The sequence below is a fragment of the Oliverpabstia intestinalis genome, from assembly GCF_009696065.1.
In the GTDB taxonomy this organism is placed as follows: Bacteria; Bacillota; Clostridia; order Lachnospirales; family Lachnospiraceae; genus Oliverpabstia; species Oliverpabstia intestinalis.
The window spans coordinates 115343-173013 of record NZ_VUMS01000003.1 but is presented as its reverse complement, the minus strand read 5'-3'; the positions used below and the strand labels follow the sequence as shown (position 1 = coordinate 173013).

General features: G+C 45.7%; 50 protein-coding genes, 1 riboswitch and 1 other annotated feature (2 of these 52 running past the window's edge). Of the genes, 3 read left to right on the top strand and 47 right to left on the bottom strand.

What is annotated here, in order from left to right:
- The 37 genes from FYJ57_RS02515 to FYJ57_RS02335 form a co-directional block, all read right to left on the bottom strand.
- Nucleotides 1-803 carry the 5' portion of a type I restriction-modification system subunit M/S gene (locus tag FYJ57_RS02515; RefSeq protein ID WP_235904346.1) on the bottom strand. It extends 919 nt beyond the left edge of the window, so the window shows 803 of its 1722 coding nt (coding positions 1-803); its start codon is at nucleotides 801-803; the stop codon falls past the left edge of the window.
- Between the two features lie 389 nt (nucleotides 804-1192).
- On the bottom strand, nucleotides 1193-1507 hold the full coding sequence (locus FYJ57_RS02510; RefSeq protein ID WP_154431404.1) for a helix-turn-helix domain-containing protein: 315 nt from the start codon (nucleotides 1505-1507) through the stop codon (nucleotides 1193-1195).
- A gap of 147 nt (nucleotides 1508-1654) precedes the next feature.
- Nucleotides 1655-1969 (bottom strand): TnpV protein, encoded by a 315-nt coding sequence (locus FYJ57_RS02505; protein WP_262525806.1) that lies wholly within the window; start codon nucleotides 1967-1969, stop codon nucleotides 1655-1657.
- A 658-nt stretch (nucleotides 1970-2627) separates the two neighbouring features.
- Nucleotides 2628-3344 carry a sulfite exporter TauE/SafE family protein gene (locus FYJ57_RS02500; protein WP_154431403.1) on the bottom strand — a complete coding sequence of 239 codons (717 nt, stop codon included), beginning with the start codon at nucleotides 3342-3344 and terminating at the stop codon, nucleotides 2628-2630.
- A 53-nt stretch (nucleotides 3345-3397) separates the two neighbouring features.
- A complete protein-coding gene (locus FYJ57_RS02495; protein WP_022173098.1) occupies nucleotides 3398-4600 on the bottom strand; it encodes a class I SAM-dependent rRNA methyltransferase in 1203 nt (400 codons plus the stop codon).
- Between the two features lie 82 nt (nucleotides 4601-4682).
- Entirely contained in the window at nucleotides 4683-5696 is a 1014-nt protein-coding gene (locus FYJ57_RS02490; protein WP_277663845.1) for a DUF3878 family protein, read from the bottom strand.
- A gap of 538 nt (nucleotides 5697-6234) precedes the next feature.
- The gene (locus FYJ57_RS15765; protein WP_328597423.1) at nucleotides 6235-8592 is read right to left on the bottom strand and encodes a TRAP transporter large permease subunit; all 2358 of its coding nucleotides are present in this window, start codon (nucleotides 8590-8592) and stop codon (nucleotides 6235-6237) included.
- Nucleotides 8589-9095 (bottom strand): TRAP transporter small permease, encoded by a 507-nt coding sequence (locus FYJ57_RS02480; RefSeq protein WP_154431402.1) that lies wholly within the window; start codon nucleotides 9093-9095, stop codon nucleotides 8589-8591. The genes FYJ57_RS15765 and FYJ57_RS02480 overlap by 4 nt, the downstream gene beginning before the upstream one ends.
- A 179-nt stretch (nucleotides 9096-9274) precedes the next feature.
- Nucleotides 9275-9515, bottom strand: a binding site (T-box leader).
- A 342-nt stretch (nucleotides 9516-9857) separates the two neighbouring features.
- The gene (locus FYJ57_RS02475) at nucleotides 9858-10607 is read right to left on the bottom strand and encodes a YdcF family protein (RefSeq protein WP_154431401.1); all 750 of its coding nucleotides are present in this window, start codon (nucleotides 10605-10607) and stop codon (nucleotides 9858-9860) included.
- Between the two features lie 144 nt (nucleotides 10608-10751).
- Nucleotides 10752-11252: an SEC-C metal-binding domain-containing protein gene (locus tag FYJ57_RS02470; protein ID WP_022173103.1), complete on the bottom strand. Its 501-nt coding sequence runs from the start codon at nucleotides 11250-11252 to the stop codon at nucleotides 10752-10754.
- Between the two features lie 1026 nt (nucleotides 11253-12278).
- Nucleotides 12279-12758 (bottom strand): methylglyoxal synthase, encoded by a 480-nt coding sequence (locus FYJ57_RS02465; RefSeq protein WP_154431400.1) that lies wholly within the window; start codon nucleotides 12756-12758, stop codon nucleotides 12279-12281.
- A 29-nt stretch (nucleotides 12759-12787) separates the two neighbouring features.
- Nucleotides 12788-13585 carry a zinc dependent phospholipase C family protein gene (locus FYJ57_RS02460; RefSeq protein ID WP_154431399.1) on the bottom strand — a complete coding sequence of 266 codons (798 nt, stop codon included), beginning with the start codon at nucleotides 13583-13585 and terminating at the stop codon, nucleotides 12788-12790.
- Between the two features lie 469 nt (nucleotides 13586-14054).
- Nucleotides 14055-15026 carry a U32 family peptidase gene (locus tag FYJ57_RS02455; protein ID WP_154431398.1) on the bottom strand — a complete coding sequence of 324 codons (972 nt, stop codon included), beginning with the start codon at nucleotides 15024-15026 and terminating at the stop codon, nucleotides 14055-14057.
- A 12-nt stretch (nucleotides 15027-15038) separates the two neighbouring features.
- Entirely contained in the window at nucleotides 15039-16352 is a 1314-nt protein-coding gene (locus FYJ57_RS02450) for a hypothetical protein (protein ID WP_154431397.1), read from the bottom strand.
- Between the two features lie 176 nt (nucleotides 16353-16528).
- Complete coding sequence (locus FYJ57_RS02445) at nucleotides 16529-17902, bottom strand: sodium-dependent transporter (protein ID WP_154431396.1); 1374 nt, start codon at nucleotides 17900-17902, stop codon at nucleotides 16529-16531.
- Nucleotides 17903-17990: 88 nt separating this feature from the next.
- A complete protein-coding gene (locus FYJ57_RS02440; protein ID WP_022173109.1) occupies nucleotides 17991-18611 on the bottom strand; it encodes a J domain-containing protein in 621 nt (206 codons plus the stop codon).
- A gap of 3 nt (nucleotides 18612-18614) precedes the next feature.
- Nucleotides 18615-19451 (bottom strand): DUF5685 family protein, encoded by an 837-nt coding sequence (locus tag FYJ57_RS02435; RefSeq protein WP_022173110.1) that lies wholly within the window; start codon nucleotides 19449-19451, stop codon nucleotides 18615-18617.
- Between the two features lie 63 nt (nucleotides 19452-19514).
- The gene (locus FYJ57_RS02430) at nucleotides 19515-19919 is read right to left on the bottom strand and encodes a hypothetical protein (RefSeq protein ID WP_022173111.1); all 405 of its coding nucleotides are present in this window, start codon (nucleotides 19917-19919) and stop codon (nucleotides 19515-19517) included.
- Nucleotides 19920-19968: 49 nt separating this feature from the next.
- Nucleotides 19969-20505 carry a flavodoxin family protein BilS gene (gene bilS / locus FYJ57_RS02425; RefSeq protein WP_117525140.1) on the bottom strand — a complete coding sequence of 179 codons (537 nt, stop codon included), beginning with the start codon at nucleotides 20503-20505 and terminating at the stop codon, nucleotides 19969-19971.
- Between the two features lie 205 nt (nucleotides 20506-20710).
- A complete protein-coding gene (locus tag FYJ57_RS02420) occupies nucleotides 20711-21325 on the bottom strand; it encodes an HAD family hydrolase (protein WP_154431395.1) in 615 nt (204 codons plus the stop codon).
- 37 nt (nucleotides 21326-21362) lie between these two features.
- Complete coding sequence (locus FYJ57_RS02415; RefSeq protein WP_022173114.1) at nucleotides 21363-21566, bottom strand: hypothetical protein; 204 nt, start codon at nucleotides 21564-21566, stop codon at nucleotides 21363-21365.
- A 211-nt stretch (nucleotides 21567-21777) separates the two neighbouring features.
- Nucleotides 21778-22158: a nuclear transport factor 2 family protein gene (locus FYJ57_RS02410; RefSeq protein WP_154431394.1), complete on the bottom strand. Its 381-nt coding sequence runs from the start codon at nucleotides 22156-22158 to the stop codon at nucleotides 21778-21780.
- Nucleotides 22158-22889 carry a tRNA (N6-threonylcarbamoyladenosine(37)-N6)-methyltransferase TrmO gene (gene tsaA / locus FYJ57_RS02405; RefSeq protein ID WP_331466619.1) on the bottom strand — a complete coding sequence of 244 codons (732 nt, stop codon included), beginning with the start codon at nucleotides 22887-22889 and terminating at the stop codon, nucleotides 22158-22160. Before tsaA ends, FYJ57_RS02410 begins: the two co-directional genes overlap by 1 nt.
- A 7-nt stretch (nucleotides 22890-22896) precedes the next feature.
- The gene (locus FYJ57_RS02400; protein WP_154431393.1) at nucleotides 22897-24393 is read right to left on the bottom strand and encodes a Na+/H+ antiporter NhaC family protein; all 1497 of its coding nucleotides are present in this window, start codon (nucleotides 24391-24393) and stop codon (nucleotides 22897-22899) included.
- Nucleotides 24394-25055: 662 nt separating this feature from the next.
- A complete protein-coding gene (locus FYJ57_RS02395) occupies nucleotides 25056-26258 on the bottom strand; it encodes an LL-diaminopimelate aminotransferase (RefSeq protein WP_154431392.1) in 1203 nt (400 codons plus the stop codon).
- Between the two features lie 35 nt (nucleotides 26259-26293).
- Nucleotides 26294-27724, bottom strand: a complete 1431-nt coding sequence (gatB, locus tag FYJ57_RS02390) for an Asp-tRNA(Asn)/Glu-tRNA(Gln) amidotransferase subunit GatB (protein WP_154431391.1) — start codon at nucleotides 27722-27724, stop codon at nucleotides 26294-26296.
- On the bottom strand, nucleotides 27725-29197 hold the full coding sequence (gene gatA / locus FYJ57_RS02385; protein ID WP_154431390.1) for an Asp-tRNA(Asn)/Glu-tRNA(Gln) amidotransferase subunit GatA: 1473 nt from the start codon (nucleotides 29195-29197) through the stop codon (nucleotides 27725-27727). It lies immediately after the preceding gene.
- 15 nt (nucleotides 29198-29212) lie between these two features.
- Nucleotides 29213-29506: an Asp-tRNA(Asn)/Glu-tRNA(Gln) amidotransferase subunit GatC gene (gene gatC / locus FYJ57_RS02380; RefSeq protein WP_118567704.1), complete on the bottom strand. Its 294-nt coding sequence runs from the start codon at nucleotides 29504-29506 to the stop codon at nucleotides 29213-29215.
- A 22-nt stretch (nucleotides 29507-29528) separates the two neighbouring features.
- On the bottom strand, nucleotides 29529-30857 hold the full coding sequence (aspS, locus tag FYJ57_RS02375) for an aspartate--tRNA(Asn) ligase (protein WP_022173122.1): 1329 nt from the start codon (nucleotides 30855-30857) through the stop codon (nucleotides 29529-29531).
- 29 nt (nucleotides 30858-30886) lie between these two features.
- Complete coding sequence (locus tag FYJ57_RS02370) at nucleotides 30887-31435, bottom strand: ANTAR domain-containing response regulator (RefSeq protein WP_154431389.1); 549 nt, start codon at nucleotides 31433-31435, stop codon at nucleotides 30887-30889.
- A gap of 16 nt (nucleotides 31436-31451) precedes the next feature.
- The gene (locus FYJ57_RS02365) at nucleotides 31452-32777 is read right to left on the bottom strand and encodes a glutamine synthetase family protein (RefSeq protein WP_154431388.1); all 1326 of its coding nucleotides are present in this window, start codon (nucleotides 32775-32777) and stop codon (nucleotides 31452-31454) included.
- Between the two features lie 231 nt (nucleotides 32778-33008).
- Complete coding sequence (locus FYJ57_RS02360) at nucleotides 33009-34493, bottom strand: glutamate synthase subunit beta (protein ID WP_154431387.1); 1485 nt, start codon at nucleotides 34491-34493, stop codon at nucleotides 33009-33011.
- Nucleotides 34494-34498: 5 nt separating this feature from the next.
- Nucleotides 34499-39043 carry a glutamate synthase large subunit gene (gltB, locus tag FYJ57_RS02355; protein ID WP_154431386.1) on the bottom strand — a complete coding sequence of 1515 codons (4545 nt, stop codon included), beginning with the start codon at nucleotides 39041-39043 and terminating at the stop codon, nucleotides 34499-34501.
- 14 nt (nucleotides 39044-39057) lie between these two features.
- Nucleotides 39058-40662, bottom strand: coding sequence for a CTP synthase (locus tag FYJ57_RS02350; protein WP_154431385.1), 1605 nt, complete (start codon nucleotides 40660-40662; stop codon nucleotides 39058-39060).
- 194 nt (nucleotides 40663-40856) lie between these two features.
- A complete protein-coding gene (locus tag FYJ57_RS02345; RefSeq protein WP_154431384.1) occupies nucleotides 40857-41177 on the bottom strand; it encodes a hypothetical protein in 321 nt (106 codons plus the stop codon).
- Nucleotides 41152-41358 carry a hypothetical protein gene (locus tag FYJ57_RS02340; RefSeq protein ID WP_154431383.1) on the bottom strand — a complete coding sequence of 69 codons (207 nt, stop codon included), beginning with the start codon at nucleotides 41356-41358 and terminating at the stop codon, nucleotides 41152-41154. Before FYJ57_RS02340 ends, FYJ57_RS02345 begins: the two co-directional genes overlap by 26 nt.
- A 26-nt stretch (nucleotides 41359-41384) precedes the next feature.
- Nucleotides 41385-41540 (bottom strand): transglutaminase domain-containing protein, encoded by a 156-nt coding sequence (locus FYJ57_RS02335; protein ID WP_205839893.1) that lies wholly within the window; start codon nucleotides 41538-41540, stop codon nucleotides 41385-41387.
- A gap of 195 nt (nucleotides 41541-41735) precedes the next feature.
- On the opposite strand from FYJ57_RS02335, the gene FYJ57_RS02330 reads away from it, so the two are divergent.
- Together FYJ57_RS02330 and purF are read left to right on the top strand one after the other, a co-directional pair.
- On the top strand, nucleotides 41736-43838 hold the full coding sequence (locus FYJ57_RS02330; RefSeq protein ID WP_154431381.1) for a glutamine synthetase III family protein: 2103 nt from the start codon (nucleotides 41736-41738) through the stop codon (nucleotides 43836-43838).
- A 13-nt stretch (nucleotides 43839-43851) separates the two neighbouring features.
- Complete coding sequence (purF, locus tag FYJ57_RS02325) at nucleotides 43852-45243, top strand: amidophosphoribosyltransferase (RefSeq protein WP_154431380.1); 1392 nt, start codon at nucleotides 43852-43854, stop codon at nucleotides 45241-45243.
- A 192-nt stretch (nucleotides 45244-45435) separates the two neighbouring features.
- Here purF and cytX read toward each other — a convergent pair whose 3' ends face one another.
- The 4 genes from cytX to FYJ57_RS02305 all read right to left on the bottom strand — a co-directional run bounded on the left by cytX (nucleotide 45436) and on the right by FYJ57_RS02305 (nucleotide 50461).
- Nucleotides 45436-46611: a putative hydroxymethylpyrimidine transporter CytX gene (gene cytX / locus FYJ57_RS02320; RefSeq protein ID WP_154431379.1), complete on the bottom strand. Its 1176-nt coding sequence runs from the start codon at nucleotides 46609-46611 to the stop codon at nucleotides 45436-45438.
- On the bottom strand, nucleotides 46604-47419 hold the full coding sequence (gene thiD / locus FYJ57_RS02315) for a bifunctional hydroxymethylpyrimidine kinase/phosphomethylpyrimidine kinase (protein ID WP_022172848.1): 816 nt from the start codon (nucleotides 47417-47419) through the stop codon (nucleotides 46604-46606). Before thiD ends, cytX begins: the two co-directional genes overlap by 8 nt.
- Nucleotides 47420-47573: 154 nt before the next feature.
- Nucleotides 47574-47682, bottom strand: a riboswitch (TPP riboswitch).
- 55 nt (nucleotides 47683-47737) lie between these two features.
- Entirely contained in the window at nucleotides 47738-49012 is a 1275-nt protein-coding gene (locus FYJ57_RS02310) for an adenylosuccinate synthase (RefSeq protein ID WP_022172849.1), read from the bottom strand.
- Nucleotides 49013-49147: 135 nt separating this feature from the next.
- Nucleotides 49148-50461 (bottom strand): glycoside hydrolase family 32 protein, encoded by a 1314-nt coding sequence (locus FYJ57_RS02305; RefSeq protein WP_154431378.1) that lies wholly within the window; start codon nucleotides 50459-50461, stop codon nucleotides 49148-49150.
- A gap of 461 nt (nucleotides 50462-50922) precedes the next feature.
- Between FYJ57_RS02305 and FYJ57_RS02300 the strand changes: the two genes are divergently transcribed.
- Complete coding sequence (locus tag FYJ57_RS02300) at nucleotides 50923-51972, top strand: LacI family DNA-binding transcriptional regulator (RefSeq protein ID WP_154431377.1); 1050 nt, start codon at nucleotides 50923-50925, stop codon at nucleotides 51970-51972.
- A gap of 114 nt (nucleotides 51973-52086) precedes the next feature.
- Here the strand turns inward: FYJ57_RS02300 and purB are convergent, their stop codons facing one another.
- From purB to FYJ57_RS02270, 6 genes are all read right to left on the bottom strand, one after another.
- Nucleotides 52087-53520: an adenylosuccinate lyase gene (gene purB / locus FYJ57_RS02295; protein ID WP_022399718.1), complete on the bottom strand. Its 1434-nt coding sequence runs from the start codon at nucleotides 53518-53520 to the stop codon at nucleotides 52087-52089.
- Between the two features lie 112 nt (nucleotides 53521-53632).
- Nucleotides 53633-54391 (bottom strand): amino acid ABC transporter ATP-binding protein, encoded by a 759-nt coding sequence (locus FYJ57_RS02290; RefSeq protein ID WP_154431376.1) that lies wholly within the window; start codon nucleotides 54389-54391, stop codon nucleotides 53633-53635.
- A 10-nt stretch (nucleotides 54392-54401) separates the two neighbouring features.
- Complete coding sequence (locus FYJ57_RS02285) at nucleotides 54402-55049, bottom strand: amino acid ABC transporter permease (RefSeq protein ID WP_022172854.1); 648 nt, start codon at nucleotides 55047-55049, stop codon at nucleotides 54402-54404.
- Between the two features lie 274 nt (nucleotides 55050-55323).
- A complete protein-coding gene (locus tag FYJ57_RS02280; RefSeq protein ID WP_154431375.1) occupies nucleotides 55324-56211 on the bottom strand; it encodes an amino acid ABC transporter substrate-binding protein in 888 nt (295 codons plus the stop codon).
- A gap of 282 nt (nucleotides 56212-56493) precedes the next feature.
- The gene (locus FYJ57_RS02275; protein ID WP_154431374.1) at nucleotides 56494-57621 is read right to left on the bottom strand and encodes a tetratricopeptide repeat protein; all 1128 of its coding nucleotides are present in this window, start codon (nucleotides 57619-57621) and stop codon (nucleotides 56494-56496) included.
- Nucleotides 57618-57671, bottom strand: the 3' end of a protein-coding gene (locus FYJ57_RS02270) for a DUF5716 family protein (RefSeq protein WP_118617556.1). It continues 1209 nt past the right edge of the window; only the last 54 of its 1263 coding nucleotides appear in the window; its start codon lies beyond the right edge, outside the window; its stop codon occupies nucleotides 57618-57620. The genes FYJ57_RS02275 and FYJ57_RS02270 overlap by 4 nt, the downstream gene beginning before the upstream one ends.

Below are 57671 nucleotides of genomic sequence, written 5' to 3'. Positions count from 1 at the left end.
TTCCAAGTCACTCCATTACTCACCGAAACAACCGCTTTTCCATGTTTGTTGAGATGATTCATGACATTTATAATAAATACCCAGTCTCCCGCAGCTACTTTCTGTACTTCTGGTATAACATTATATATCACCTCTAATTCCTCGTTGTTTCCAATACTCTCTTTCGCCCTTATCCCCCAAGGATAATCACAGAATATTTTATCGAACATCAGATTGTCATCTATGTCCAGAACTGATTTTTGTTCAATTTTCACCCGATCAGAAATTAATTCCGTTCTGATTTCTGCCACTTCTTTGACCTCAGTTACAAGCTCCACACCATAAAACTGTGATTCTGGATTTCTTTCTATAGCATTCACTAGAAATGTTCCAATTCCACTACAGAAATCTGCTGCCTTATCATTTGAAATTTGAAGTATCTCATTTGCCAACTTTACAACACTCTGTGGGGTTTCGCATTCTCCCATAAATTTATTTCCTTGCAATGGCCACCACAATACTACTGCTAAAAGTGTTTCTTCTGAATATGCTTCTCCGATTTCTATTGCCACATTCCATAAATTTTCAATATTTCCTTTTATGAAACTGACTCTCTCCGGTGAAAAAGTCAGTTCCACATATTCTACTAACTGATATACATCGTTTATCTTATTTTTTAAAGATAAATACGCCACATACGATAAGCAAAAGCCTCCATATACGGATGTATTTCCAAGTTCTCTCATCCTATTTGAAATATTCCAACTAATCTCTTCAACTTTCGAGCCTTCTTTTTCTTTTAACTCTTTAACTGAAATATTCAACCCTGTTTCCTCCTTTGGTTATTCACAATCAATTCTCTTGTATTCACTATAGCATTTGTTTATTTGATTGTCAATAATCAAATTTGGTTTTTCATAACCATAAATATTTTTCTAATATAATTCCCTTTTATTATGACAGTAGATTTTTATTTCCATAGCAGCAATATTTATAAGTCCCAAGAGCAATATAAGATTTATCGAAATATATTTTCTTACTGGTTCTTTAATAATTCATATTTAATAACATGGATTATTAATAGCAGCGGTTTGTCCAGTATGGGATTTACCATATCTGGTTTTCCTATTTTCTGATGTCCGGAGATAGAAATTTCCTATGGCCTGATTGTCCAAAATTGGATTATTCACCCTTAGGCACTTCTCTTCTCCCCTTAATCATTTTCTTCTCCTAATGGAACTTCCCGGATAATATATTCGGTATCTCCATAAAAGCCATATTCATTACGCAATCTATGACGTTCCACATACCCATGATGCTTTAATTCCTTAATTGCAGAACGAACAGAATCAATCCCATCTCTGCTCAATGTTTCCAGTCCTTGCATATTGTAATACCAGTCATCTGGCAAACTTAACATCAGCGACAATAGACCTTTCGCTTTCAATGTCAGATTCTTATTCTTGAAATGGTGATTACTCATTACCGTAAAATTCTTAGTTCTCTCTACACGAAAAATCTGTGCCATGCTCCCATCCTCCTTTCCAGTTCAAAAGAGAAAGCGTAAGTAATATCTCTATCACTCACGCCTTCTCTAAACATTTTATTCTTTTTTCAATGATTTTTTAATCTGTCCAATTACCTGTTCAATCCTCAGTTACAAACTTCAACTTTGTTAAACATAGATCAGTTCCTTCAAAATAATCTCTTCCACAAACGCTCTGTGCTGATTAGCAGCTCTTACCCACGCAATCTGATCTTTCTCTTTATCCGGTAATGGTTCTTTTTCTTCCAACTGTTTCAGAATCACTTCTTCCCGTTCTCTGGCCGCCTTGTCCACTTCCAGAAGATGTTCTCCAATTGTATCCTGTAAAAGCATCACCTGGTAGGTTGAATTTCGATGGTTCTTCAGATAATCTCTGCGTAAGAATCCATACTTGCCAAACTGCTCCATCTGCTCACCGGATTTATAAGTAAGATTCGGAGTCAGATTTCAATTTACATTCGTGTACGTTAATTTCATTTTATTAGCACTCTCCATTTCTCATCATTTTTTGACCGCAAATTTACGACATTTACGACAAATCTGACACTGCTTTACAATACCAGCCAAAATGACTGATGTCCCGGAAAGCCTGTAAAACAGGCACTTCCGTGATACACAAGACAGGACAAAAGTCGACTTCTATTCTCAAAGACATCCCAATAAAATTTCTGAATGACAGGAAAATCCGTTTGCTCTGCTTTTTGCAATTTCATTTGTTCTTTTATGTCCTATTATAGCACGCAGCAAAAGAAAGCACCTCATGAATCTCTCTTATCCGCTAATTCTCTCCGATAGTATCTGTAAAATAAACTCCCCGTCGTACAAACAGCCACAAAATCCGCAATCGGCTCAGCCAAAAATACACCGATGGTTGGATTCGCAACAATATGAGACAAAAAGAAAATGAGTGGAATCAGCAAAATGATTTTTCTCCATATGGTCAGAAAAATAGCTGTTTTGTCCTGATCAAGTGCTACAAAACTATACTGACACGCAACCTGTATTCCATATATGCAAAGCAGGCAAAGATAGGTTCGGAGCGGTATCACATTGCTGTTTAATCCTATTTTTTTACTTCTTTTCCTGGATCGTTCCTGCATTTTTAAAGATTTTTCAAAATCAGCGAAATACCGGACAGTACCAGCAATACCGATGTAATCTTCTTAACATTTTTTCCATCCATATGATTGCTGCATTTGATTCCCAAAAACAGCCCCAAAAGTGCAAACGGAATCAGTTTCAAGACGGACAGAACCGTATCAAACGTAAGTAATCCAAGTGCACTGTACAAAATAATGCGAAATGTGTTGTCCACAATAAAGACCGCGCTGATATTTGCCTTAAATGAGCTGTCCTCGTCCGTCACGCGATTGACGTAAGCGGCCAGCAAAGCGCCCACACCAAAGAGACCGCACAAAACCCCGGCTGCCACACCGATGATCGCCAGCACCAGCCGGGAGGAAGGTACGCGTTTTTTGCTGTACTCTCTGGAAAGCATCTCCGCACCCAGTGCGACTACTACCACTCCAAATACCAGCTTGATCGCTCTGGCATCCACATTTTTCAACAGAAATGCTCCGGGAATACTGCCTGCCAGTACCAGGACTGCCAACGGGATATACACTTTCGGATCCAGATTTTTTCGGTTTTTCCAGGTAAGAATCACATTGGCCGGATAACCCAACAGCAGATCAATTGGAGAAATATTGGCATTTACCGATCCAAAACTGAGAATTGCTGTAAATACCAGCGTGTTGGCAAAGCCACACAAACCTTTGATAAAATAAGCGACGACTGCCGCAAGCATCCATAAATACATCCTATTATCTCTTTCAGGCTTTTTTGAAATATTTTTTTATTTTTCGGAAAAAATTACTTTTCGTCAACGACCTGGAAAATAAAAAATTTTAAATAATACGACTCATCTGCCGCCCACAGGATCGGATGATCCGGGGACTGAGTGCGGAATTCCACCTGGCGGAGACGTTTATGAGCGCTTCTTGCAGCTTCCCGAACCGTTTTCGCAAGGAGTTCCTGGGTCATAAAATGGGAACAGGAGCAGGTGGCAAGGTAGCCGCCGTCTTTGACCAGTTTCAGTCCTTTGATATTGATCTCGCGGTAACCTTTGATAGCGTTTTTGGTGGCCTGGCGGGATTTGGTAAATGCAGGAGGATCCAGGATCACGACATCGTATTTCTCTCCTGCTTCTGCCAGGCGTGGAAGTTCGTCAAATACATTCGCACAGCGGAAGGTGACCCTGTCTTCCAGTCCGTTTCTTTTTGCATTTTCCGTTGCCTGGGAAACGGCATACTCAGAGATATCCAGCCCGGTTACCTCTGTGGCTCCGGCAATTCCGGCGTTCAGGGCAAATGTTCCCATATGGGTAAAGCAGTCCAGCACCCGTTTTCCCTTGCAGATGCGCTGCATCGCCAGACGGTTGTACTTCTGATCCAGGAAGAATCCGGTTTTCTGTCCATTTTCCACATCTACCAGATAATGTACTCCATTTTCCACGATCTCCACTTCCGTTTTATACGGCTCCCCGATCCATCCTTTTACTTTAGGAAGTCCTTCTTTTTTCCGCTCGTTGGCATCGCTTCGCTCAAAGACACCGTGGATGATCACGCCGTCTTCCGCCAGCACTTCTTTTAACAGTTTCACGATGGTTTCTTTGAATGCTTCCATGCCCAGTGCCAGACACTCCACCACCAGCACATCCTCGTATTTGTCCACGGTCAGTCCGGGAAGAAAATCTGCTTCACCGAAGATCAGACGACAGGATGAGGTATCCACTGTAGTTTTTCGGTATTCCCATGCATTTTTTACACGCATCCTTAAAAATGATTCGTCAATCTCCTGATGAATGTTTCTGGTCATCATTCGAACTCTGATCTTGGAATTCTGATTGATGAATCCCCGTCCCATGGGGTAGCCATCAAAGTCGTGTACCAGCACAAGTGAACCGTTGTCAAATCCTCCGGTGATACTCTCGATCTCATTATCAAATATCCAGGCCCCGCCTGCTTTCAGTGTACGTCCCTCTCCTTTTTTCAGTGTAACTACTGCGTAACTCATATTTTTTCCCTTTCTTTGCTTCTGTATCCTCTGTCTGTTATTTTTGTCGTTGTTTTGTCATATCCATTCTTCCGTACCTGTTTTACAGAATCTCCTCTATTTTCACTTTCTGATTCCGGAAACCTTTTTTCCATATCATCACATAATATTTTCCTTCAACAGAATCTCTCGATACCGTAAACGGTTCTTCCCGGAAGATATCCACCCGGTATCCTTTTTCTTCCCATTCTCTTGCACAGTCCTGCGCCCGTTTTCTCTGCTCCCGAAACTTTTTTTCTTCTTTTCCTGAAAATTTTCGTTCCGGATAGTATTTTGCCGCCTGTCGTACCTGCTGTTGCAAAAGCTGCACCACCTTTCTGTGTTTTGTTCTGTGAAGCTGCATGGCTATATATCTTGCCAGTATTTTCACCGGGAACATTGCATACAGACGCACCAGTCTCAACAGCTGTTTATCACCGGTTTCCTTCAGCAGTTCTTCCATAACGGACAGAGCCTGTCCGGCTGGTTTCCAGGCATTTTCTCTCTCCACGAGATATTCTTTGCTGATTGCCGGATAACAGGTATAATTCAACGGTGGAAAATCCGCCAGAGCTGCCAGTTTCTGCTCCCGTCTGTTACAATATCTTTCTCCCAGATACTCCCGTTTGTCACGTATAATGGCAAACGTATACTCCAGCTGACGCAGATATTCATATCTCTTTACCCAGAAATGACCGATTGTTCCATAATTATACAGGTGAACTTCTTCTTCCAGACCGGTAAACATCAGAGTGCATACCGAATCACCCTGATGCACCACAAGGATATATTTATTTTTTTCAGAATGGTTTACGAACCCTGTTTCTGATTTCACATTTTCTTCTTTATATTCCCGCAGTTCCGTTTCAATCTTACCTTCATAATCTGCCAGATATTCTCCGGTCATCCGACAGTTTTTAAGAACAAGAAAACTTTCCACAGCATCATTCATCAGATAGATCAGTCGATAAGAGATTCTTCCCTCTGTCTTTTCTTCCAGAAGCTCAAATTCCCCCTGTTCAAGTAACAGTTTCAGTTTTTCCACGGGATCTGCAAGTATTTCTTCCTGTTTTTTCACATTTACTCTCCTCGTTTTCTGTATCGGTTATTGTTTCAATCCACGGTCGGTAATTTCACAGAGTCCGACATGTCGGGAATACCGACGTTGCTTGACCTCATATCAGTAGGGGATACCGATTTTTCTCCGCCCGCTACTGCCGTTTCATTTCTTTTTGATAATTTCTCCCCTACCTTCGTTTATACTTAGAGGTAGGAGATTCCTTATTTATTTGTTTGTTAAACATTCCTATTTCTTCTGTTATATCATGATCTTCATTCGCCGCTCCCAATGAACAAACTTTGTTTGTTCCCGCTCGCTAACGCTCATTATATCATGATTCGCACCTGCGGTGCTTGACGCTGCTCTCGCAGCTATCATGATCGCCATTCGCCGCTCCCGATGAACAAACTTCGTTTGTTCCCGCTCGCTAACGCTCATTATATCATATTTTTTAATATGAGAATAGCCGGACGCAAAAACAGATCCGGAAAACCATTTATCGTTTTCCGGATCTGTTTTACTTCCAGACAATGTTGCCTGGTCTGATGTCCTTTTTTTACTGGAAAGCAGCAATCAGTTCTTTGGCATCATCGTATCCCTGGTCTTCCAGTTCTTTCTGATACCACTCGTCGATTCCGTCTACTGCCTTTTTGAAAGAGTCGATGTCCATATCTTCATTCTGTGTGATCGTCACACCGTTTTCTTTCTGCCAGCGGCTCATGATCTCGTCGTCTCCGGCACGGTTGATCTCACGTTCGTAGTCAGTAGCCAGTTTTCCGCACTCGTCAATAACTTCCTGCTGTTCCGGAGTCAGACTATTATAGATATCACCATTGATACAGAAGAACAGACAGTCATAGTTTGCATTCCACAGGGAGCAGTATGGCTGTACTTCCTGTACACTGGCTGCATCGATAGCCGGCAGCGGATTCTCCTGTCCTTCTACGGTTTTCTGCTGCAGGGCCGTATAAGTTTCGGACCAGTTCATGTTGGTCGCATCTGCTCCCCATCTCTTATAACACTCCATCAGCAGGTTACTTCCTGCCACACGGATTTTCAGATTTTTCATATCTTCTACGGATCTGACTTCCTGTCTGCTGTTGGTCAGCTGGCGGAAGCCGTTTTCTGCAATTCCCATACAGTGAAGATTGTATTCATCCAGAATAGCTTTCAGTTTTTCTCCTGCTTCTCCGTCAAGTTTTGCATCTGCATCTTCTACTGAATCAAACAGGAACGGTAGAGATACCACATTAAATCTCGGGTCAAAAGCAGAATAGATCAGGTTGCTGTGCATGGAAATCTGTACCGGATCTCCGTTCATCAGAGCCTGAATACCTTCGGACTGGTTTCCGTTGGTCAGCTGGTCTGCTGCGTAAACATTGACTTTTACTTTACCTCCGGTCGCCTTTTTCATCAGTTCACCGAATTTTCTTCCACCCTCTGCCCAGGTACTGGTTTCTGTGGTGGAACAGGTGAAGTTCCAGGTCTGTTCTTCCCAGCCAAGATCACTGTAATCTGCGATGTCATTATAAGAATCTCCGGAACCACCGGTGCTATCTTGTGCATCATCTGCACTGTCAGAAGAAGCCGTTACCGTTCCGCTGTAAGCACCATTTTCTCCGGCCAGCGCTTTCGGCAGGAAGGTGGATATTCCGGGAATATAGGTGATCAGTAACAGTACAACCACAGACGCTCCGATCATCGGCATAACGGCCTTGGAAATCTGCTGAATGGTAACTTCCATTCCTTTTTTCAGTTTGACAGAAATCGCAACAAACAGGTTTACACCTACCGGAGGAGTTACCTGTCCGATGGCCAGGTTGACAGTTGCCACGATACCAAATGCTACCACATCATATCCCAGTGCCTTACATACCGGCAGCATGATCGGAATAAAGATGTACATTGCAGAGTTTGCATCAATAAAGCATCCTGCGATCAGGAAGATCACATTGACGATCAGAAGGAATACAAACTGGTTATGCGCTACGCTTCCGAGCAGACCGGAAGCTGCCTGTGCGATACCGAATTTGGTACATACGAAAGAGAACAGGGAAGCACTCGCCACGATCAGCATGATACCACCGGTTGTCTTCGCAGAGTCTACCATCAGCTCCCACAGGTCTTTGATCTTGATATCTTTATAAATAAATATTCCCACAAACAGACCGTACACAACAGACACGGCAGCTGCCTCAGTCGGTGTGAAAATACTTCCGTAGATACCGCCAAGGATGATAACCGGCATCAGGAAGCCCCAGAATGCATCCTTGAACGCATCCCATCGTTCTTTGCCACTTGCTTTTTTCTGTGTAGGCTGAATATTGTTTTTTCTCGCCTCCAGCATAACAACGATCACCAGAGCAACACCCATCAGAATACCGGGAACGATACCTGCGGTAAACATATCCGCAATAGATACACCTGTGATAGATGCATATACAACAAATGCGATACTTGGCGGGATAACGATCGCGATCGAACTCGAAGTTGCCATCAGTGCCGTAGAAAACGGTGCGGAAAATCCGCCACGCTCGATCATCGCCGGGATCAGTACCATACCCAATGCGGCAACTGTTGCCGGACCGGAACCGGAAATTGCTCCGAAGAAGCAGGCTACGATAACACATACGATCGCGATACCGCCTCTGGTATGTCCCACGCAGGTATCCACGAAACGAATCAGACGTTTGGAAATACCGGCTTTTGCCATGATATTACCGGACAACACGAAAAACGGGATCGCCAGCAACAGAAATTTGCTGATACCGGAATACATATTGGTAGCCACGATCGTCAGTGAAGTACCGGAGTACAGGATCGCGCAGATAGATGATAATCCAAGGCAGATTCCGATCGGAATACCAAGGATCAGAAATACAAAAAACGAAACAAACAATACTGCACTTATCATTTTTCCTGTTCCTCCTTATCTTTTTTACTCTTTGCACAATAATCAACAAAATACTCGATTATATGAAGTACCATGCAGGCTGCTCCGATCGGCACGAAAGACCAGAAGATCCATTCCGGCCAGTTCAGTACGAACGTTCTCTTTCCGTTCTCCAGCTGAGTGATAACTTTATCCAGACCATATTTGAACAGTACAGCGGTAAATGCAACACTCAGAACCGTGTTGATCGTCAGCAGCACTTTCTGTCCTTTCACAGACAGTCTGTCCGGAATCAGTGACAGGTTGACCAGTTCTCCGTCACGTGCGGTCAAAGCTGCAGCCATCAGTGTGATCAGTACAAATACCGCAACGACAAGTTCTTCGGTAAATGACCAGGACTGGTGAAGGAGCTTACGGGATAATACATTACCCACAGTAAGCACCACAATCAGGATCGTAGCAAGGACAAGAATCAGCTTTTCCACCATAGCTACGCCATTCATGATTTTTTTGTACGTTTTCATTACGCATCCTCCCTTGTTTTTTGACTAGCCGTATCGTGTCGGTTTCGTTTTCTTTCAGGTGTTTTTGACAATTATGAGAAACACGCTCTGCGAGTTTCTCAAGTGATCGCGGCAGTCGCCAAAGTCTCGTGCAAGCACGGACTTTAGCTCGTTGTTCACATAAAAAAAATCCGTCCCAAACTAGGGACGGATAAAACTATTCCGCAACCACCCTGTTTCCTCCTTGAAACAAGCACGAATACAACGCACCAGCATACGCGGTTTCTGTAACGGGAAACGCCCGTGAAAGCCTATTCGACACTTCTTTCGACTTTCCTTCTCAGAGATGATCTTCAAAGCAGGAAGGTTACTGTCTCTCAGCACCGACAGCTCTCTGGAAACGCTTACACTGTTTCTACTTCTTCTCTTCACTGAATTTCTTTCTTATATTACCACGTTAAAGTGATTCTATCTCATTTTTCCGAGTACGTCAATATATTTATATATATTTTGTTTATTTTTTATTTTGCACCTAATATATATTTATCTTTTATGGTAACTGTTCAGTACCTTCACAGTTACGAGCCAAAATGCATTTAAACGATAAAAATACGCTTTGCGAGTTTTTATCGTTATCGCGGCACTCCTCAAGGTTCCGTGCAAGCACGGACTTTGACTCGTTGCTCGCGTAAATCACCTTCGGTGATGGCATTTTGGCTTGTATGTCTCGGGATTTTGACATATTCATGTCAAAACACCTCGCGGGACAGTGCTACTGAATAGTTACCTTTTATGCAACATTTCCCTTGCCAGTGCAAAAGCTTCTCGCACAAGATAATGGTACAGCAGTACACTCTTACACGGTGCGGCAATACCACATACTCTCTGATAGCCACTTCGTCTTGCCAGAAGAACACTGCGGTATACATGAAAATTATTGGTAATGATTCCAATCTCGTCATGTCGATAATCCATATATCTTCTGCTGTATCCAAGATTCTGTCTGGTTGTGGTGGATCTTTGTTCCAGGATCAGACGTTCCCTGCTGATTCCGGCTTTCTCCAGATATCGTCTCATACATTCTGCTTCTGAAATCTCCTCCATTTTTCCCTGCCCTCCGGATAAAACCGCAATCGTCTCTGGATTTGCCTGCATATATTCTTTTGCCGTATCCAACCGGTCTTTTAATGCTTTGCTTGGTTTTGTTCCTTTCACCTGGCATCCAAGAACAATAATATAATCCAGATTCTCAATTCCTTTTGCCTTCATTCCGGTACCGATTTGATGTTCCAGATAAAAAAACAGTACCAGCCCCGCCAGAAGACAAACTCTTACAATCGCAACCAATGCACCCGGTACAAAGAACGGAACACCGGCAACTGCACATCCGATCCGGCAACCGCCCCATACCATCAATCCAATACCTGCTGCCAGCCAGATCCACAATCCGGATACCCGATAGCCGGCATATCGGACACCTGCTATGTAATACAAAATACATACGATTCCTAACAGGCTCGTAATAATACCCATACATTTCTCCTATCTTTCTTATATATGGCTCCCCGTTATCACATCGGTCATCATTTTACCTACAGACACGGATTATCACCAACGATTCACATAAACGAGAAAAGAGCGGGTAGTTTCTTTTCTCCCCGCTCTTTTACATTTTTATTATCTTCCGCAACAGAATTTGTATTTTTTACCGCTTCCGCATGGACATGGATCATTTCTTCCAACTTTTGCACCTTTGATGATCGTGCCGGATTTCTTCTGTTCCATATACAGAGTTTTCTTCTTCTCCGGTGTAAAGATTTCATCCCACATCGGCAGTTCATACAGCCAGTCTGCTTTTGCATCTACCATGTTTTTGTAAAGCAGCTCTTTATCAAATCCCAGATTTACTTCGGTATCTTCTTCCATCTCTTCGATCGGGTTCTGAACCTTCAGGCTGTCATTGATACCATCCAGGAAACCTGTCATTGTCATTACATTGACTTTATATTTATCTGCCAGTTCCTTTACCGTTCCACGTACTACTTCGTCCGGATTGGAAAGCAGCTGTTCGTAGATTCCTTTTTCAATCACAAAATATTCTGCCCAAAATTTCTGCAGTTTTGCTTTATCTGCCTGCTGAGAGTATGCAACATCTCTCCACTGTTTTAATAATCCCATGATTACTGTACCTTCCTTCAACTCAATTGGTAATTATACTCCACGGGTCCACTACTGTTCGTTCATATTCTTGCAGTAGTTCTGGGACTTCCGTGTGACTCTATTAAGTATATACGATATACCACAGATTTTCAAGCACAAATCACGTTTTCTCGTACTCACCTGGCATCCAGATTATTGTTCACTCCATTCTCGGTAACACCCTTCGCGCTGCACAGAATTTATGCTGATCGCATGAATTTGCGGGGTATGTCTCGGCTTTTCTGCGACCTTCGCTCACAAAAAAGTGAGTACCGAAATCTTCTTTACGATTCGATACTCACCTTACATTGCAGGCTCTATCATTGGATAACCTCTCTTTCTTAAATTATAAGATGAATCATAAACTTTCTGGTGGTCTGTACCTCCTGCTTTTTTAATGGGATAAATCCTTACTTTCTCATTGGACTATACCTGACTTTCTTAAAATTTGTTTTTGAGGTGTTACTTTAGGTTTTCGGTGGTCCGTACCTTCCTTTCTTGAAAATTACATCTGGAGGGATGTTGCCTTTGAACTTTACGTTAAGTTTCTGGTGGTCTGTACCTCTCTTTCGTAGGTTCTTTTGTTTTCGTTCTTTTCTTTTGTTGAGTATATAGTAACTCTTCTTTCTTATTTTGTCAATACTTTTTTATAATTTATTTTATTCTTTTAAACTTTCAGAATCTTTTATCATTTAAGAACATTTTTACTCATCATCTGTTCTCATCCAATCGCTTTCCCCGCTCTATTCTTATTCTCCCCCAGCCAATGCTCAGAAAGGGAGCGCAGGCAGGACGGGGACGGACAACCTTATGCTGGTGCTTTTAGCCAAAATAAAATCCATCGTTTACGGAAACTTAGGCTCGAGCGCTCTCGCGAGAGTCTTAGTTGCAGTTAACGATTAGTTTATTTTGGCGTTACCAGCGGTTGTCCGTCCCCGTCCTGCCTGCACTCCCTTTCGTCCGAGTAGCCAAAGCAGCCAACAGTCCGAGCAGCGACTTCATCTCTTATTTCTGGAAAGCCTTCACTCTCTCCTGAATCGTAACATTAAAATTCTCCACCCGTCTCTCATAAGTCTCATCCATAAATTTCGACGTCAGCAGAAAATCAGCCGTAGCCAGATTATTCGCAACCGGAATATCATAAACCACTGCGATACGAAGCAGTGCCCGTACATCCGGGTCATGTGGCTGTGCCTCTAACGGATCCCATAAAAACACCAGAAAATCAATGCCTCCCTCAACGATCCGTGAACCTATCTGCTGATCTCCACCAAGAGGACCGCTGCAATACCCCTTCACCGGAAGCCCCGTCTTCTCCGCGATCAGCTTCGCCGTGGTACCCGTACCACACAGAAAATGGTTCTTCAGCACGTCCTTGTTCCGGTCACACCACTCCACCAGTTCTTTCTTTTTACCGTCATGAGCAACCAGCGCAATATGCTTTGTCTTCTCCATAGTAAAACCGATAAACCTCTCATTTGTCATAAACATTCCTCCTTCTTTCATGGATTTCCTTAATGATAATCTCTTAGAAAACGGCTGGAAAGCGTCGTTCCCGTTCCATACAGGCACTGATACAGATTCTCCAGAATAGCGGGTGTCTCATCCAGTGCTTTCTGATACAGTTCCATCAGACGTGTGGTTGACTCTCTGCAGGCAGGATTCGCTTTTTTTCGCATCACCTGGCCTTCCAGAATATCATAACATCCAAGTACATGCATACCGCCAAGTACTACCTTTTCTTTTATCGGATTCTTGCAGGTCAGAAGCCTGTCATACAGCTTCTGCCCCTCCAGTGCCCGGTGGATCTGCTTTGGTGTCACCGATGGAAACATCCGCGCGATCACTCTGCAGTTTTCCTCTGAATCATCCAGGACACTTGCCGGAAGGTACACCCTCGGCTCCTTACCGCTCTCAATCATCAGATAACGGTCAAGTTCTGTCTCGATCTCCGCATGAGAGATTCCCGTCTGCTTCTCAAACCGTCCCACATACCCGTGACAGGTACTGTCCAGCATAAAGTGGCAGGCGAATCCAAACAGATAGGATGCCAGCTGCGGCGACGGGCTGATTTCAAATTCCCGTATACCCTTCTGAAAGAATCCAAACGCCGGTTCCTTATGCATCTGCGGACCTATTTTATTAATTCTGCTTTGCGGCAGACAAATCGGTTTATAGTAGAAGAAAATATCCGGTCCGTGCTGACCGATCCGATAAACACCCTTTCCTTTCCGAATCACTGCCTTGATATGCTCCGGTAATTTTTTGTATACATCTTTTCCAAACTTGTCATGTGTATATGTCGTCGGCATATGTATCGTCCCCTTTTTTCACTTTGGGAAATGCTCCCATTATTTATTATCCCCTGTGCCTGTTCAACAGTTATGAATTGCAGGTTAAATTCCGGTAAATTCACATTTTTTATACACCCTGTGCAATCACCTTCACACAAATCATTATAATTCTTTTTACTTCCGGAAACAAGGAATTTCAATCCGAAAAAATCCGAAAAAATCTGAAACTTTTGTGTCTTTTTCTGAATATCTTCTCATTTTCCGGTCATACTATAAATAGCCGGTGGAGAGATGACACAAAGGCGTGACGCTTTTCATTGGCCCGAAAGAAAAACTGTGCCGGATCCCCCCTCCGGCCCGAAATAACGAAAGAAGAGATGAAATACTTATCCTCCCCTTTATAAGCTGTCGCCTTCTGTGCGGCAGCTTTTTTTACATCCGTTAAAAATAGCGGCCGCTCAATGCGAAAAAAATGAACCGTTGCCTTTCATCTATAATAGCACTGTCTGCTGCATCCCCCGGGGAAAATCTGTTGTTTCATCTGTCTGCAATATTCCGCTTCGCTCCCCGCTGTTTTCAGTATTGTCAGGGATTTGTGAAGATTCTGAATATCTGCTTTCATATCCTCGCTGTGGTTACCACGACCCACCAGTTTCAGATGGGTGATTCCGGCTTTCTGCAACCGGTACAGTGCACAAAGTCCACATCCGCCGGCACCGCACAGATAGTCATCCCTCTCCGGAACACTCTCTTCTTTTCGGATTACTTCCAGCCGATTCTTCCATCCGGGATCTACTGCTTTCTGCGGGAGCAGCCAGTACGGTACACGACAAAGATGTCCAAGTTCGTCACAGTGCAGAGAATTGCAGAAGCTTCCGGAAAACTGGCACAGTTCGTTCAACACAAAGGCTTCAAACTCCGTCCCGCTCCTTTTTTCTCCTGTTGTTTTCCGGGCCGCGATCATGGATGCCATATCTTCTATCGTATTCTTTCGGTGAAAAATCATACGTTTGAGATCCAGATTCTGAAAGGTTTCCAACATTTTCCTGTTATTTTCTCCCGTCTCCCCGCTCAGATGGATCTGACAGTCCACCCTCTGCTTCCGAAGATACACGATCAGCGCCGGATCCGCCAGAATAAAACTCTGAAAGTCAAGTTCCATACAGCTTCGGATGATATCTTCGATCATCGGATACTGCTCCGGGATGTAATACAGGGAATTAAAGGTCAGATGTATCGGACGTTTATATACCTCACGCATGCCAGCCAGAATCTCCAGTTCACTGTAAGCGCCCAGCTGCACCTGATAACAGAGCACTTCCCGGCGGTTTAATGCCAGCGTGGTTCCGTAACGTTTCGTCCATGTATAGGGCACATACCCGCAGAAGAATTCATCCGCTCCTGCCTCGCAAAATAACGGATAATCGTCGATGCATCCCAGTCCTGCCACAATTTTCATACGCATGCCCTCCTACAGTCCGATCACCAGACGGTCGATACCTGCCTGTTGATATGCTTTCAGCTGTTCCGGATGCTTTACAAGTTCCTCATCCAGTCCGAACAGGGAATTGTAACGTCCTGCCATATGCAGATGTTCCGGGTAAATATACGCATACTGTTCGCAGTATCCCGGACAGCTTTCCGGCAGCCGCTGTTTTCCCCGCTCACCCTCGGTACAGCTCGCATACAGTGGACAATACTGCGATGTATTGGTCTGATAATACGGCAGATGCAGGCTGTTCTTTCCCTGTGGAAATACCTGCGGATAGCCACAGCTTTCCCACTCATAGCGGTTGATCCCGTACGTGTCTTTTAAGAATCTCCGATAGAAACCGGCCTGCAGATTATTTTCTCCCAGCCCGCGGGTACTGCCTTTTTTATAGTGCATCCGCGGATCTTTTTTCTGTTTGTTCAAAAGTACACCGAGACAGGGTTCCAGATATTCCCCGTTTTCTCTGACCAGCGCTGCCATTCCCCAGTCATTGACAAGGATTTCCACCCTGATCTGCCGTTTTTCACACCAGTTTTCCACTTTTTTCAGGAGTTTTACCATCTCTTCCACCTGAAACTCCCGCATACAGGGAAATACCAGGGTGATACCCACGTTTTCCACATTTGCTTTCTCCATCAGAGCAAACAGCTGCTCTTCTCCGGGCAACAGCAGATGGCAGAATGCATTGCCGATATACAGACGATCCGGAATGATTTTATGCTGTTCCCAGCCTCCGATTCCGTTTTCTTTCCAGTACAGTTCGGTAAATTTTTCTATTGTATTTCGCTCATACAGGTTATACCATATTCTTCGGTCGAGTGCCAGCGCAAGTTCCATGCCCCGTACCACCGGCCGGATCTGCGCACCGGAAAACCAGATGGATTTCTGCTCTTCCATGCTCTTTGCATGGATCTCGTCCTGATTCACAGGATAGTTGCAGGTGATCTGTGCCATCTCTCCGTCCGTTCCTTCGATCCGTGCCCGGATATATCCGGTGTATTCCCGGAAAAGTTTCTGTACTGCCTGTACATAATCTTGCTGGAACACCTCGACGGTATAACTTACATACCACTGCTCCTGCCTTTTTTCCATGAAATGATAACTTTCTAACTCCACTTCCCGATACATGCTTTCAGATAAATCATAGAATCCGATCCGTATATGCCGCGGTCTTTCCACCTGTTCTCTTACCCGAAAGCAAAAGCTTTCTGTAGAAATCTCCGTGATCCTCACTTCTTTGTCATCGACAAATCCTGCCAGAAGTCCGAATGGAATCATCTCCACACTCTGCATCCCGCATCACCTCCCCGTCTTTGCGTCAGATATTTTTTCTGTCTCGTGACACTAAAAAAGGTCCACCGAACCTTTTTGTCGTATGCTTGGCAACTGAAAAACCCCTTAGTAACGTTCCTTTTGTTCCGTTACTAAGGGGTTTCCTTCACATCTATTCGCTGATACCTCTGTTTGTTTTAAGCGAAGAATTTGTCATAGATGCCATAACCAAAGATAAATAAGATCATCAGCGGCAGGATGTAAGACAGATACACACGCATCCACTCCTGCATCTTGAAACCTTTTCCTGTATTGGCTTCTGCTTTGAAGTTTTTCCAGCCCCATCCGTAACGGCTGGTACAAAACAGCAGATATACCAGAGATCCCAATGGCAGTAAAATGTTACTTACCAGAAAATCTTCCAGGTCTAATACTGCACCGCCGAAGATGGAAAATCCATCCCAGCTCCATACATTATATCCCAGAACACATGGCAATGACAAGAGGATAATCCCAAACAGATTCACAAGACTGCTCTTTTTTCTGCTCCATCCGGTCAGTTCCATCACACAGGATATAATATTTTCAAAAACTGCCAGTACTGTAGAGAATGCCGCAAAGGTCATAAAAATAAAGAACAAACTTCCCCACAGTCTTCCCATCGGAATATGGTTGAAGATATTCGGCAGGGTGATAAAGATCAGGCTCGGTCCGGATGTCGGACTTACTCCGAAGGTAAAGCATGCCGGGAAAATGATCAGACCGGATACGATTGCCACAAATGTATCCAGAATCGCAATATTTGCAGATTCCCCAAGCAATGATCTTTCCTTTCCGATATAGCTTCCGAAGATTGCCATGGCTCCGATACCAAGACTCAGGGTAAAGAATGCCTGATTCATCGCTGTTACAATGGTATAACCGATACCCAGTTCTTTCATTCTTTCAAAGTCCGGAATCAGATAAAACTTCAGACCTTCTGCCGCTCCGTCCATCATGATACTGTTGATCGCCAGCACTACCATGATGGCAAGCAGTGCAATCATCATTACTTTTGTGATTTTTTCCAGACCATTCTGCAAACCTCTGGAACATACAAAGATACCAATGGCCACTACAACGATCATCCAGAAAGCCATAACAAGCGGCTGTGACAACATCTCATTAAATACGCCGCCGACCTGATCTGCATCAAGTCCTGTAAACTTACCGGTTGCTGTCAGGTAAAAATAGTGCAGCATCCATCCTGATACAGTTGTATAAAACATCATCAGCAGATAGCAGCCGATCACGGTGATGTAGCCGTGGATATGCCATTTCTGCCCCGGTTTTTCAAGTGCCTGATAAGCTTTTACCGGACTTTTCTGGCTGGCTCTGCCAACGGCAAACTCCATAGTCATAACCGGCAGTCCAAGAATCACCAGAAAGATCAGGTAACACAGTACAAACGCACCGCCGCCACCTTTTCCTGCAATGTAAGGAAATTTCCAGACATTACCGATTCCGATGGCACATCCGGCAGATATCAGGATAAATCCCAGACGCGACTTTAATTTTTCTCGTTCCTTCATTCATCTTTCTCCCTCATATAGATTTTTACAAAATACGTAACTGTTCAGTACCTCGCGGGACAGTGGCTACTGAATAGTTACCAAAATACTAACAGGGCATACAACAACAGCCCGGACAGAGCATATTCATGCACAGGCACTGGCAGCACCAGTTTCCCATACCTTCTCCCGGTTTCTGATAGCCGTATCCGGTACTCATATTCTGATACCACTGTCCCTGAGACTGCAGCTGCTGATAAAGTCTCTGATACATCAGGTTGCCCGGTTCCATCTCCATCGCTGTTCTGGCATCCTCCATAGCACTTGCTGTATTTCCCGCTCCGGCACTTGCAATGGCATGATAATAATACCATTCTCCATTTTTTTCCTGCATCCTTTCCAGGACATTTAAAGCCTCCCGGTAATGACCGGCATTGATGTAGTTCGCCGCCGCACGCATCTCCATGGAACGCTGATCATCCTGTGTCTGATACCCTCCGGACTGATAACCACCGTACCAGGAGTTTTGAGAAGTTCCCTGTTCCCGTTCCCTCACGATCTGATCATAAGCCTGCTGTACCTGTTTGAACATCTCTTCCGCCTGCTCTTTATTGGGATTATTGATATTCGCATCCGGATGATATTTTCTGCTTAGCTTCCGGTATGCTTTTTTGATTTCGTCCATGCTTGCATCTCGCGATACACCAAGGACGCTGTATGGATCCAACATTCCTTATTTTCTCCTCGTCTCTTTTTCCCGGGACTTTATTCTGTCATATTTTGTCCAGATACCAGAATACAATATATTTCGCAAAATGTCCACATATTCTATGATCGGAAGTTTTTCAAATTGGCGGGAAGCTTCAGCCGCTTCCATCATCAGAATCTGTCTGGCCCGGTCATCAAAGTCTTTTTCCTGTGCGATCGGCTTCCATGGGTTATAGTTTCCTTTTTTTCTGTCTTTTTCAATATCCTCATAGGCATCCATCCGGTAGATGAATCTTCCCATGGCACAACCGATCTTTCGCATTGTATCTGCCCAGACATCTTCTTCCCAGACATAGATTTCACCCAGCATCTCTCCCGTATCTGCTGCTGCCCTGTCAAGATCCGTACTTGCTTCCTGCTCACATGCTTTCAGCTTTTGCAGATAGGTTTCGATTGCTCTCGCCTGCCGCGGATATTTTTCCTTTAAACGTTTTACGTCTTTTTTTAATGCTGATGCAAGTATAAGAGGAACCGGTTTTTTCTCGTCCTCCCAGTCGTCTAACAGATTATAATAACTCAACAGTACATTCATATCCGCCGCATAGGCAGTCCACTGGTTTCTCAGACAGAGATGCTTTTTGAACGGATGCATGGCACAGAAGTGTTCTTCCCGCTTTGTTTCCGTCTCATACAGGCCGGTCAGCAAAATTCCGAGAAAGGTCACATCATACGTCAGAGTAACCCTGGAAGTTTGTCCGTGATCTTCTTTCAGATCCTGGCAGACTCCGCAGTAAAATCCATGATAGATCCGATAGTCTTTGATCTTCATTTCTTCCATATTGGTTGTAACGTAGCCAAACATCCTCCCTCACCTCTTTTCTTTGTTTGTCTGTTTATGATCTGTTCATCCACTTCATAAAATTAATCAGGTGCGTTTGATAAAATTACAGTTGCAATTTGGACAGTGAATCGATATTTTTCCTTTTCCTTTTGGTACCCGGACTTTTTGTCCGCAGGTCGGACATTTGTAAATTCGATGGGTGCTGTCTCCGTGACTTCCGGTCAGTTTGTTCCATTTTGTTCTTACTTTTTCACGTGCCTGAATATAATGCTGATTTTCCTGGTATCTCGCAGAGATATCTTTGGAAAGAATACGATAGTAATCATAGATCAATACGAGCAGAATCAGCAGGGAAAAGATCGAACTTCTCACAAAGAAGGATACGAGCAGAAGTCCGAACAGCAGATACATCAGAAATCTTCCCAGTTCATCTATTCTTCCGTACCTGCCCTGCATAAATCGATATAGTTTGTCTCTCCAGTTATTCATTGTTTTCTCCCCGTTCTTTTTTTACTGTCACCACATTCTCAGCCCTTTCTCACATATCTGTACAGCTTTCTGCTTTTTCCCATGCTTCCCTGGCAAATGCAACTGCATTCTGTATATCTGCATCGTCCGGATGCAGCAACGCTTTATCAAAGTTTCGGATCAGCATCTGTGCTTTTTCTCTCTGCTCCGGATTCTCTTCCATGACTTCATAACGTTTTCGTACCTGCATCGGCATCTTTCCCATGCAGAGAAAAGCCCCCAGACAGCTGTTGTCTTTCGGAATCCACTGTTTTACATTTTCCACAATTCTGTCATAGTATTCCTGACTCTGCCCAAATCCGCAGGTTCCAAACAGTGCGATCTGCCTGTTATGTACTTTTTTCAGAAGTTCCTGCACTTCGATGGGGCAGTCTCCTTTTTCCACACAAAATCCCACATACAAAAGATGGCTTTTCCCAGGTTCCGTATTGCAGTTGATTTCCTCGATATCTCCGTTACCAAGCTGTTGTAAACTCTGATAAATACAAACTGCCAGCCGCTGGGTGTTTCCCGTGCGACTGACATACATGATTTTATAATCTAACATGATATTATTTCCCGCCTTTCCATCTGCCCGCTTTTTTAATTTTTCCGGTATTCGACATCTTTGTTTCAGATGTCGTTTTGTCAACAGGTTTACTGTATACTACTTTCCTGAGTATTACAAGGATCGGCATCTAAATTTTTTCTAAAATTTTTGTTATGTAAGATGAAGGAGTATCTTTATAAAATACATGTTATGTTATTTCATTTTACTTTCCGTTTTCTCTTTTCAGCAACGTTTCCAGGTCTTTTTTTGCCTGTTCATGGTTCTGAAACAGAATGCCGTGAATCCCACAGCCTCTGGCTCCTGCGATGTTGTCTTCCCGGTCATCAAAGAATACGGTTTCCCTTGGATTGAGTTGATACATCGTGCAGAGTTTTTCATAAATCTCTCGATCCGGTTTTGCCATTTTATAAACATAAGAAAACAATGTTCCGTCCATGTAGGGCAGGAATTTCATCTTGTGGCTGGACAGCTGATACGTATGCTCCGCATAGTTCGACAGAATATACAGATGGTATCCCTGTTCTTTCAGGGTTTTTACCCAATCTTCAGCGTATGGCATCAGTTCCACCACGTCACCAAGATTATCATATACCGTCTGCACTTCTTTTTTTAATCCCGGTGTATTTTTCCGAAAGCCTTCCCAGATTTCTTCCGTTGAAATTATCCCGCGGTCAGCTGCTTCCCACAGCGTACTTTCAAAGATCGCCTTACGCAGAGTCTGTACTGTTTTTTCTGAAAATCCAAGGTTCTTCAGAAAGTTTTCCGGAGTGTAAGACATCAGAACCTGCCCGACGTCAAAAACAATATTTTTTATCATGTTTCCCTTTCCTCTTTTCTGTGTTTTATTTTTTACTTTATTTGTTTCGGTTTTTCAGATAACGGTAGATCATCATGTAGGCATACAATAATACCGGGACGATGATCGTTGCTGCAATAGAGGCTTTGAACCAGCCAATGGAGTTTTCACTTCCGGAGAGGGCAAAGATCATGGTGGAGGCATAGAGGGCCAGCAAGAGGACTACGCCGAGAATTGCCAGGATGCGTTGTAGTTTTTTCATAGGAATCTCCTTTTTTGTTTTGCTTCTTTTATTATACTGGTTTCTTATCGGAAAGCAAGAGGAGTGTTCAAAACGGACGAAGTGGAAAGGCTGTCTGTCCCGCCGTGTCCGCCTTTCCACTTCTGGATGTTGGCTGATTTTCAAGTGTGATTGCGAATAGTAGCTATGTGTTTACCTCGCTTTTTTGATCCATTTCTGAACATATCTTATTTTAAAGGTTATTCGGGGTTATTCCATATGGGTATTCGTGGTCACATTTAGACTCGAATTCTTTGAGGTTGTATATTTTTTTGTTTTCATCGAACTGTGCGATGGTTACACCGTCAAAGGCTCCCGGAGTGTCACAGTAGTCGCACTGGAAATACCACTCGACGATTACTGTGTTCTGGCAGATGTAGATTTGTTTGATGTCCCATTTTTCTACAGTTCCTTTTTGGTTCCAGTCGTGGAACCACTGTTGGATCTGCCGGATTCCCCGATATTCCGGACCGTAGCATTCGCTGTAGATGATGTTGTCTGCAAATATATCGGTCAGAGGTTTCTCGTCTTTGTTCAGCCAGCAGGAAAAATAGTTTCTGATGATTTCTTCCATTATGTTTTCTCTTCTTCGTTTACCTCACATACATACAGGGTTTCTTCTTCTACGCGGAATTTGATTTCCAGGCCGGCGAAGGGGAAGCCGTAGATTCGGGTGGAATCCTGCTGATAGGCGGGGCGGGGATCCAGAGCCAGGATCTGGATCAGGGGTTTTTGTTTTGATTGCGGAACTTTGTTCAGGAGTTCCGGCGGGAATTGTACCTGAAGGTGGTCGTCGCGGTGAGCGGTTGCGAAGCTTCCACATGCTTCGGGGTGGCTGTCGGCATAAGGGATGTAGGGTTTGATGTCGTAGATCGGGGTTCCGTCCAGAAGATCAGCGCCCTGGATATGGATGACCGGACCATCCTGAGGATTCCATGTAACGCCTGTAAGCTGCACACTGGAGAGCCCGATCGGATTGGGACGAAACGGGGAGCGGGTGGCAAAGACGCCGACTCTTGTGTTTCCTCCCAGTTTTGGCGGGCGCACGGTTGGAGACCATTCTTTCCGGATGGATCGGGAAAATTCCCAGATCAGCCAGAGGTAAGAGTATTCTTCCAGTCCTCTCACAGCCTCCGGGTTCTGATATTCCGGATAGAAATGGATCTCGGCTTCAAGGTCTGCCAGACCGCTCTGCCTTGGGATTCCGAATTTGCTTGTAAAATCACTTTTTATATAAGCAACCGGACGCATCATGCGCCCGGTTGTCTCGTTGCATTGCATATCAATAATTTGGTTGTTATTCATATGTCGTTTACTCCAGATTTACTTCTCCACATTTTTTGATCAGTACTGCCAGCACGATCAGTTCCAGTACCAGGCCTACGATCAGAGCCAGCCAGCCGTTTCCGGTGAATCCACCGACCAGATATCCGGCCAGGCAGCAGCCTGCTACCGTCATAGCATACGGAATCTGTGTGGACACATGATTAATATGGTTGCACTGTGCGCCTGCGGATGCCAGAATGGTGGTATCTGAGATCGGAGAAATATGGTCTCCGCATACAGCACCAGCCAGTACGGCTGCCACGTTCAGTGCCAGTAAGGATACGTTGTTGGTATTGATCACGGCTGTTACGATCGGGATCATGATACCGAAGGTTCCCCAGGATGTTCCTGTTGAGAAAGAAAGTCCGATCGCTACTGCGAAGAACAGTGCCGGAAGCAGTACACCGATAACAGCGTTTCCGCTTACCACATTTCCTACAAAATTTCCAAGTGCCAGGTAATCCGCGGAGCAGATACCGGACAGGGTCCATGCCAGCGACAGGATCATGATTGCCGGTGTCATGGCTTTGAATCCCTGTACAAAGCTTTCACAGAACTGACTGAAGGTAATGATCTTCCGAAGCAGATAGAAGAAGAAGATAAATACCAGTGTAAAGAAAGATCCGAGTACCAGACTCAGTGAGGAATCACAGTCTGCAAATGCTGTGGCTACTCCTGCTCCGTCAAGAATACCACCGGTATACAGCATCGCGCTGATACAAAGAACGATCAGTACGATAATCGGCAGGATCAGGTCGATGACTTTTCCGTTACCGATGATTTTGATTTCTGCGTCTCCGTCTGCGGTTTCTTCTTTTTTTCCTACCAGGTCTGCATGGTATTTTGCCATCGCACCGTAATCGAAGTTTTTACCGATCAGGATGATCATGAATACGATGGTCAGGATCGCATACAGGTTGAACGGAATGGTTTTTAAGAACAGTGAGAATCCGTCAATCGCGCAGTCATCCGGCAGGGAGGATCCTACAGCTGCCGCCCAGCTTGAAATCGGTGCGATGATACAGACCGGAGCTGCTGTGGCATCAATGATGTAGGCAAGTTTTGCACGGCTTACTTTGTATTTATCTGTAACCGGACGCATAACGGTTCCTACAGTCAGACAGTTGAAATAGTCGTCTACAAAGATAACCACACCGAGAAGCATGGTTGAGAACAGTGCTCCTCTCTGAGACGTGATTTTTCTGGATGCCCAGTCTCCGTAGGCTTGGGAAGCTCCTGATTTTGTAATCAGGGCTACGATGATTCCAAGGAATACCAGGAAGAGCAGAATATTCACGTTGTCGCCGATTTTCCAGTTCATGACTTCTATCATGGTCTGGGTGGCGGCAAGGATGTGGAATTTTGTAAAGAGCAGCGTTCCCGACAGAATTCCGATGAGTAGTGACAAATAGACTTCTTTGGTCCATAAGGCCAGGGCGATCGCCACGATGGGCGGGACTAAGGCCCAGATTGTTCCTGACATGTTTGTTTCCCCTTTCATGTTGGTTTTAATTTTTATGTTTTTCGGTTAATTATAGCATGGTAACGTGATGATGTAAATGGGTATTGTGCAAACGGATGAAGAGCAAAGTTGTATACAAGACAGACGCAGAGAAAGGCGGAACGGGCAAGGCGGACACATACAAGGCGGACGCAGAGGAAGACGGAACGGGCAGGGGAAGCGAGGGACGTGGGCAGAGCAACTTTGAGCTAGGCATTAACTCCGACTATGTTCACGAGGGTCGGCTGACCCTCGCGAAAGTCTGCGTAAATGCTGGATCTCAAAGCTTGCTCTAAGCGCCCACAAAGTGTCCCTTCGCTTTCCCCTGCCCGTTCCGTCTTCCTCTGCTGGGTTTTGGCTGAGACTGGATGCTATGGTTGTATGTTCCTTCAAGGTGATTGTAAGTGTAGAATGTTGTACTTTTTTAATCTCAGGTGATAAGGCTTAGATTATTTTTATATTTTTATATTTTTATATTTTTATATTTTCTATGTTTTTATTTTCTTTTTTTACAACTACTAATTGATTGATACATAACAACCGATCCCATCCTTCTACAATTTCCCTCAGAAACAAAATTTCTGATAGCTTTTATTGCAAGAATCCGTTTCTGTTTCCCTCTTCCACCACTATATTCTTCGGGTTTATTTCGCGAAGAGTTTTTTGAAGCGGTTCATGGCTTCTACAGTGGATTCGTAGGTTCCGAAGGAGGTCAGGCGGAAGTAGTTTTTGCCGTTTTCGCCGAATCCGGCACCCGGGGTTCCTACCACCTGGATGTTTTCAAGTAAGTAGTCAAAGCAGGTCCAGGAGTCCATGCCGTTCGGGCACTCGAACCAGATGTATGGGGAGTGGATACCACCGTAGAACGGGATCTGAAGTTCTGTCAGGGTGTCTGCGATGACTTTGGCATTCTTTTTGTAGTAGTTCAGGTTTTCCTGGCATTCTTTGATTCCTTCTTCTGAGAAGATGGCTGCTGCCGCGTTCTGTACGATGTAGGAGGTTCCGTTGTATTTGGTGCTCTGACGGCGGTTCCACATTGCGTTCAGGGACATTTTTCTTCCATCGGAGGAGGTAAATACCAGTTCTTTCGGAACTACGGTGTAGCCGCAGCGGGTTCCGGTGAAACCGGCGGTTTTGGACAGGGAGCAGAACTCGATGGCGCATTTTCTGGCTCCTTCAATAGCATAGATGCTTCTTGGCAGTTCCGGATCGGAAATGAAAGCTTCATATGCGGAATCGTACAGGATTACGGCTTCGTTTTCCAGTGCGTAGTCTACCCATTCTTTCAGCTGTTCTTTGTTATAGCATGCTCCGGTGGGGTTGTTCGGAGAGCAGATGTAGATAACATCTACATGCTGGCTGTGGTCCGGCATCGGAAGGAAATCGTTGTCTGCATTACCGCTGATATACGTTACTTTATTTCCGCACATGGTATTGGAATCCACATATACCGGGTAGACCGGATCCGGAATCAGGATCACATTGTCGTGACCGAAAAGCTCGGTGATGTTTCCTGTATCACTTTTGGCTCCGTCAGAAATAAAGATCGCATCTGCATCCACTTCCACGCCGTTTCTTTTATAATAAGCTGCGATGGCATCTCTTGTTTTTGCATATCCTTGCTCCGGACCGTAACCTTTGAAAGTAGCAGACTGTCCCATCTCGTCTACGCTCTCATGAAGCGCTTTGATGGCACATTCGCACAGCGGACGGGTAACATCACCGATTCCCAGTCGGATCACCGGTTTGTCCGGATGTTTTTCGCTGTAAGCAGCAGTACGGTGTGCAATCTCTGAGAAAAGATAGCTGTCTTTTAACTGCAGATAATTTTCATTTAACTTTGGCATGATTGTTGTTCCTTTCCTTACGCTTTTTCACATTTTTATAATTTTTTCCGAAGCAGTTCGTTGACCATTCCCGGGTCTGCTTTGCCACGCATCTTTTTCATGACCTGACCAACCAGGAAACCAAGGACTTTTTCTTTTCCACTGTGGAATTCTTCCACGGTCTTCGGATTCTCCGCAAGTACCTGATCAACTGCTCCTTCGATGGCGCCACTGTCAGATACCATCAGGAGTCCTTCTTTTTCCATGTATGCCAATGGCTCCACATCGTCTTCCAGGATCTTTGCAAATACTTTTTTCGCATTTGCCTGATTGATTTTTCCTCCTTCGACCGCCTGGATCAGGTCTGCCAGGTGTTTCGGGGTAAAGTCCATATCTTCGGCTTCCATTCCTTTTTCTTTCAGCAACCGCAGCCCCTCTCCCATCAGCCAGTTGGCTGCCTTTTTCGGGTTTCCGCACAGATCGGCAGTCTGTTCGAACATATCTGCCATATGTTTGGTCTGGGTCAGAATAGAGGCATCATATGCCGGAAGACCGTACTGTTCTTCGTATCGGGCTGCGCGTTCTTCCTGAAATTCCGGCTGACGGCTTCGGATCTGTTCCATCCATTCCGTTGGAATCTGCATCGGCTGCAGATCCGGATCCGGAAAATAACGGTAGTCTTTTGCATCTTCCTTAGAACGCATCGCATGGGAGGATTCTTTGTTATCGTCCCAGCGGCGGGTCTCCTGAATGACTTCTTTTCCTTCTTCCAACAGTTCGATCTGACGTTCTCTCTCACCCTCGATCGCATGGGTGATCGCTTTGAAAGAGTTCAGGTTCTTCATCTCGGTACGGGTTCCCATACGATCGCTTCCCACCTCTCTTACGGAGAGATTGACGTCAGCACGCATGGAGCCTTCCTGTAATTTACAGTCGGAGATACCAAGATACTGACAGATCATACGCAGCTTTTCCAGATAAGCAATAACCTCTTGGGCTGTACGCATATCCGGCTCGGATACGATCTCGATCAGCGGGACACCGCTTCGATTATAATCTACCAGAGAGCAGTCTTCCCATTCATCATGGATCAGCTTTCCGGCATCCTCTTCCATATGCATCTCGTGTATCCGAATGGTTTTTTTGCCGTTTTCTGTTGTGATCTCCAGATGTCCATCGTGACAGATCGGCAGATATAACTGGGAAATCTGATAGTTTTGCGGATTATCCGGGTAGAAATAGTTTTTCCGGTCAAACCGGCAGTACCGGTTGATCTCACAGTTTGCAGCCATTCCAAGTGCAAGTGCATATTCCACTACTTTTTTATTTAATACCGGGAGGGATCCTGGCATACCGGTACAAACCGGGCAGGTATGGGTATTCGGTGCTGCACCAAACTTTGTGGAGCATCCGCAAAAGATTTTCGTTGCCGTGGCAAGTTCTACGTGAACTTCCAGACCGATCACGGTTTCATACTGTTTTGCCATTTATTTTTCCTCCTTTGCCCAGGCTTTGGGGAATTCTCCCCGCAGTTGTTCGTAAGCGGCTGCTGCCCGGAGTATCTTCTTTTCCTGGAAGCAGTCACCGATCAGCTGCATACCGATCGGCAGTCCCCTGCTGTCCATACCGCATGGAAGGCTGACGGCCGGAAGACCTGCCAGGTTCACGGCCACGGTGTAGATATCACTCAGGTACATCTGCAGCGGATCACTTAAACTGGTGCCGATCTTCGGGGCAGTGGTCGGAGAAGCCGGAGCCAGGATGCAGTCGTATTTCTGGAATGCTTTGTCAAATTCTTTCTTGATCAGGCCTTTGGCACGCAGTGCTTTCATATAATAGGCATCGTAGTAACCGGCACTCAGTACGAAGGATCCCAGAAGAATTCTTCGTTTTACTTCCTCGCCGAAGCCTTCCGCACGACTCTTTTTGTACATTTCATGCAGTTCTGTCGCACCCGGGGTACGGTAGCCGTATTTTACACCGTCGAAACGCTCCAGGTTGGAGCTTGCTTCCGCACAGGCGATGATATAATATGCCGGAATTACATAATCTACCATTCCCAGGGAGAAGAATTCTACTACAGCACCGTTTTTACTCAAGGTATGAACGGCATCTGCCAGAGCTTTTTTCACTTCTTCGTCACAGCCTTCTGCCAGATATTCTTTTGGAATACCGATGCGCATGCCGCTTAATCCACCGGATACCAGGCTATCATAAGATTCCACCGGTACATCGGCGCTGGTGCTGTCTTTGCTGTCATGTCCTGCGATAATCTCAAAAAGAGCTGCACAGTCTTTTACATTTTTACCGATCGGTCCGATCTGATCCAGAGAGGATGCATAAGCGATCAGACCATAACGGGATACTCTTCCGTAAGTCGGTTTCAGTCCGGTCACACCACAGTAGGCTGACGGCTGACGGATGGAACCACCGGTATCGGAACCGAGTGCCATTACCGCTTCTCCCGCTGCCACAGCCGCGCAGGAACCGCCGGAAGAGCCACCCGGTACATGTTCCGGATTCCAGGGGTTTCTGGTAACGCCGAATGCGGAAGTCTCTGTCGTACTTCCCATGGCGAATTCATCCATATTGGTTTTTCCGAGGATAACCATTCCGGCATCTTCTAACTGCTTCACTGCCTGTGCATCATAGGTCGGCACAAAGTTTTCCAGCATTTTTGAAGAACAGGTGGTTTTCTGTCCTCTGGTACATATATTATCTTTCACAGCGATCGGTACACCTGCCAGCGGACCGGTGTATCTGCCGCTTTTGATTCCTTCTTCTACTTCTTTGATCCGATGAGCCAGAATCTTTTCATCCATGGAAACATAAGCATGCACCTGGGGTTCTGACGTCTGTATCTGTTTTTTGCAGGCTTCCACTGCTTCTTTTACACTGACGGAGCCGTGCCGGATCTGTTTTGACAGTTCCAGCGCAGACATCTGTAAGATTTCTTCCATTGCTTCTTCCTCCTGCTATACGGTCTTTGGTACGATATACTGATCTTCTTTTGCCTTCGGGGCATTTGCCAGAGAGTCTTTTCTGCCGTCCCCGTTGGTCACCTGGTCTTCCCGGAAGACATTCACCTCCGGTAAGATATGTACCAGCGGCTCTGCCTGATCCGTATCCAGTTCATTTAATTTTTCCACATAGGTCAGGATTTTTTCCATCTCATCCATGGCTTTTTGTCTCTCCTGTGGCGTCAGCGCCAGTTTTGCAAGGATCTCTACGTTATCCATGGTTGCTTCATCTATTTTTCTCTCGCTCATTCCCTGACTCCTTTCTGCCGTCTTACGGCTCCAGTCTGCTCATATCTCTCGGGAATAAGCAGGCTTCTCTTACATTATCTTCTCCCAGTAACTGCATGGTCAGTCGTTCCAGACCGATACCCAGTCCACCGTGTGGTGGCATACCGAAGCGGAACGCATCCAGATACTGTTCCAGGCCTTCTTCTGTCATACCTTTCTCCTGGATCTTCTCTTCCAGCATGGACAAATCGTGGATACGCTGTCCTCCGGTAGTGATCTCGAGACCATGATACAGAAGGTCAAAACTTAAGGTATAACGGGTATCCTCCGGATCATCCATCGCATAGAACGGACGTTTTTTACTCGGATAGTGTGTCACAAATACAAAATCTGCATTGTATTCTTCTTTGAAATATTTTCCGATCAGTTCCTCTTCTTCCGGTTCCAGGTCGAAAGGGTTTCTGATCTTTCTGTTGTATTTTTCGGAAACCAGGCGTTTCGCTTCATCAAAGCGAACATAAGGGATCTTTTCCACATCCGGCAGTGTGATGTTCAGAAGTTTCAACTCTTTGCTGTACTCTTTTTCCAGCAGGTTCATCGTATACTGCAGGAAGCCGGTTTCCATCGCACAGATATCAAGGAAACTGTGGATATATCCCATCTCAAAGTCCAGACTGGTGTATTCATTCAGATGTCTTCTGGTGTTGTGTTTTTCTGCACGGAATACCGGACCGGTTTCAAAGACACGGTCAAATACACCGACCATCATCTGTTTATATAACTGAGGACTCTGCTGCAGAACCGCCGGTCTGTGAAAATAAGAAAGCCGGAACATGTTTGCACCACCCTCAGCACTCTTTGCACCAATCTTTGGTGTGTGGATCTCGGTAAATCCCTGCTCATAGAGGAAATCACGGAAACCTCGAACTATTCCTTCCTGAATACGGAATCTTGCCCGTTCTCTGATATTTCTCAAAGAAAGGGAACGACGGTCTAATTTTGCTTCCAGAGAAGTGTTTAATTTCCATTTGTCAATGGGAAGTGGCAATGGACAGGATACGTGAGACAGGTGACGGATGGTGGACAGCCGTACTTCTTTCCCATGGGGAGCCCGCTCTTCGTCTTTGATCTGACCGGTCACATGGATGTAATCTCCCTCTCTGATCTCAGAAAGTTCCATATCTGTCTTTCCTTCTTCCCATACGGTCTGGATCAGTCCTTCCCTTTTTCTCAAAATCACAAATGCGATTTCACCCATATCACGGATGCTGTGCACTGCCCCTTCCAGAATAATCGTTGTTCCTTCCTCTGCTTTCAGCAGATCTTCTAATTCTGCTTCTTCCTGTTGTTTTAATCCTGTAATGAATTCCATATCACATTCTCCTTTTCATGCAATTTCCGTCAGCCTTCTTCAAACAGTAAGGTCAGGATCATCTGTGCTGTCTCTACCATGTTGGTTCCATTATCCATGCTGCTTTTTTGAATATAGCGATGAGCCTCCTCTTCACTCAGATGATTACGTTCCATTAAAAGTACTTTCGCATTTTTTATATAATTGTCTTCCCGTTCACTGCGCCGTTTCGGCTTTCTGGCTTTCTTTGCCATCCGTTCCATCTGGTGCAGTACCATCTCTGCAGTATTGACCAGATCATAGACCTTTAACGGTGTGGTAAGAGATAAGATTCCGGTGTCTGCCGCACTGACGGTACTGGCAGATCCCAGAAGAACCAGTTCGAAGTGAGGAGGAAGGCTGTCAGCGAGTTCCGTATAATACATATCTTTCAGATGATACCCGCTGATCACCATTCCCGACTCATGTTCCCTGATCTCCGAAAGAGCAGCGGAAGCGGTAGCATAAGCAAATACCTGTGGAAATCCATGTCCCATCAGGATCTTACGGATTTTCTTTGCGTCTTCCAGCTTTGGTAAGACGATTACCACCACACTCATCAGCTGCCTCCCTTATCTATACGCGATAAAGATACCGGTTCAGTTCCCATTCGGACACCTGTTCCAGATAATCTTTCCATTCTTTTCGTTTGGCCTTCATATATCCTTTACGGTATGTTTCTCCCAGAACTTTTGATACAAGAGTATCCTGTCCCATGGCTTTGATGGCCTCCCCAAGATTTTCCGGCAGCATCTGGATTCCAAGAAGTTTTTTCTCTTCTTCATTCAGGTTCCGGATATCCTTGGTAAGTTCTTCCGGAACCTGCAGTCCTTTTTCAATACCTTCCATACCTGCTGCCAGACACAGGGCAAATACCAGATACGGATTGGACGCGGAGTCCGGACTGCGAAGTTCCAGATTCACTTCTCCACCACGTTCTTTTCTTACATGGACCAGTGCATTTCTCTGTATTCTTGACCAGGTCACTTCTGAAGGTGCCTCGAATCCGGGAACCAGCCGTTTATAAGAATTCACCAGTGGATTCATTACCGCAGTCATACCCTGTATATGATACAGGATACCCGCAAGAAATGCTTCACCTTCTGCACTTAATGCTCCATCCTCACCTTTGAATATATTCTTTCCGTCTTTCAACAGCCGCATGTTCAGATGCATGCCGGAACCATTAACTTCTGCCCGTGGTTTCGGCATAAAAGTTGCATGGAGACCGTAACGCTTTGCAATTGTACGGACTGCCATCTTAAAAGTCATGATCTTATCTGCAGTGGCCATCGCATTTTCATAAGTAAAATCAATTTCATGCTGTGCCGGAGAAATCTCATGATGGGAGGAATCGATCTCATATCCCATCTCTTCTAATGTAAGAATGATATCTCTTCTCGTATTTTCTCCCAGATCAATAGGGGAAGTATCCAGATAACCGGCCTTTTCATGCGTCAGCGTGGTTGGCATTCCATTGTCATCGGTATGAAACAGGAAGAATTCGCACTCCGGATTGACCTTCAGTGTGTACCCTTTTTCCTGTGCCTTTTTTACTACTCTTTTTAAAATAGATCTCGGACTGTCCTCAATCTCTGTGCCATCTTCTCTGCACACATCACAGAGAAAACGAGCAACCTTCCCCTGCTGGGGTCTCCATGGCAGAATGGAAAACGTGCTCAGATCCGGTTTCAGATACAGATCTCTTTCTTCCTCACCGGTAAATCCATCCAGGGATGCGGTATCGATGGTACAACGGTTTTCCATAGCTTTGATCAGTCTGCTGCTCGGGATTGCCACATTTTTTAATACTCCAAACATATCTGTAAACTGCAGGCGGATGAATTCTACATCTTCTTCCTCCACCATCTGCAGAATCTCCGATTTACTATAATTCTCCATATTGTTCTCCTTTTTCTTACGCATATATTATCAGTTACGTTCTGTCACTCCAAAGGATGCTATTGCAGCTGTTCGGCAGTTTCACGTTACTGTCTGCTGAACAGTTACGTTTTTCACAACTCAAAAAGGGCGACCTTATCCAGAGTTTCCCCTTCGGATAAGACGCCCTTGCCTTTTATGTTCCGTATTATAGCAATCGGACTTTCTCTTGTCAATACTTCATTAAAAATTTTACAGGTTTGTATATCCCATCAGGGATCGATCCACGGCTTTCGCTGCCTCTCTTCCTTCCCGGATAGCCCATACAACCAGTGACTGACCGCGGTGCATATCACCGGCGGTGAAAACACCCGAAACGCTGGTTTCGTATTCGTCCGGTTTTGTCAGAACATTGGTTCTCGGGTTCAGATCGATTTTGAAGGCATCGGTGACGTATTTCTGGCTTCCCAGAAAACCGGCTGCGATCAATACCAGCTGCGCATCTATAACTTTCTCACTTCCCTCAACGGGAACCATCATCATACGTCCGCTCTTTTCATCTTTTTTAGGCTCCAGGCTGACGATCACTGCTTTTTTCACATTTCCGTTTTTGTCTTTCTGGAATTCTTTTACCGTTGTTTTATAGATTCGCGGATCCTGACCGAAGACTGCGATAGCTTCTTCCTGACCGTAATCAGTTTTCAGTACCTTCGGCCACTCCGGCCACGGGTTGGATGGCAGTCGCTCCACGGACGGTTTTGGCATCATCTCCAGCTGTGTGACGGATTTTGCTCCCTGGCGGACAGCGGTACCCACACAGTCGTTACCGGTATCACCACCACCGATGACTAACACGTGTTTTCCTTTTGCAGAGATTGCCTTTCCATCTGCAAATCCTGAATCCAGCAGGCTCTTGGTTACAGAAGAAAGATATTCCACTGCGAAGTAAATATTGCCGCTCTCTCTTCCCGGCACATTGATATCCCTGGGGTTGGAAGCTCCGCATGCCAGGATCACACGGTCAAACTGTCTTTTCAGTTCTTCTGCCGTGATATCTTTTCCCACATCCACACCGGTCTTAAATTCCACACCTTCGGCTTTCATCAGCTCGATTCTGCGATCCAGAATCTTTTTATCCAGCTTCATGTTAGGAATACCATAACGGAGCAGTCCACCGATCCGGTCATGGCGTTCGAAAACGGTCACACTGTGTCCTCTGCGGTTTAACTGCTGCGCTGCTGCCAGTCCGGAAGGACCACTTCCTACTACCGCCACTTTCTTTCCGGTACGGATCTTCGGAGTCTGTGGCTGTACCCAGCCCATCTCGTAAGCATGTTCGATGATGGCACGCTCATTTTCTTTTGTGGATACCGGTTTTCCGTTCAGATTACAGGTACATGCCGCCTCGCAGAGTGCAGGGCAGACACGGCTGGTAAACTCCGGGAAACTGTGTGTTTTTGTAAGTCTTTCATAGGCCTGTTTCCAGTTGCCGCTGTACACCAGATCATTGGTTTCCGGTACCAGATTATGCAACGGACAGCCCGAAGCCATGCCGGCTAACATGGCTCCGTTCTGGCAGAAAGGAACGCCACACTCCATACAGCGTGCTCCCTGTTTCTGCTGTTCTTCTAAAGGCAGCGGAGTACGGAATTCGTTAAAATGACGGATTCGTTTCAAAGGTTCCTCTACTGCTGCGTTTTTTCTTTCATATTCCAAAAATCCTGTCGCTTTTCCCATTTCTCTTACTCCTCCGTCGGTTTGGTCTGGAAACTTTCATAGAATGCTTCCATCTGTGCCTGCTCTGTGCTCATTCCTTTCTCTTCCAGCTTTGCAGAAAGAGCGATCATCTTCTTGAAATCATTCGGGATGATCTTTTTGAATTTGGGCAGATACTCCTGGAAATGCTCCAGAATCAACGCACCTCTCTCGGATCCTGTGGCTTCCACATGTTCCTCGATCAGTTCTTTCAGTTCTTTGATATCGTATTTGTTTTCCACTTTTTCAATGGAAATCATATCTTTGTTCAGATTCCGATACAGATGGCTGTTCTCATCGAGTACATAAGCGATACCACCGCTCATACCTGCTGCAAAGTTCTTTCCTGTCTTACCAAGAACGACCACGCGGCCACCGGTCATATATTCACATCCATGTTCTCCCACACCCTCTACAACTGCGTAGGCTCCGGAGTTACGGACTGCAAAACGTTCCCCTGCCACACCATTGATAAATACTTTACCGCTGGTGGCTCCATACAGGGCTACGTTACCGGCGATGATATTCTCTTCTGCTTTGTATCCTCTGTTCTTCGGCGGGAAGACAACCAGTTTTCCACCGGAAAGTCCTTTTCCATAATAATCGTTGGTATCACCGCACAGGCGCAGTGTCAGTCCTTTCGGGATAAATGCCCCGAAGCTCTGTCCGCCGGCACCGGTACAGTTGATGGTAATAGTGTCTTCCGGCAGTCCGTCTTTGTGCTGACGGGTGATCTCTGCACCGAGGATCGTACCGAAGGAACGGTCGGTGTTGCCGACTTTCAGATCCAGAGAAGCTTTCGTTCCCTTCTCTACGGATTTCTCCAGTTTCTTTAACAGTACTTTCTCGTCCAGCGTTTTTTCCAGCTGGAAATCGTATACTTTTTCCGGACTGAACGTCACACACTCTTTTTCTCCCGCATATGGGTTGTACAGGATCTGAGACAGATCCATCTTTGCTGCCATCGGTGTTTTTGCGTCTTCTTTTACTTTCAGAAGGTCACTTCTTCCTACCATCTCATCGATCGTGCGAACACCCAGTTTTGCCATATATTCCCGCAGCTCCTGAGCGATAAAGCGCATGAAATTCTCTACGTATTCCGGTTTTCCTTTGAAGCGTTTTCTCAGTTCCGGATTCTGGGTAGCCACACCTACCGGGCAGGTATCCAGGTTGCAGACTCTCATCATCACGCAGCCCATGGTTACCAGCGGAGCGGTTGCAAAACCGAACTCTTCCGCACCGAGCAGTGCTGCGATAGCCACATCACGGCCGCTCATCAGTTTACCGTCTGTCTCGATCCGGACACGGTTTCTCAGACCATTCTGTAACAGGGTCTGATGGGTCTCTGCAAGTCCCATCTCCCATGGAAGACCTGCGTTGTGGATAGAACTTTCCGGAGCGGCTCCGGTACCTCCGTCGTATCCGGAGATCAGGATAACCTGTGCACCGGCTTTGGCAACACCTGCCGCAACCGTACCAACACCTGCTTCTGAAACCAGTTTTACGGAGATTCCTGCGTATTTATTTGCGTTTTTCAGGTCGTAGATCAGCTGTGCCAGGTCTTCAATCGAATAAATATCATGATGTGGTGGCGGGGAGATCAGACTCACACCCGGTGTGGAATGTCTGGTCTTTGCGATCCACGGATATACTTTTTTCGCCGGAAGATGTCCGCCTTCACCGGGTTTTGCACCCTGCGCCATCTTGATCTGAATCTCTCTTGCACTTACCAGATATCGGCTGGTAACACCAAAACGACCGGATGCTACCTGTTTGATTGCAGAACATCTGTCATTATCGCTTCCTGCGGAATCCAGTCTGTCATCACTTTCACCGCCTTCACCGGTATTGGATTTTCCATGGAGATGATTCATGGCAATTGCCAGTGTCTCATGGGCTTCCTGAGAAATAGAACCATAGGACATGGCACCGGTTTTGAATCGTTTTACGATCTCATCCACGCTTTCTACTTCGTCGATCGGCACACCATTTTCCGGATAATTAAAGTCCATCAGACTTCTCAGATAGCCGCTCTGTTCTTCGTCTACCATTGCAGTATACTGTTTGAACATATCATAGCTTCCGGTCCAGGTGGACTGCTGCAGCATATGAATGGTCTGTGGATTGTAACGGTGTTCTTCTCCACCGCTTCTTCTTTTATGTTTTCCAAGGCTGTCCAGTGTCAGATCACTGGCCAGTCCCAGCGGGTCAAATGCCTGGGAATGTTTCTCATCCACCTGTTTTGCGATATCTTCCATAGTGATACCACCCACGCGGCTGACGGTTCCGGAGAAATATTTGTCGATAACTTTCTGAGAGATACCGATGGCTTCAAAAATCTTCGCACCCTGGTAAGACTGAATAGTGGAAATACCCATCTTGGAAGCAATCTTTACGATACCATGCAGGATTGCTGCATTGTAATCATCCACTGCGGCATAATAATCTTTGTCAAGCAGTCCCTCTTCGATCAGTTCCCGGATACTGTCCTGGGCCAGATATGGGTTGACTGCACAGGCACCATAACCTAACAGTGTTGCAAAATGATGGACTTCTCTCGGTTCCCCGGACTCCAGGATCAGGGCCAGAGATGTCTGTTTCTTTGTATTGACCAGATGCTGATGTACGGCAGATACCGCTAACAGGGACGGAATCGGCACATGGTTTTCATCCACACCTCGGTCGGAAAGAACCAGAATATTGGCACCATCTTTGTATGCTTTATCCACTTCCACAAACAGACGGTCGATCGCGCGTTCCAGTTTCGTACTCTTATAATAGGTAATCGGAACAACTGCCACCTTGAATCCCGGTTTGTGCATCTGTTTGATCTTCAGCATATCCGTATTGGTCAGGATCGGATTGTTGATTTTTAATACCTGGCAGTTTTCCGGTTTTTCCTCCAGCAGATTACCCTTTTTACCTACATAGATCGTAGTGCTGGTGACGATCTCCTCTCGTATCGCATCGATCGGCGGGTTGGTTACCTGGGCAAATAACTGTTTGAAGTAATCAAATAACGGTCTCTGTTTTTCAGAAAGTACTGCCAGTGGTGTATCCACACCCATGGCTGCAATTGCCTCTCCGCCGTTCAAGGCCATGGTACGGATAGAATTCTTATATTCTTCATAGGTATAGCCGAATGCTTTCTGAAGCTGTTTTCTCTGCTCTTTACCGTATTCTTCCACATGTTTGTTCGGAATCTTCAGTTCTTTCAATTCTACCAGATTGCTGTCGAGCCATTCACCGTACGGCTGTTTGGTCGCATAGATTTCTTTCAGTTCTTCATCCTGATAGATTTTTCCTTTTACAGTATCGACTAACAGCATCTTTCCAGGGTGCAGACGCTCTTTTAACACGATTTCTTCTTCCGGTACTTCCAGAACGCCGACCTCGGAAGCCAGGATCACATCCCCGCTCTTTAATACATAGTAACGGGATGGACGTAGACCGTTACGGTCAAGAACCGCACCGACCAGATCACCGTCAGAAAATACAATGGAGGCAGGACCGTCCCACGGCTCCATCATAGTTGCATAATATTGATAGAAATCTCTCTCATCCTGATCCAGTGTTTTATTGTTCGTCCATGGTTCCGGAATGGTGATCATAACTGCCAGTGGAAGCGGCATACCACTCATGACCAGAAATTCCAGTGTATTGTCAAGCATAGCAGAGTCAGATCCTCTGGTATCTACAACCGGCAGGATCTTATGCAGCTGATTTTTCAGATGGGAAGATTCCATTGTTTCCTCACGTGCCAGCATCTTGTCGGCATTACCGCGAATAGTGTTGATCTCACCGTTGTGTACGATAAAACGGTTCGGATGCGCTCTCTCCCAGCTTGGATTCGTGTTGGTACTGAAACGGGAGTGTACCATGGCGATGGCTGATTCATAATCTTTATCCTGCAGATCGCCGAAGAAGGTGCGCAACTGTCCTACCAGAAACATACCTTTGTATACAATCGTACGGCTGGACATGGATACTACATACGTATTTTCATTACTCTGTTCAAAGACGCGGCGGGCGATGTACAGTTTCCGGTCAAATTCCAGACCTTTTTCCACACGGACAGGTTTTTTGATAAATGCCTGCACGATGTGTGGCATACAGACTCTGGCTTTGTGTCCGAGAACTTCCGGATAAACCGGAACTTCACGATAACCAAGCAGTTCCAGGCCTTCTTTTTCCACGATGATCTCAAACATCTTCTTTGCCTGGTTGCATTTCAGTTCATCCTGCGGGAAGAAGAGCTGGGCGATACCATATTCTCTCTCCTCTCCGATCTCGATTCCCAGTTTTTCACATTCTTTTTTGAAAAACTTATGGGAGATCTGCAGGAGGATACCTACACCGTCTCCGGTTTTTCCTTCTGCATCTTTTCCTGCACGATGTTCCAGATTTTCTACGATTTTCAGAGCATTCTCTACAGTAGTGTGGCTTTTGATACCTTTGCTGTTGATGACCGCTCCGATACCACAGTTATCATGCTCAAATTGCTGTCGATATAAACCTTGATTTTCTTTCATCACATTTTCTCCTCTCACTGGTGATACGCTACTGCCGCCTGGATCAGTCCGCGGAACAGCGGATGTGCGCGGTTTGGTCTGGATTTCAGTTCCGGATGTCCCTGGGTTCCCACGAAGAATGGATGACCGGGAATCTCAAGCATCTCTACGATGCGTTTGTCCGGTGACAGTCCGGAAAGTACCATTCCGTTTTCTTCCAGTTCCTGTCGATAATCGTTATTAACTTCATAGCGATGACGATGTCTTTCGCTGATTTCTTCGGTTCCGTATAATTCTCTTGCCTTGCTTCCTTCTTTCAGGATACATGGATAGGCACCGAGGCGAAGGGTTCCGCCCAGATCTTCCACACCGTTTTGTTCCGGCATCAGCGCAATGACCGGATGTGTGGTTTCCGGATCCAGCTCGATGCTGTTGGCATCTTTATAGCCGATCACATCTCTGGCAAATTCCACGATCGCCATCTGCATACCCAGGCAGATACCAAGGAACGGGATCTTTTCTTCTCTCGCATAGCGGATGGCCTCGATCTTTCCTTCCGTACCACGGGTTCCGAAACCGCCAGGTACCAGAATACCATCCACTCCTTTTAACTTCTCTGCTACATTTTCCGGTGTGATTTCTTCAGAGTCTACCCAGCGGATCTTTACATTCGCATGTGCTGCGATTCCACCGTGTTTCAGTGCTTCTACCACACTCAGATATGCATCATGCAGCTGAATGTATTTTCCGACCATGGCAATCTCCACTTCGTAGATCGGATTTCTCAAACTGTCTACCATCTCTTTCCAGTCACTCAGATCCGGTTCCGGGCAGGGAAGCTGCAGAGATTCACATACCACCTGTGCCAGATGTTCTTTTTCCATGGCAAGAGGTGCCTCGTACAGATAATCCACATCCAGATTCTGTAATACATGATTCACCGGAACGTTACAAAACAGTGCAATCTTTGCTTTCATCTCTTCCGAGATCTCATATTCACTCCGACATACCAGAACATCCGGCCACAGGCCCATTCCCTGCAGTTCCTTGACACTCTGCTGCGTTGGTTTTGTCTTCATCTCCCCGGATGCTTTCAGATACGGAATCAGAGTCACATGGATCAAAACCGCATTCTCATGACCGATTTCATGCTGAAACTGACGGATGGCCTCCAGAAACGGCTGGCTTTCGATATCACCTACCGTACCACCCACCTCGATGATTGCTATGCGGTTATCATCCTCTGACTTTGGTTTATAAAAACGATCTTTGATTTCATTAGTTATATGCGGGATTACCTGTACGGTTCCTCCGCCATAATCTCCGTGACGTTCTTTTTGCAGAACGGACCAGTAGATTTTTCCAGTTGTCACATTGGAATTCTTATCCAGGCTCTCATCAATGAATCGTTCATAGTGTCCCAGATCCAGATCCGTCTCGGTACCGTCATCCGTAACGAACACTTCCCCATGCTGAATAGGATTCATCGTACCCGGATCCACGTTGATATATGGGTCAAACTTCTGCATAGTCACTTTATAGCCTCTGGCTTTCAGAAGTCTCCCAAGCGAAGCTGCCGTAATTCCCTTTCCAAGGCCGGATACTACGCCACCTGTCACAAACACATATTTTACTGCCATCACATTTTCCTCCTCGTTTGAAAAACTATGAGAAATACGTTTTCCGAATTTCTCAGGTTGTCGCAACAGTCGCCAAGGCCTCATGCAGCCACATACTTTGGCTCGTTGCTTACGCAAAAAGGCGTCAGAAACCCTTTCGGATCTCTGACGCCTTTGTCAGTGCTTTTTAATGCTAATATTATGTCCCTTTCCTTTTATTTTGTCAATTCTTTTCTGCTGTTTTTTTTTGTTTTTCCTTTTTGCCCTGTTTTTCGACAGATTTTTTCCATTATCCGTACAACATAACCATATCGAAGTTCTATTCTCTCTTTCCGGTTGAGTGTATTACCTCCGATTACTTCCAGTTTTTTCATAAATGCAGAGACTGTCCGCATCTCATAAGGCTCCAGATTCTGCTGTCCATAGATAGATTTTTCCAGAATCTCACATACGCGAAGATATGCACCTGCCTCTACTCCCTGATATTTTTCATGAATTTTCTGATCTACTTCACCGGTTTTCCATCCAAGGCTCATAGATATTCCGAGAAAAGCCGGCAATTTCTGCATTTCTTCTGTATAGATGTGTATAGATGCGGACTTTTTTCTGTTGATCTGCCCGGGCAAATTTTCTGTGCATCCACTCATAGTCCAGGATTCTTCCGATCTCCAGAATCCCAAGACAAAGAATAACCAGAAGCAACCTGATTTGCCTCAAAGGACGGATCTTCCAGAGCAGTATTTTTACTCGCCTGCCCCGGTCAGTTTATTAATCCCGCTTGCTTCGCTGTGAATATCATCCCCGGACAGATAGTATCCTTCCACGTAGCGGGTCGGAATACCATACGCACGAAACGCTTCTGCGGCTGTTGCGGCATAATACACCATTTTCTTCAACAATGTAATGTTTATTTCCATGCAAATCCGGAAAATTTTTTTGTTTTTTTTCAAATCAGGGATTGACAATCCAGAATATCCGTGTATACTACAGGACATAAAGCAATGGCGCTTTGAACTTGGAAACAGGTTCAAGGCGTCTTTTTTTATCTTTAAACATTCTGAAAACACTATGGCAATCAGAAAGGAGAACAAATCATGACACATGAAGAAATTCCTGCTTTATATGGAAGCCTTGTTTTTAACGATAAGGTAATGCGTAACAAACTGCCGAAGGATATGTACAAAGCACTTCGCAAAACAATCGAAAACGGAACTCATCTGGAGTTGGACGTAGCTAATTCTGTAGCCGTTGCCATGAAAGAATGGGCTGTAGAAAACGGTGCCACTCACTACACCCATTGGTTCCAGCCGATGACCGGTTTCACAGCTGAAAAACATGACAGTTTCATCACACCGGTTGGTGACGGCGAAGTTATCATGGACTTTTCCGGAAAAGAACTGGTAAAAGGTGAACCGGATGCATCCAGTTTCCCGTCAGGCGGACTTCGTGCTACTTTCGAGGCAAGAGGTTATACAGCATGGGATCCTACATCACCGGCTTTCATTAAAGATGGTACTTTATATATTCCGACGGCTTTCTGTTCTTACAGCGGTGAGGCACTGGATAAGAAAACCCCTCTGCTCCGTTCCATGGAGACACTGAACACAGAAGCAGTAAAGATGCTGAAACTCCTGGGAAATGAAACCGTTACCAGCGTATCCACAACCATCGGACCGGAACAGGAATACTTCCTGGTAGACAAAGACCTGTATAAGAAGAGAAAAGACCTGGTATTCTGCGGACGTACTCTGTTTGGTGCACCTGCTCCAAAAGGACAGGAAATGGAAGATCATTACTTTGGTTCACTGAAACCAAAGGTTGCTGCTTATATGCATGATCTGGATGTAGAGTTGTGGAAACTTGGTATCCCGGCAAAAACAAAACATAACGAAGTTGCTCCTGCACAGCATGAGCTAGCTCCGATCTTTGATACCGCAAACGTAGCCGTTGACCACAACCAGCTGACCATGGAAATCATGAAAAAAGTGGCTGACAAACATGGTCTGGTATGCCTGTTACATGAAAAACCATTCGAGGGTATCAACGGAAGCGGTAAACATAACAACTGGTCTCTGATAACCAACGATGGGGTAAACCTGTTAAATCCGGGAAGCACACCGGCACAGAATATCCAGTTCCTGGTATTTCTGATGGCTGTCATCAAAGCCGTAGATGAATATGCAGATCTGATGCGTGTATCTGCAACCAGCGCCGGCAACGATCACCGTCTGGGCGGTAACGAAGCTCCGCCGGCTATCGTATCCATCTTCCTTGGTGATGAACTGACTGCAGTTCTGGAATCCATCGAAAATGATACTTTCTTCGGAAAACAGAAAAAAGTACAGCTGGATATCGGTGCTCATGTACTTCCACACTTTGTGAAAGATACCACGGACCGTAACCGTACTTCACCATTCGCCTTCACAGGTAATAAATTTGAATTCCGTATGCTTGGTTCTGCAGCATCTGTTGCAAACCCGAATGTGGTACTGAACACTGCTGTTGCAGAAGCTCTGGCTCAGTTCTATACCGAACTGGAAGGAACCAAACCGGAAGATATGGAACAGGCCGTACATGAACTGATCAAACGTGCCATCCGCAAACATAAAAAAGTTATCTTCAACGGCAACGGTTATACCGATGAGTGGGTTGCTGAAGCAAAAAAACGCGGATTATATAATCTGCCGTCTACTCCGGACTGCCTGCCACAGCTGTTAGCAGATAAAAACGTGGAACTGTTCACCAAACATCATGTATTTACAAAAGAAGAACTGGCTTCACGTTATGAGATCAAACTGGAAAACTATATAAAAACCATCGGTATCGAGGCTCGTACTCTTGCAGAAATGATCACCAAAGATTTTCTGCCGGCTGTCAGCACCTATGCCGCTGAGGTTTCCAAAAACGCAGCAGCAAAGAAATCCTTTATGGCTGCCGCTGATACTGCTTCGGAAGAAGCACTGGTTGAAAAACTGTCCACTGCTTACACTGCTCTGACTTCAGATGTTGCAGAACTGAAAACCCTGATCGATACTTCTTTCGCTCTGGAAGATACCCAGAAATGTGCAGAAGCATTCCATGATCAGGTACTGGCAAAGATGGAAGAGATCCGTACTGTTGCCAGTGATATTGAAGCTTTAATTCCGGATTCTATCCTGAACTATCCTACTTACGATCAGCTTTTGTTCTCCCTGTAGTGAGGTGGAATCTATGTGTCAGGATGAACGGATTAAAGAAGCCTGCGGTGTATTCGGTATTTATAATCCCCACGGGGAAGATGCAGCCTCTTCCATCTATTACGGGCTCTCTTCCCTGCAGCACCGTGGACAGGAATCCTGCGGAATCGCTGTGTTTGACACCAGCGGTCCCAAGGGAAATATGAATGTACAAAGAGGGATGGGACTTGTCAGTGAAGTCTTTAAAGAAGATGTTCTTTCAAATATGAAAGGAAATCTCGGTATCGGGCATGTCCGTTATTCCACAACAGGGGCGGCTACATTGAGTAACGCTCAGCCCCTGGTTCTGAATTATATTAAGGGAACTCTGGCTCTCGCTCATAACGGCAATCTGGTAAATACCGAAGAGCTTCGCAATGAACTTGCGCAAAACGGAGCCATTTTCCATACAACAACTGATTCAGAGGTTATTGCTTATTATATTGCCAGAGAAAGAGTCCGTACCAAATCGGTCGAGGAAGCGATCATGAAGACCGCCGAAAAGATCAAAGGTGCTTACGGTCTGGTCATCGCAAGCCCCCGCAAGCTGATCGGTGTCCGTGATCCCCTTGGACTGAAACCTCTTTGTCTTGGTAAGAGAGATGATTCTTATATCATCGCCTCTGAAAGTTGTGCACTGACTGCAATCGGTGCACAGTTCCTCCGTGATATCAAACCTGGTGAGATCGTAACGATCACCCGGGAAGGTATCACCTCTAACCTTACCTTATGTCAGTCCCGGCAGGCTCATTGCATTTTTGAATACATTTACTTTGCCCGTCTGGACAGCAAACTGGACGGCATCTCCGTATATGAGTCCCGACTTCGTGCCGGTGCAGCGCTTGCCAAAGCCTATCCCGCAGATGCTGACCTGGTCGTCGGTGTTCCTGACTCAGGAATTACTGCCGCACAGGGATTCGCGGCGGAATCCGGAATTCCTTTTGGACTGGCATTCTATAAAAACAGCTATGTAGGCCGTACCTTTATCAAGCCTACTCAGAAGGAACGGGAATCCAGTGTACGTCTGAAATTAAGCGTCCTGGAATCCGCTGTCAAAGGAAAAAATATTGTGCTGGTCGATGACTCCATCGTGCGTGGAACTACGATCGCCAATCTGATCCACCTTCTGAAACATGCCGGTGCAAAAGAAGTGCATGTGCGCGTCAGCTCACCGCCTTTCCTGTACCCATGTTATTTCGGTACTGATGTACCATCCAATCAGCTGTTGATCGCCTCTTCCCATTCAACGGAAGAGATCCGACAGTTAATCGGAGCTGATTCCTTAGGATATATGAAGATCGAAGATCTCCAGTCGATGGTCGGTGACCTGCCACTGTGCAGAGCCTGCTTTGACAATCACTATCCGATGGATATTCCAAAACAGTAATCGCGGAAGAAGTATCACTTCTCCGATTACATACATCACATTTTTCTTACGCAAGGCGTATACCTCTCTCCAAAGGTATGCGCCTTTTCCCTTTGTTTCACACTTTGACATACTGTTCGTATAAAGAAAAGAAGTGTCAGCAGTTTCTTCTGTCGACACCTCTTTCTGAACATTTCATTTATAATACATTTTTTACTTATTTTTCTTTCCAGCCACTTTTCCCCAGATCAGACAAAGTACCATCGTGATCACCATATCCGGCAGTGTGTTTCCCACCGGCAGATCTACCTTCATCAACATCCGGTACAAAACAAATCCGATCACCCACAGGATCATATTGGAGATCTGGATTTCTTTTTCACTGTGATCTTCTTTTAATAGGAAGAAATCCCCGATCTGGATCGCGATCATCGGAGCAAATACCGAACCGATCAGGTATAAGAAATCCGTGATATTATCCATCGGATACACAATAGCTGCCAGCGCGCCCACAATCGTCACACCAATGGCAATATATTTTCCGTTCAATTTATGGCTCAGAGTCTCACTGGAGATTCCTGCGGAATACGCATCCAGGAAAGTCGTGGTAACGGTGGAGAAAATGATGATCAGAAGACCCACGATACCAAGTCCCGCCTTCACCATGATCTGCGCGATATCACTCTCGCCGGTATAGATGGCAGCCCCCATACCGATCAGATACATCCAACAGCTGATCACTCCATATACAACAGCACTCACTGCGGTCGCTTTGACCGGCTCTTTTGCTTCTCTTGTGTAATCACTGATCAGCGGCAGCCAGGATAACGGCATTGCAACCGCCAGTTCCACTGCTGCTCCAAAGGTCAGTCCGTCCGCTGCCACGCTCGCTGCATGGTAATCTCCAAAGAAAATAACTTTACAGAGGATCAGTGTCAGAATAAACAACGCCGCCATCGCAACTGTATTTAATTTTCCAAGATTTGTGATACCGATCACAAGCCACAGGATGATCAGTCCACCGATCACCAGACACCAGACCCAGTTACCCACACCGACTGCCTGATTGGCTGCCAGTGCACCGTCATAGATCATGATGGCCGTCCAGCCCACCAGCTGGATCACATTTAACAGGGCAAATAACAGACTGCCTTTCTGTCCAAAGCTGATTTTTACGGTTTCCATTGCACTTTTTCGCACTTTACCGCCGATCACACCTGCTAAAAATAAAAGGACGCAGCCGATCAGATGTCCCAACAAAATAGCTGCCAGACCTTTTTTCATCCCCAGAGACGCCAGATACGTTCCGGTCAGGATCTCTGCGATAGATACTCCCGCACCGAACCATATCAGTCCGTTTTCAAACAAAGAAGTCCGTTTTTCACTCATGATCCTGTACCTCCTTTGCATATTCTCCGGCAATGGCAAATCCGTGGTTCATCGGACCGCTGCCCTTGCCGAGATCCAGCATAGCTGCCAGAGCACCGGAAATATAGGCCTTTGCGCGCTCTACAGACACATCCATAGGAAATCCCTTTGCCAGGTTGGAAGCGATCGCGCTGGAAAGCGTACAGCCGGTTCCATGAGTATTCGGGTTATCGATTCGTTTTCCGTAAAACCATTGGCAGGTTCCTTCATGATAAAGCAAGTCATTGGCATCATTCACCTTATGACCGCCTTTTAACAGAACCGCACATCCGTACTGATCACCGATCACTTTAGCCGCCTCCATCATCTCCGCTTCAGAAGTGATAGTCATACCGGAAAGTACTTCTGCCTCCGGGATATTCGGTGTCAGGATCTGTGCCAGCGGAAACAGATATTCTTTTAAGGTGCTTACCGCGTCTTCACTGATCAGTCTGGCTCCGCTGGTAGCCACCATAACCGGATCAACCACGATATTTTTTGCATCATACTCTTTCAGTTTTTCTGCAATCTTTATGATCAGACCGGAGGACGAAACCATTCCGATCTTCACTGCATCCGGAAAGATATCTGTGAAAATATTGTCCAGTTCCTCTCCTAAAAATTCCTCAGTTGCCTCCATAATTGCTGTTACGCCGGTTGTATTCTGGGCTGTCAGAGCCGTGATGGCACTCATGGCATATACGCCATTGGCCATCATCGTCTTGATATCTGCCTGGATGCCGGCGCCTCCGCTGGAATCACTGCCAGCGATTGTTAATGCTGTTCTCATATTTTTTCTCCTTTGCATATGAATTCACCATTACTTTTTTATAGCGACGAAAGGTGGTGCCCCCAATCCGCCGCGTATCAAAATTGATCCACCGGATCAATTATTGATATGCAACGCAAGCCAAAACAGACACACCAAAAGGATGGTGTGCCTGTTTTTCTCTGTAAATCATCCCTACGTTGGCATTATCCAAATCAGGTTATGGGTCGAAACGCTGCCAGTCTCCTCTCAGCCTGCTTATGCAAGCTCCCCGTTTTCTATTCGTTTTTGAGGATTGCAAAATTGCACAGCAATATAGCAATCCCGGTATAGCATTTCTTATCTGTAGATGATATCATCTCTTCCCGGGCCATTGGAAATCATGGTGATCGGGAAACCAATCTTCTCTTCTACGAATTCGATGTATTTTCTGCAGTTTTCCGGCAGATCTTCGTATTTCTTGATACCGCGGATATCGCATTTCCATCCCGGCAGAGTTTCATACACCGGCTTTGCCTTTTCCAGCAGTGTGGTGGTCGGGAAGTCTGTAGTTACTTCGCCGTCGATGTCGTATCCTACACATACCGGAATCTCATCCAGATATCCCAGAACATCCAGTACGGTGAACGCTACATCGGTAGTTCCCTGCATACGGCATCCGTATTTGGAAGCCACTGCATCGAACCATCCCATACGTCTCGGTCTTCCGGTTGTTGCACCGAACTCGCCGCCGTCTCCGCCTCTGCGTCTCAGCTCATCTGCCTCGTCTCCGAAGATCTCGGATACGAATGCACCTGCTCCTACTGCGCTGGAGTATGCTTTACATACGGTGATGATTTTCTTGATCTCATATGGCGGTACACCTGCTCCTACTGCACCGTATCCTGCCAGTGTGGAGGAAGAAGTTACCATTGGGTAAATACCGTGATCCGGGTCTTTTAAGGATCCCAGCTGACCCTCTAACAGGATCTCTTTTCCTTCTTTCAGTGCGTTCCACAGGAACAAAGATACGTCGCATACATATGGCTCCAGCATCTTCTTGTAGCTCATCAGCTCTTCAAAAATCTCTTCCGGTTTCAGAAGCGGTTTGTGATACAGATGCTCCAGCATAACGTTCTTTTTCTCGCAGATGCCTGCTACTTTTTCTTTCAGCGCTTCCTCGTCAAACAACTCGCTGACCTGAAAACCAATCTTTGCAAATTTATCAGAATAAAAAGGAGCGATACCTGATTTTGTGGATCCGAAGGATTTGCCACCCAGACGTTCTTCTTCGTACTGATCAAACAGAATGTGATAAGACATTACCATCTGTGCACGGTCGGAAATCAGGATCTTCGGTGTCGGTACCCCTTTGGATACGATATCCTGGATCTCTTTGAAAACCAGTGGTACATTCAGTGCAACACCGTTTCCGATCACGCTTGTGGTATGATTATAAAATACACCTGACGGCAGAGTATGCAGTGCGAACTTGCCGTAATCATTTACGATGGTATGTCCGGCATTGGCTCCACCCTGGAAACGAACGATAATGTCCGCTTCTTTAGCCAGCATATCGGTAATCTTACCTTTTCCTTCATCTCCCCAGTTTGCTCCAACAACAGCTTTAATCATTTGGTTACCTCCTGACGGGTTATCATCATTTCCTTTACAAAAATGATTATACAACACTTTTCTTATTAGTAAAACTTATTATTACTTATAAATTAAAGTCAATTATAAATTTCCTTAATAAGTATACCATCTTTCTTATTTTCCCACCAGAACTTTTTCATATTTTCCAGAAATCTTTTTAGATTTTCCGTAAACCACATGGCTGAGCACATACTGACCGTCGTTGACAAAGATTTCAATCAGATGATCGTTCACCAGAATATCCAGCTGTGCCGCACCCTCGATCACCGGAGTCGCATCAACAGTTCGCACTTCGTCACATCCTTCAAGAACGGCTGACCGGTCGCCAACGATCTTTCCTTCGCTGCGGCTGATCACATACCCGCCAATATTTAAAGTTTCTCCCTCAGAAAGATCCGTCCGGATCCGGAAGACTTTTCCACTCTCTGCTGCCTCTTCGGCTGTAGTTTCCGCGCTGAGGTATGCGTCCACCTGTGGATGCATGTGGAAATACAGATGTCCCTCTTTTTCTTCCACCACGCGGGCACTGCTCATCATACCGTTCCATGCCGGGCGATCCGTACTGTCTGTCACTGCCATCGGCATACGCATCCATGAGATCATCACTCTTCTTCCCTCCGCATCCAGTGTCGTCTGCGGTGCATACAGATCCAGACCGTAATCCACATAACTGTGAGTATCCGACAGCTTCAGTTCACAGGTCTTCGGATCAAATTCCGCCAGCGCCCACACAGCCTGGTCCGGATATTTCTTCTCCCCCGGTGTCAGACGCATCGGACAGCCGATGAAAATCCACTGATCATTCTGAGAAAACAGATCCGGACACTCGATCGTCCATCCGTATGATTCTGGCCGGCACTGATTTGCGTAAGTCCAGTTTTCTCCGTCTTTACTCGTATAAAAGAGAACTCTACCAGCGTCATGATACGAGCTTCCCATCATCATATAATAGCTGTCTCCGTCTTTCCACACCTTCGGATCTCTCATCTTCGGCTCTCCGACCTCTTCATCATGAACAGTCGGCAGCACCTTCTTTTTATCCCAGTTATTAAAATGGAACCCGTCTTCCGATACGATCATTGCCTGGCTCGTCTGAATGGCATCGTCCAGTACCCGGTGAATATCTTCCGGGTCTGGTTTCAGATATTTTACCGCGCTGTAATAAATCTTCAGCTTACCATCTTCTTCCAGTGCAGTACCGGAAAACACACCATTCTGATCATATTCTTTGGTTGGAAACAGTGCGATTCCCTGATACTCCCAGTGCACCAGATCCTCACTGACCGTATGTCCCCAGTGCATGGTTCCCCATTCCGGCGCATACGGAAAATGCTGAAAAAACAGGTGATATTTGCCTTTGTAATAGATAAAACCGTTCGGATCGTTGATCCAGTTTCCCGGAGCTTTTACATGTACAAGATCTTTCATTCTTATCGTTTCCTTTCTTTTGGTGCTTAAAGTAACCGGTTACTTTTTCTTTTATCATATCATTCACCTGTATTTTCGTCAACATTTTCTCAGATTTTTCATTTCCGTTTTTTTTGAATAGTGTTACCGGTTACTCGCTCTTTCCTTGTTTTTTTGAGATTTTTTTGCTATACTGGATTAAGAAATTGAAACGATTTGTAACTGTTCAGTACCTTCACAGTTACAAGCAAAAATGCATTTGAAATCACCTTCGGTGCTGGCATTTTTGCTCGTATGTCTCGGGATTTTGGCATATCCATGCCAAAACACCTCGCGGAATATTACTTACTGAATAGTTACAACAATTCAACTACAACGGGTCTGACGCGCACGATATGCCTGAGATCTTTTCCGGCAATCGTCGGAGGTTTGTACGGCTTCGACTCGTTGTTCCTATAAAAAGAATGCATGAGGCAACGATTATGGCACGAAAACAGAATGTAACCTTCGCGGACATTGCAAAATATACGAATTTTTCCAAAACAACCATTTCCCGGTATTTTAATAACCCGGATTCCCTTACCGAGAAGAACCAGAAGATCATCGCAGACGCACTGGAAAAGCTGAATTATCAGGAAAATAAAGTGGCGCGGATCCTGGCAAGCGGACAGACCGAATTCGTCGGTGTGATCATCCCGAACCTGTTTCTTCACTATTATTCCGAGATGCTTGACCGGATTCTTTCCACATATGAGACGTTTGGGTATAAATTCCTGGTGTTTTTAAGTAACGGAGATGCTGACACCGAGCGGCAGTATATTCAGGAACTTCTCGCCTACAAGATCGAGGGGCTGATCATTTTAAGCCATGCGATCCCTTCGATGGAACTTGCCAACCTGCATATCCCGATCGTAGCGATCGAGCGGGAGGATGCTCACATCAGCAGCATCAACACCGATAACTACATGGGTGCGATCCAGGCGACCAGTCTGCTCTATCGTCACAACTGTGAAGTGCTTTTCCACATCAACAATCCGACCGCCAAAAGTATCCCGGCATACGGTCGAATCGAAGGGTTTGAAGATTTTTGCAGGGAACAGCAGATTCCACACCGCGTCTTTCTCCATGAGATGAAAGATCAGACAGCTTCCCAGGAGCATCTGAAAGAGATTCTCTCCGAGATCGAGGCGGACTCTCCCGGCAGGAAAAAGGGCATTTTCGTCTCCAACGATACCCACGCCAGCATCCTGGTCAATCTGCTGGTACGAAAATACGGTAAACTCCCGGAAGACTACCTGATTGTCGGCTTCGACGACTCCCCCGCCTCCCGAAACGCCATCTTCCCGATCAGCACCGTAGCTCAGCAAATCGATGTGCTCGCTACTGAAGCGGTGAAACTTCTGGTGGAGCAGATTGAAGAACATAAAAACAGCAAACACACACCGGTCAGCGAACCGGTACACAAGATGATCACACCGGTGCTGATCCGCAGAGAGACGACGGAGAGGGATCTGTTGGCAGAAGACGATTAAACTACCTTTTCCCGCTTCCCACATAACTAAAAACTCCCCCGATTGGAATACACGATATCGTATTTTCCAATCGGGGGAGTTTTTTATACTTTATATTTTGTTATTTCCAGTCTTTTATACATTGATCTCAGCAGTCATACCCAGCAGGTCTTTATTCTCTTCCAGCATCGGGTTGATGACGTTTTTCAGGAAGGCGTCTACCTGTACGGAAGCGCGTCCTGTGTATTTTGCAGGATCCATGGTTTTTTCCAATTCTTCCAGGGTCAGGTTGAATGCCGGGTCAGCAGCGATCAGTTCCAGAAGGTTGTTGTCTTTTCCTTCTACTTTGACGGTCTTTCCTGCTTCCATGGACAGTTCACGGATTCTCTCATGCAGTTCCTGACGGTCACCGCCTGCTTTTACAGCATCCATCATGATGTTTTCCGTAGCCATGAATGGCAGTTCGGAACGCAGTCTCTTCTCGATAACTTTCGGATATACCACCAGACCGTCTACCACATTCAGGCACAGATCCAGGATACCGTCGATTGCCAGGAATCCTTCTGGAACGGACAGTCTCTTGTTGGCAGAATCATCCAGGGTTCTCTCAAACCACTGGGTAGCGGAAGTAATTGCCGGGTTCATCGCATCTACCATCACGAAACGGGACAGGGAAGCGATACGTTCACTTCTCATCGGATTTCTCTTATAAGCCATGGCCGAAGATCCGATCTGGCTCTTCTCGAATGGTTCTTCTACTTCTTTCAGATGCTGCAGAAGACGGATATCGTTGGAAAACTTATGTGCGCTCGCTGCGATGCCTGCCAGAATATTGACCACTCTGGTATCTACTTTTCTGGAATAGGTCTGGCCGGATACCGGATAGCACTGTTTGAATCCCATCTTTTCAGCGATCATCGGATCGATCTTATCGATGGTTTCCTGATCTCCGTCGAACAGTTCCAGGAAACTTGCCTGTGTTCCGGTTGTTCCCTTGGAACCCAGCAGTTTCATAGTGCTTAAGACATAATTCAGATCTTCCAGATCCAGCATAAACTCCTGCATCCACAGGGTGGCACGTTTACCTACGGTTGTCGGCTGCGCCGGCTGGAAATGGGTAAATGCCAGTGTCGGCAGATCTTTGTATTTTTCTGCAAATTTTGCCAGCTCTGCGATCACATTCACCAGTTTTTTCTTTACCAGTTTCAGAGCTTCGGTCATAACAATAATATCGGTGTTGTCACCTACATAACAGGAAGTTGCACCCAGATGGATGATTCCCTTTGCCTTCGGGCACTGTACACCATATGCATATACATGAGACATAACATCATGACGTACCTGGCGTTCTCTCTCTTTTGCCACATCATAGTTAATATCGTCTTTGTGCGCTTTTAATTCGTCAATCTGTTCCTGGGTGATCGGCAGACCCAGTTCTTTCTCGGTCTCTGCCAGTGCGATCCAAAGGCGTCTCCAGGTACGGAACTTCATATCCGGGGAAAAGATATACTGCATTTCTTTGCTTGCATAACGCTCAGATAACGGACTTACATATCTGTCTGTACTCATATATAATCTCCTTTTTCTTGTACTTGCCGCCTCTTTACGGACGGCTTACATTTTATCGGCTATACGCCTCACAACAGTAAAATTATATAATACCGGCCCGGGAAACGCAAGCTTAGTTCTGATGAAATTTTCCTAAAAATTCCTTCATTCTTGTATGGTCTGCACCAAATACCTCATCCGGTGTTCCCTCCAGTGCCACCACACCTTTATCCATAAAGATCACACGGTCAGAGATATTTTTTGCGAATTCCATCTCATGGGTCACGATCACCATGGTGATATCCAGATCCGCCAGAGATTTGATGACTTTCAGTACTTCACCGGTCAGTTCCGGATCCAGTGCGGAAGTCGGCTCATCAAAGAACAGGATCTTCGGATTCAGTGCCAGGGCTCTTGCGATAGCCACACGCTGACACTGTCCGCCGGATAACTGATATGGATAGGCATCTGCCTTATCTTCCAGCCCCATCTTTTTCAGCAGTTCCTTCGCCTCTTTGTACACCTCGCCTTTGTCCCGTTTCTGTACATGGATCGGCGCATCTGCTATATTCTTCAATACTGAATAATGTGGAAACAGATTAAAGTTCTGGAAAACCAGCCCGAAACAGGAACGGATCTCTTTCATCTCTTTTTTATCCGGATGCATCACTTTGCCATTTTCTACCCAGGCAGCTTTTTTCCCCATATACAGGATCTCTCCGCCGTCAATCTCCTCAAGCATCGTCGCGCAGCGAAGCATCGTGGATTTGCCGGAACCGGAAGGACCGATGATAGAAACGATTTCTCCTTCTTCCACCGACAGAGAGATATCTTTTAAGACACCCAGTCCGTCAAATTCTTTTTTGATATGATTCATTTCCAACAGTTTCATGTCGACCCTCCTAGCGATAATAGTTCAGTTTCTTCTCAAACAGTTCCATCACCCAGGCTACCACATAGTTAAATACATAGTAGAAAATACCTGCGATAAAGAACGGTACTACAGTAGTCTGTGCAGCTGCAATCTGTTTTGCAACGGCAAACATCTCGATATAAGATACGGAATATACCAGAGAGGTATCTTTGACCAGTGTGATGACCTCGTTGGTGACAGATGGCAAAACGATTTTTACCACCTGTGGCAGAACGATCTTGAAGAAGGTCTGTACTCTGGTGTAGCCGAGCAGCTGTGCTGCCTCATACTGTCCGGTCGGGATCGATTCGATACCGGAACGGTAGATTTCCGCAAAATATGCCGCATAGTTCAGAGAACATCCCAGAATGATGGCTGTAAACTTATAACCGCCGATATTCATGCCCCACAGATAAAACGGTCCGAAATACCAGATCAGTAGCTGCAGCATCAGTGGGGTTCCACGCATGATGGAAATATAGATCTTCACCAGCCAGCTTAGTGGCTTAAACCGGCATACGCGTCCAAAATATACGATCATTCCCAGTGGAAGGGAAAAGATCAGTGTCAGAAAAAAGATCAGACAGGTCTGTCCAAAACCCGCCGTCATCTGTCGTACCATTACCTCAATACTCATTGCATATCCTCCATATTCTACAGCACCGGGATAAACGAGCTAAAATACGCTTCGCAAATTTTACTCGTTATCGCGGCAGTCGTCAAGGTCTCGTGCAAGCACGGACTTTGACTCGTTGCTCGCGTAAATTTACTTATCCCGGGTTCGCGGTATTCGCCAAAGTCCATGCGGGCATGGACACTGGTTCATTACTCGCGAAAACATGCCCCCCGGAAGGTAGTGTCTGCCTCCCGAGGGGTTACATTTTTTCTTATCCGACGTTATTTTCGTCTTCTTATTCAGCTTTTAAAGTCACCATATCGGCGATTTCATATTTTTCTGCCAGTTCTGCAACTTTTCCTTCGTTTGCCAGTTCCTGCAGATCTTTGTTTACGATGTCACACAGTTCCTGGTTTCCTTTTTTGAATCCGATTGCATACTGTTCGGTATTCAGTGTCTCATCGAGGATCTTGAAGCCCTCTCCTCTCGAGTTCAGCTGATATTTGGCAACTCCGACATCAATGGCCAGTGCATCCAGCGCGCCTGCCTGCAACTCGGTAAATGCGGTGTTGTAATCTGCAAATTCATTCAGAGATCCGAAGGTATCTGCCAGTGCTTTCTGTCCGCCTTCATCCTCACTCTGTAACAGATCCAGTGCTGCGGAAGCTGCCTGTACACCAACGGTCTTTCCTGCCAGATCGCTCAGCTGTTCGATACCGGAATCCTCTGCAACTACGATCACCTGGCTGTTATCCACATACGGAACAGAGAAGGTATACTCATCTTCTCTTCCGTTCATGGTAAATCCATTCCAGATACAGTCGATGGATCCTGAATTCAGTTCCATATCTTTGGAATCCCAGTTGATCGGCTTTTTCACCAGTTCCCAGCCTTCTTTGTCACATACCGCCTGTGCCAGTTCCAGGTCAAATCCGGTGTATTCTCCATCATCATCCATATAACCGTATGGCGGATATTCTGCATCGAAACCTACTGTGAACGTTGTTCTGCTGCTTTCATCCGTTGTTTCTGCGGAAGCATTCTCGCTGCTCTCATCCGTTGTTTCTGTGCTCTCGGTCTTGCTTGTATCTTCGGTCGCTGTATCTTTACTGGAACCACATCCTGCAAACAGGGACAGTGCCATTGTTGCTGCTACCATGATGCTTACTGTTTTCTTTTTCATAACAATTACCCTCCGATTTTTCATATGCTAACACTCTATCATAGTAAAGTATTAATGTCAAGACATTTTTCAAAATTTGTCTTTGTACTGTGGACACGCCGGGGAGTTCTCATCTGCAACATATTTTTCCGAAAATTCGTTTTTATCAAAACTGATCCCCGGAACCAATGATTGATATGCAATGCAACCAAAGAAAAAGCAGTGCGACCGGTTTTATTCACCGCCTTACTCTGCTTTTTCCTGTTTAACCTGATATTCAATTATTTTTATTGATAATTTTTATCAGTATCCCGTACTCTTATGGTACTCCGCAGTCAGCTGTTCCAACAGATGCTCCATCCCCTGCTGATAATCCTCTTCTCTGCCCTGCTGTTTTTCTTCCAGTAACTTTTTATATTCCTGGCCTTCCGGTGTGTCATAGAGGTCTTCCACAGCTTCTTCCACTTCTACATAGATTTCTTCCTGGCGTTCTTCATCGACTTCCAGCTGTTTCGCCTTTTCCACAAAAGCGTCCACACCATGTTCCATATACACGGCATACAGAAGGCTCTTTACCGCTCCCATCGTGTGCAGTTTGCCGTAGGCGATCTCAAAGCAACGAATCGCTTCTTCCATCTGAAACAGCCTTGCATAGGCGCAGCCCATATTGTGGTAGATTTCTCCGATAAACTGTTTTCCGAGAAGGATCTCCTGGCGGGGAAGTTCCTGGTCTGAGGTCACTTCTTCCTGTTTCTCCTCCCGGGAAGAAGAACTATCCGTCTCCGCTGCATCTGTTTCCTGGTTCTCCGGTGTACTGTCGGTCTCTTCCTCTGCTCCACCCTGTGGATCTTCCATCATATCGATGGTGATCGCAACCGGAGACTTTGCTTCTGCGCCTGCAGGGTTTTCTGTTGTTTCCTGCACTCCTACAGTATGGTCCGCTGCTGCTTCGGTCGCTTCCGGTTTTCTGATATCCGTCACTTCGGTGTCATCTTCCGCTTCCCGGCGAAGCGCCCTTTGATAAACCTTGATGGCGTTCACATATTTTCCGTGTTCCATCAGATAATCACCTTTTCGCTTCTGACGCAACACTTCCGGTTCATTTGCCAGCTGTCGGATCTGCTGATTCAATCTGCGGAACTCTTCCAGAGACAGATAACTGATCTCCTTGAACACCGGAAGGATAAAATCTCCCACCTTCATCTCATCGTCATCCAGATGTTTATACAGATTTTCTGCCAATTTCTTCAATCCCAGCTGATCCCGGATCCAGAAACACAATTCCTCGTTCAGGATCGTACTGTCCAGCAGATATATATTATGATAAAAATAAAAGCACAGTTCTTCGATGGAATAGATATTGGTACTGATGTTTTCAATATAATAAGGCAGTTTTGCCCGTTTTATCTGACACAAAATATATCCGCTCATTCTTCTGCCCCCCGACTCTTCATCGTCTCATGCCATGTAAGGTTGCTCGA

Bases quoted from the DNA above. Each gene is read 5' to 3' on its own strand.
- FYJ57_RS02510 (WP_154431404.1), bottom strand. From the start codon at position 1,507: ATGGCACAGATTTTTCGTGTAGAGAGAACTAAGAATTTTACGGTAATG.
- FYJ57_RS02500 (WP_154431403.1), bottom strand. From the start codon at position 3,344: ATGTATTTATGGATGCTTGCGGCAGTCGTCGCTTATTTTATCAAAGGT.
- FYJ57_RS02495 (WP_022173098.1), bottom strand. From the start codon at position 4,600: ATGAGTTACGCAGTAGTTACACTGAAAAAAGGAGAGGGACGTACACTG.
- FYJ57_RS15765 (WP_328597423.1), bottom strand. From the start codon at position 8,592: ATGATAAGTGCAGTATTGTTTGTTTCGTTTTTTGTATTTCTGATCCTT.
- FYJ57_RS02480 (WP_154431402.1), bottom strand. From the start codon at position 9,095: ATGAAAACGTACAAAAAAATCATGAATGGCGTAGCTATGGTGGAAAAG.
- FYJ57_RS02475 (WP_154431401.1), bottom strand. From the start codon at position 10,607: ATGGGTATTATTACGAGCCTGTTAGGAATCGTATGTATTTTGTATTAC.
- FYJ57_RS02470 (WP_022173103.1), bottom strand. From the start codon at position 11,252: ATGGGATTATTAAAACAGTGGAGAGATGTTGCATACTCTCAGCAGGCA.
- FYJ57_RS02465 (WP_154431400.1), bottom strand. From the start codon at position 12,758: ATGACAAATGAGAGGTTTATCGGTTTTACTATGGAGAAGACAAAGCAT.
- FYJ57_RS02460 (WP_154431399.1), bottom strand. From the start codon at position 13,585: ATGCCGACGACATATACACATGACAAGTTTGGAAAAGATGTATACAAA.
- FYJ57_RS02455 (WP_154431398.1), bottom strand. From the start codon at position 15,026: ATGAAAATTGTGGCAGGACTGGGATGCATCGACGATTATCCGTTATTT.
- FYJ57_RS02450 (WP_154431397.1), bottom strand. From the start codon at position 16,352: ATGCAGAGTGTGGAGATGATTCCATTCGGACTTCTGGCAGGATTTGTC.
- FYJ57_RS02445 (WP_154431396.1), bottom strand. From the start codon at position 17,902: ATGAAGGAACGAGAAAAATTAAAGTCGCGTCTGGGATTTATCCTGATA.
- FYJ57_RS02440 (WP_022173109.1), bottom strand. From the start codon at position 18,611: ATGTTGGATCCATACAGCGTCCTTGGTGTATCGCGAGATGCAAGCATG.
- FYJ57_RS02435 (WP_022173110.1), bottom strand. From the start codon at position 19,451: ATGTTTGGCTACGTTACAACCAATATGGAAGAAATGAAGATCAAAGAC.
- FYJ57_RS02430 (WP_022173111.1), bottom strand. From the start codon at position 19,919: ATGAATAACTGGAGAGACAAACTATATCGATTTATGCAGGGCAGGTAC.
- bilS (WP_117525140.1), bottom strand. From the start codon at position 20,505: ATGTTAGATTATAAAATCATGTATGTCAGTCGCACGGGAAACACCCAG.
- FYJ57_RS02420 (WP_154431395.1), bottom strand. From the start codon at position 21,325: ATGATAAAAAATATTGTTTTTGACGTCGGGCAGGTTCTGATGTCTTAC.
- FYJ57_RS02415 (WP_022173114.1), bottom strand. From the start codon at position 21,566: ATGAAAAAACTACAACGCATCCTGGCAATTCTCGGCGTAGTCCTCTTG.
- FYJ57_RS02410 (WP_154431394.1), bottom strand. From the start codon at position 22,158: ATGGAAGAAATCATCAGAAACTATTTTTCCTGCTGGCTGAACAAAGAC.
- tsaA (WP_331466619.1), bottom strand. From the start codon at position 22,889: ATGAATAACAACCAAATTATTGATATGCAATGCAACGAGACAACCGGG.
- FYJ57_RS02400 (WP_154431393.1), bottom strand. From the start codon at position 24,393: ATGTCAGGAACAATCTGGGCCTTAGTCCCGCCCATCGTGGCGATCGCC.
- FYJ57_RS02395 (WP_154431392.1), bottom strand. From the start codon at position 26,258: ATGCCAAAGTTAAATGAAAATTATCTGCAGTTAAAAGACAGCTATCTT.
- gatB (WP_154431391.1), bottom strand. From the start codon at position 27,724: ATGGCAAAACAGTATGAAACCGTGATCGGTCTGGAAGTTCACGTAGAA.
- gatA (WP_154431390.1), bottom strand. From the start codon at position 29,197: ATGGAAGAAATCTTACAGATGTCTGCGCTGGAACTGTCAAAACAGATC.
- gatC (WP_118567704.1), bottom strand. From the start codon at position 29,506: ATGAGCGAGAGAAAAATAGATGAAGCAACCATGGATAACGTAGAGATC.
- aspS (WP_022173122.1), bottom strand. From the start codon at position 30,857: ATGGAATTCATTACAGGATTAAAACAACAGGAAGAAGCAGAATTAGAA.
- FYJ57_RS02370 (WP_154431389.1), bottom strand. From the start codon at position 31,435: ATGAGTGTGGTGGTAATCGTCTTACCAAAGCTGGAAGACGCAAAGAAA.
- FYJ57_RS02365 (WP_154431388.1), bottom strand. From the start codon at position 32,777: ATGGAGAATTATAGTAAATCGGAGATTCTGCAGATGGTGGAGGAAGAA.
- FYJ57_RS02360 (WP_154431387.1), bottom strand. From the start codon at position 34,493: ATGGGAAAAGCGACAGGATTTTTGGAATATGAAAGAAAAAACGCAGCA.
- gltB (WP_154431386.1), bottom strand. From the start codon at position 39,043: ATGAAAGAAAATCAAGGTTTATATCGACAGCAATTTGAGCATGATAAC.
- FYJ57_RS02350 (WP_154431385.1), bottom strand. From the start codon at position 40,662: ATGGCAGTAAAATATGTGTTTGTGACAGGTGGCGTAGTATCCGGCCTT.
- FYJ57_RS02345 (WP_154431384.1), bottom strand. From the start codon at position 41,177: ATGAGCCTTGGATGGAAAACCGGTGAAGTAGATCAGAAAATTCATGAA.
- FYJ57_RS02330 (WP_154431381.1), top strand. From the start codon at position 41,736: ATGACACATGAAGAAATTCCTGCTTTATATGGAAGCCTTGTTTTTAAC.
- purF (WP_154431380.1), top strand. From the start codon at position 43,852: ATGTGTCAGGATGAACGGATTAAAGAAGCCTGCGGTGTATTCGGTATT.
- cytX (WP_154431379.1), bottom strand. From the start codon at position 46,611: ATGAGTGAAAAACGGACTTCTTTGTTTGAAAACGGACTGATATGGTTC.
- thiD (WP_022172848.1), bottom strand. From the start codon at position 47,419: ATGAGAACAGCATTAACAATCGCTGGCAGTGATTCCAGCGGAGGCGCC.
- FYJ57_RS02310 (WP_022172849.1), bottom strand. From the start codon at position 49,012: ATGATTAAAGCTGTTGTTGGAGCAAACTGGGGAGATGAAGGAAAAGGT.
- FYJ57_RS02305 (WP_154431378.1), bottom strand. From the start codon at position 50,461: ATGAAAGATCTTGTACATGTAAAAGCTCCGGGAAACTGGATCAACGAT.
- FYJ57_RS02300 (WP_154431377.1), top strand. From the start codon at position 50,923: ATGGCACGAAAACAGAATGTAACCTTCGCGGACATTGCAAAATATACG.
- purB (WP_022399718.1), bottom strand. From the start codon at position 53,520: ATGAGTACAGACAGATATGTAAGTCCGTTATCTGAGCGTTATGCAAGC.
- FYJ57_RS02290 (WP_154431376.1), bottom strand. From the start codon at position 54,391: ATGAAACTGTTGGAAATGAATCATATCAAAAAAGAATTTGACGGACTG.
- FYJ57_RS02285 (WP_022172854.1), bottom strand. From the start codon at position 55,049: ATGAGTATTGAGGTAATGGTACGACAGATGACGGCGGGTTTTGGACAG.
- FYJ57_RS02280 (WP_154431375.1), bottom strand. From the start codon at position 56,211: ATGAAAAAGAAAACAGTAAGCATCATGGTAGCAGCAACAATGGCACTG.
- FYJ57_RS02275 (WP_154431374.1), bottom strand. From the start codon at position 57,621: ATGAGCGGATATATTTTGTGTCAGATAAAACGGGCAAAACTGCCTTAT.